Origin of the sequence: Vibrio sonorensis (assembly GCF_001854765.1) — a bacterium.
Classification (GTDB): Bacteria; Pseudomonadota; Gammaproteobacteria; order Enterobacterales; family Vibrionaceae; genus Vibrio; species Vibrio sonorensis.
This window is the reverse complement of sequence record NZ_LJJE01000048.1, coordinates 1-52,061: the sequence shown is the minus strand read 5'-3', so window position 1 is coordinate 52,061 and position 52,061 is coordinate 1. Positions and strand designations below refer to the sequence as shown.

Annotated in this window: 81 protein-coding genes; 11 read left to right on the top strand and 70 right to left on the bottom strand. The window is 44.9% G+C overall.

Annotated elements, in window-relative coordinates:
* From BLO31_RS09225 to tnpA, 28 genes are all read right to left on the bottom strand, one after another.
* The coding region (locus tag BLO31_RS09225) for a hypothetical protein (RefSeq protein ID WP_139158975.1) at window positions 1-1,372 on the bottom strand (1,372 nt) is incomplete at its 3' end.
* A 116-nt stretch (window positions 1,373-1,488) separates the two neighbouring features.
* Window positions 1,489-2,328 (bottom strand): hypothetical protein, encoded by an 840-nt coding sequence (locus BLO31_RS09220; RefSeq protein WP_070965019.1) that lies wholly within the window; start codon window positions 2,326-2,328, stop codon window positions 1,489-1,491.
* Window positions 2,325-2,837 (bottom strand): hypothetical protein, encoded by a 513-nt coding sequence (locus BLO31_RS09215; RefSeq protein WP_070965016.1) that lies wholly within the window; start codon window positions 2,835-2,837, stop codon window positions 2,325-2,327. Before BLO31_RS09215 ends, BLO31_RS09220 begins: the two co-directional genes overlap by 4 nt.
* Window positions 2,837-3,382: a hypothetical protein gene (locus tag BLO31_RS09210; RefSeq protein ID WP_070965013.1), complete on the bottom strand. Its 546-nt coding sequence runs from the start codon at window positions 3,380-3,382 to the stop codon at window positions 2,837-2,839. Before BLO31_RS09210 ends, BLO31_RS09215 begins: the two co-directional genes overlap by 1 nt.
* Before the next feature lie 113 nt (window positions 3,383-3,495).
* A complete protein-coding gene (locus tag BLO31_RS09205; RefSeq protein WP_070965009.1) occupies window positions 3,496-4,002 on the bottom strand; it encodes a hypothetical protein in 507 nt (168 codons plus the stop codon).
* A 13-nt stretch (window positions 4,003-4,015) separates the two neighbouring features.
* Window positions 4,016-4,597, bottom strand: coding sequence for a hypothetical protein (locus BLO31_RS09200; RefSeq protein ID WP_070965006.1), 582 nt, complete (start codon window positions 4,595-4,597; stop codon window positions 4,016-4,018).
* A gap of 13 nt (window positions 4,598-4,610) precedes the next feature.
* Window positions 4,611-5,318 (bottom strand): hypothetical protein, encoded by a 708-nt coding sequence (locus tag BLO31_RS09195; RefSeq protein WP_070965004.1) that lies wholly within the window; start codon window positions 5,316-5,318, stop codon window positions 4,611-4,613.
* A gap of 6 nt (window positions 5,319-5,324) precedes the next feature.
* The gene (locus BLO31_RS09190; protein WP_070965001.1) at window positions 5,325-6,854 is read right to left on the bottom strand and encodes a hypothetical protein; all 1,530 of its coding nucleotides are present in this window, start codon (window positions 6,852-6,854) and stop codon (window positions 5,325-5,327) included.
* Window positions 6,855-6,960: 106 nt separating this feature from the next.
* A complete protein-coding gene (locus BLO31_RS09185; RefSeq protein WP_070964998.1) occupies window positions 6,961-7,383 on the bottom strand; it encodes a hypothetical protein in 423 nt (140 codons plus the stop codon).
* Between the two features lie 64 nt (window positions 7,384-7,447).
* Entirely contained in the window at window positions 7,448-9,067 is a 1,620-nt protein-coding gene (locus BLO31_RS09180; protein WP_070964994.1) for a hypothetical protein, read from the bottom strand.
* A 73-nt stretch (window positions 9,068-9,140) separates the two neighbouring features.
* Window positions 9,141-9,380 (bottom strand): hypothetical protein, encoded by a 240-nt coding sequence (locus BLO31_RS09175; protein ID WP_139158974.1) that lies wholly within the window; start codon window positions 9,378-9,380, stop codon window positions 9,141-9,143.
* Complete coding sequence (locus BLO31_RS09170; protein WP_070964988.1) at window positions 9,331-9,549, bottom strand: hypothetical protein; 219 nt, start codon at window positions 9,547-9,549, stop codon at window positions 9,331-9,333. The genes BLO31_RS09175 and BLO31_RS09170 overlap by 50 nt, the downstream gene beginning before the upstream one ends.
* Entirely contained in the window at window positions 9,546-9,818 is a 273-nt protein-coding gene (locus tag BLO31_RS09165) for a hypothetical protein (RefSeq protein WP_070964982.1), read from the bottom strand. The genes BLO31_RS09170 and BLO31_RS09165 overlap by 4 nt, the downstream gene beginning before the upstream one ends.
* Complete coding sequence (locus BLO31_RS09160) at window positions 9,815-10,321, bottom strand: hypothetical protein (protein WP_217495114.1); 507 nt, start codon at window positions 10,319-10,321, stop codon at window positions 9,815-9,817. The genes BLO31_RS09165 and BLO31_RS09160 overlap by 4 nt, the downstream gene beginning before the upstream one ends.
* A gap of 108 nt (window positions 10,322-10,429) precedes the next feature.
* A complete protein-coding gene (locus BLO31_RS09155; RefSeq protein ID WP_070964979.1) occupies window positions 10,430-10,723 on the bottom strand; it encodes a PAAR domain-containing protein in 294 nt (97 codons plus the stop codon).
* A gap of 2 nt (window positions 10,724-10,725) precedes the next feature.
* Complete coding sequence (locus BLO31_RS09150) at window positions 10,726-11,226, bottom strand: hypothetical protein (protein WP_070964974.1); 501 nt, start codon at window positions 11,224-11,226, stop codon at window positions 10,726-10,728.
* A gap of 9 nt (window positions 11,227-11,235) precedes the next feature.
* A complete protein-coding gene (locus BLO31_RS09145) occupies window positions 11,236-11,976 on the bottom strand; it encodes a phage baseplate assembly protein V (protein ID WP_070964971.1) in 741 nt (246 codons plus the stop codon).
* Window positions 11,969-12,499, bottom strand: coding sequence for a hypothetical protein (locus tag BLO31_RS09140; RefSeq protein ID WP_070964968.1), 531 nt, complete (start codon window positions 12,497-12,499; stop codon window positions 11,969-11,971). The genes BLO31_RS09145 and BLO31_RS09140 overlap by 8 nt, the downstream gene beginning before the upstream one ends.
* Before the next feature lie 8 nt (window positions 12,500-12,507).
* Window positions 12,508-12,951, bottom strand: coding sequence for a hypothetical protein (locus tag BLO31_RS09135; protein WP_070964964.1), 444 nt, complete (start codon window positions 12,949-12,951; stop codon window positions 12,508-12,510).
* The gene (locus BLO31_RS09130) at window positions 12,935-13,714 is read right to left on the bottom strand and encodes a hypothetical protein (protein WP_070964960.1); all 780 of its coding nucleotides are present in this window, start codon (window positions 13,712-13,714) and stop codon (window positions 12,935-12,937) included. The genes BLO31_RS09135 and BLO31_RS09130 overlap by 17 nt, the downstream gene beginning before the upstream one ends.
* 8 nt (window positions 13,715-13,722) lie before the next feature.
* On the bottom strand, window positions 13,723-14,289 hold the full coding sequence (locus BLO31_RS09125) for a hypothetical protein (RefSeq protein ID WP_070964957.1): 567 nt from the start codon (window positions 14,287-14,289) through the stop codon (window positions 13,723-13,725).
* Window positions 14,279-15,484, bottom strand: coding sequence for a hypothetical protein (locus BLO31_RS09120; protein WP_070964953.1), 1,206 nt, complete (start codon window positions 15,482-15,484; stop codon window positions 14,279-14,281). The genes BLO31_RS09125 and BLO31_RS09120 overlap by 11 nt, the downstream gene beginning before the upstream one ends.
* On the bottom strand, window positions 15,465-15,788 hold the full coding sequence (locus BLO31_RS09115; protein ID WP_084659731.1) for a tail protein X: 324 nt from the start codon (window positions 15,786-15,788) through the stop codon (window positions 15,465-15,467). The genes BLO31_RS09120 and BLO31_RS09115 overlap by 20 nt, the downstream gene beginning before the upstream one ends.
* The gene (locus tag BLO31_RS09110) at window positions 15,782-16,360 is read right to left on the bottom strand and encodes a hypothetical protein (RefSeq protein ID WP_070964950.1); all 579 of its coding nucleotides are present in this window, start codon (window positions 16,358-16,360) and stop codon (window positions 15,782-15,784) included. Before BLO31_RS09110 ends, BLO31_RS09115 begins: the two co-directional genes overlap by 7 nt.
* A gap of 180 nt (window positions 16,361-16,540) precedes the next feature.
* The gene (locus BLO31_RS09105; RefSeq protein WP_070964946.1) at window positions 16,541-16,864 is read right to left on the bottom strand and encodes a hypothetical protein; all 324 of its coding nucleotides are present in this window, start codon (window positions 16,862-16,864) and stop codon (window positions 16,541-16,543) included.
* Window positions 16,864-17,511, bottom strand: a complete 648-nt coding sequence (locus BLO31_RS09100; RefSeq protein WP_070964944.1) for a hypothetical protein — start codon at window positions 17,509-17,511, stop codon at window positions 16,864-16,866. The genes BLO31_RS09105 and BLO31_RS09100 overlap by 1 nt, the downstream gene beginning before the upstream one ends.
* Window positions 17,512-17,638: 127 nt before the next feature.
* A complete protein-coding gene (locus BLO31_RS09095; protein ID WP_070964939.1) occupies window positions 17,639-17,875 on the bottom strand; it encodes a hypothetical protein in 237 nt (78 codons plus the stop codon).
* 140 nt (window positions 17,876-18,015) lie between these two features.
* Window positions 18,016-18,438 (bottom strand): IS200/IS605 family transposase, encoded by a 423-nt coding sequence (gene tnpA, locus BLO31_RS09090; RefSeq protein WP_425425277.1) that lies wholly within the window; start codon window positions 18,436-18,438, stop codon window positions 18,016-18,018.
* Window positions 18,439-18,501: 63 nt separating this feature from the next.
* On the opposite strand from tnpA, the gene BLO31_RS24390 reads away from it, so the two are divergent.
* From BLO31_RS24390 to BLO31_RS09075, 4 genes are all read left to right on the top strand, one after another.
* Window positions 18,502-19,644, top strand: coding sequence for an RNA-guided endonuclease TnpB family protein (locus tag BLO31_RS24390; protein ID WP_070964934.1), 1,143 nt, complete (start codon window positions 18,502-18,504; stop codon window positions 19,642-19,644).
* A gap of 1,341 nt (window positions 19,645-20,985) precedes the next feature.
* Window positions 20,986-21,276, top strand: a complete 291-nt coding sequence (locus tag BLO31_RS25160) for a recombinase family protein (RefSeq protein WP_245688447.1) — start codon at window positions 20,986-20,988, stop codon at window positions 21,274-21,276.
* Window positions 21,231-21,572, top strand: a complete 342-nt coding sequence (locus tag BLO31_RS25155; protein WP_245688446.1) for a helix-turn-helix domain-containing protein — start codon at window positions 21,231-21,233, stop codon at window positions 21,570-21,572. The genes BLO31_RS25160 and BLO31_RS25155 overlap by 46 nt, the downstream gene beginning before the upstream one ends.
* Window positions 21,573-21,996: 424 nt before the next feature.
* Complete coding sequence (locus BLO31_RS09075) at window positions 21,997-22,272, top strand: hypothetical protein (protein WP_070964930.1); 276 nt, start codon at window positions 21,997-21,999, stop codon at window positions 22,270-22,272.
* A 19-nt stretch (window positions 22,273-22,291) separates the two neighbouring features.
* On the opposite strand, the gene BLO31_RS23795 is transcribed toward BLO31_RS09075, so the two are convergent.
* The 12 genes from BLO31_RS23795 to BLO31_RS09020 all read right to left on the bottom strand — a co-directional run bounded on the left by BLO31_RS23795 (window position 22,292) and on the right by BLO31_RS09020 (window position 27,603).
* Window positions 22,292-22,465, bottom strand: coding sequence for a helix-turn-helix domain-containing transcriptional regulator (locus tag BLO31_RS23795; RefSeq protein WP_175443196.1), 174 nt, complete (start codon window positions 22,463-22,465; stop codon window positions 22,292-22,294).
* A 58-nt stretch (window positions 22,466-22,523) separates the two neighbouring features.
* Window positions 22,524-23,396, bottom strand: a complete 873-nt coding sequence (locus BLO31_RS09070) for a hypothetical protein (RefSeq protein ID WP_070964927.1) — start codon at window positions 23,394-23,396, stop codon at window positions 22,524-22,526.
* 27 nt (window positions 23,397-23,423) lie between these two features.
* Window positions 23,424-23,639: a hypothetical protein gene (locus tag BLO31_RS09065; RefSeq protein ID WP_070964924.1), complete on the bottom strand. Its 216-nt coding sequence runs from the start codon at window positions 23,637-23,639 to the stop codon at window positions 23,424-23,426.
* A gap of 113 nt (window positions 23,640-23,752) precedes the next feature.
* Window positions 23,753-24,088: a hypothetical protein gene (locus BLO31_RS09060; protein ID WP_070964921.1), complete on the bottom strand. Its 336-nt coding sequence runs from the start codon at window positions 24,086-24,088 to the stop codon at window positions 23,753-23,755.
* Window positions 24,088-24,321 carry a hypothetical protein gene (locus tag BLO31_RS09055; protein ID WP_070964918.1) on the bottom strand — a complete coding sequence of 78 codons (234 nt, stop codon included), beginning with the start codon at window positions 24,319-24,321 and terminating at the stop codon, window positions 24,088-24,090. Before BLO31_RS09055 ends, BLO31_RS09060 begins: the two co-directional genes overlap by 1 nt.
* A 65-nt stretch (window positions 24,322-24,386) precedes the next feature.
* Window positions 24,387-24,692 carry a Ref family recombination enhancement nuclease gene (locus BLO31_RS24040; RefSeq protein WP_217495113.1) on the bottom strand — a complete coding sequence of 102 codons (306 nt, stop codon included), beginning with the start codon at window positions 24,690-24,692 and terminating at the stop codon, window positions 24,387-24,389.
* Between the two features lie 178 nt (window positions 24,693-24,870).
* A complete protein-coding gene (locus BLO31_RS09045; RefSeq protein ID WP_070964915.1) occupies window positions 24,871-25,116 on the bottom strand; it encodes a hypothetical protein in 246 nt (81 codons plus the stop codon).
* The gene (locus tag BLO31_RS09040; protein WP_070964911.1) at window positions 25,104-25,778 is read right to left on the bottom strand and encodes a DNA N-6-adenine-methyltransferase; all 675 of its coding nucleotides are present in this window, start codon (window positions 25,776-25,778) and stop codon (window positions 25,104-25,106) included. Before BLO31_RS09040 ends, BLO31_RS09045 begins: the two co-directional genes overlap by 13 nt.
* Window positions 25,779-25,871: 93 nt before the next feature.
* Window positions 25,872-26,219 carry a helix-turn-helix domain-containing protein gene (locus BLO31_RS09035; protein WP_070964907.1) on the bottom strand — a complete coding sequence of 116 codons (348 nt, stop codon included), beginning with the start codon at window positions 26,217-26,219 and terminating at the stop codon, window positions 25,872-25,874.
* A gap of 45 nt (window positions 26,220-26,264) precedes the next feature.
* Window positions 26,265-26,591: a hypothetical protein gene (locus tag BLO31_RS09030; RefSeq protein ID WP_070964903.1), complete on the bottom strand. Its 327-nt coding sequence runs from the start codon at window positions 26,589-26,591 to the stop codon at window positions 26,265-26,267.
* A 76-nt stretch (window positions 26,592-26,667) separates the two neighbouring features.
* Entirely contained in the window at window positions 26,668-27,222 is a 555-nt protein-coding gene (locus BLO31_RS09025; RefSeq protein WP_070964899.1) for a hypothetical protein, read from the bottom strand.
* A gap of 69 nt (window positions 27,223-27,291) precedes the next feature.
* Window positions 27,292-27,603 (bottom strand): helix-turn-helix domain-containing protein, encoded by a 312-nt coding sequence (locus BLO31_RS09020; RefSeq protein ID WP_175443195.1) that lies wholly within the window; start codon window positions 27,601-27,603, stop codon window positions 27,292-27,294.
* A 170-nt stretch (window positions 27,604-27,773) separates the two neighbouring features.
* On the opposite strand from BLO31_RS09020, the gene BLO31_RS09015 reads away from it, so the two are divergent.
* Window positions 27,774-28,154 carry a hypothetical protein gene (locus tag BLO31_RS09015; protein ID WP_070964892.1) on the top strand — a complete coding sequence of 127 codons (381 nt, stop codon included), beginning with the start codon at window positions 27,774-27,776 and terminating at the stop codon, window positions 28,152-28,154.
* Between the two features lie 15 nt (window positions 28,155-28,169).
* On the top strand, window positions 28,170-28,967 hold the full coding sequence (locus BLO31_RS09010) for a hypothetical protein (protein WP_070964890.1): 798 nt from the start codon (window positions 28,170-28,172) through the stop codon (window positions 28,965-28,967).
* Window positions 28,968-29,047: 80 nt separating this feature from the next.
* Here BLO31_RS09010 and BLO31_RS23090 read toward each other — a convergent pair whose 3' ends face one another.
* The 21 genes from BLO31_RS23090 to BLO31_RS08915 all read right to left on the bottom strand — a co-directional run bounded on the left by BLO31_RS23090 (window position 29,048) and on the right by BLO31_RS08915 (window position 41,004).
* Complete coding sequence (locus BLO31_RS23090) at window positions 29,048-29,890, bottom strand: large terminase (protein WP_139158973.1); 843 nt, start codon at window positions 29,888-29,890, stop codon at window positions 29,048-29,050.
* On the bottom strand, window positions 29,872-30,582 hold the full coding sequence (locus BLO31_RS23085; RefSeq protein WP_084659727.1) for a hypothetical protein: 711 nt from the start codon (window positions 30,580-30,582) through the stop codon (window positions 29,872-29,874). The genes BLO31_RS23090 and BLO31_RS23085 overlap by 19 nt, the downstream gene beginning before the upstream one ends.
* Window positions 30,575-31,663 carry a hypothetical protein gene (locus tag BLO31_RS09000; protein WP_070964888.1) on the bottom strand — a complete coding sequence of 363 codons (1,089 nt, stop codon included), beginning with the start codon at window positions 31,661-31,663 and terminating at the stop codon, window positions 30,575-30,577. The genes BLO31_RS23085 and BLO31_RS09000 overlap by 8 nt, the downstream gene beginning before the upstream one ends.
* Before the next feature lie 73 nt (window positions 31,664-31,736).
* Window positions 31,737-31,952 carry a hypothetical protein gene (locus tag BLO31_RS23470; protein ID WP_139158972.1) on the bottom strand — a complete coding sequence of 72 codons (216 nt, stop codon included), beginning with the start codon at window positions 31,950-31,952 and terminating at the stop codon, window positions 31,737-31,739.
* A complete protein-coding gene (locus tag BLO31_RS08995; protein WP_139158971.1) occupies window positions 31,942-32,598 on the bottom strand; it encodes a VRR-NUC domain-containing protein in 657 nt (218 codons plus the stop codon). The genes BLO31_RS23470 and BLO31_RS08995 overlap by 11 nt, the downstream gene beginning before the upstream one ends.
* Complete coding sequence (locus BLO31_RS08990; protein WP_070964884.1) at window positions 32,589-32,795, bottom strand: hypothetical protein; 207 nt, start codon at window positions 32,793-32,795, stop codon at window positions 32,589-32,591. The genes BLO31_RS08995 and BLO31_RS08990 overlap by 10 nt, the downstream gene beginning before the upstream one ends.
* Window positions 32,796-32,807: 12 nt before the next feature.
* Window positions 32,808-33,116, bottom strand: coding sequence for a hypothetical protein (locus BLO31_RS08985; RefSeq protein WP_175443194.1), 309 nt, complete (start codon window positions 33,114-33,116; stop codon window positions 32,808-32,810).
* 6 nt (window positions 33,117-33,122) lie between these two features.
* Window positions 33,123-33,551: a hypothetical protein gene (locus tag BLO31_RS08980; protein WP_070964877.1), complete on the bottom strand. Its 429-nt coding sequence runs from the start codon at window positions 33,549-33,551 to the stop codon at window positions 33,123-33,125.
* 65 nt (window positions 33,552-33,616) lie between these two features.
* Window positions 33,617-33,850: a DUF4236 domain-containing protein gene (locus BLO31_RS08975; RefSeq protein ID WP_070964874.1), complete on the bottom strand. Its 234-nt coding sequence runs from the start codon at window positions 33,848-33,850 to the stop codon at window positions 33,617-33,619.
* Between the two features lie 39 nt (window positions 33,851-33,889).
* Window positions 33,890-34,132, bottom strand: coding sequence for a helix-turn-helix domain-containing protein (locus tag BLO31_RS08970; protein ID WP_070964871.1), 243 nt, complete (start codon window positions 34,130-34,132; stop codon window positions 33,890-33,892).
* Between the two features lie 605 nt (window positions 34,133-34,737).
* Entirely contained in the window at window positions 34,738-35,211 is a 474-nt protein-coding gene (locus BLO31_RS08965) for a hypothetical protein (RefSeq protein ID WP_070964867.1), read from the bottom strand.
* Window positions 35,212-35,273: 62 nt separating this feature from the next.
* Window positions 35,274-35,714: a hypothetical protein gene (locus BLO31_RS08960; RefSeq protein WP_070964863.1), complete on the bottom strand. Its 441-nt coding sequence runs from the start codon at window positions 35,712-35,714 to the stop codon at window positions 35,274-35,276.
* A complete protein-coding gene (locus tag BLO31_RS08955; RefSeq protein WP_070964858.1) occupies window positions 35,704-36,111 on the bottom strand; it encodes a hypothetical protein in 408 nt (135 codons plus the stop codon). The genes BLO31_RS08960 and BLO31_RS08955 overlap by 11 nt, the downstream gene beginning before the upstream one ends.
* A 29-nt stretch (window positions 36,112-36,140) precedes the next feature.
* Complete coding sequence (locus tag BLO31_RS08950; protein WP_084659725.1) at window positions 36,141-36,473, bottom strand: hypothetical protein; 333 nt, start codon at window positions 36,471-36,473, stop codon at window positions 36,141-36,143.
* Between the two features lie 12 nt (window positions 36,474-36,485).
* The gene (locus tag BLO31_RS08945) at window positions 36,486-36,899 is read right to left on the bottom strand and encodes a helix-turn-helix domain-containing protein (protein WP_070964852.1); all 414 of its coding nucleotides are present in this window, start codon (window positions 36,897-36,899) and stop codon (window positions 36,486-36,488) included.
* Window positions 36,900-36,901: 2 nt separating this feature from the next.
* Window positions 36,902-37,216 (bottom strand): type II toxin-antitoxin system HigB family toxin, encoded by a 315-nt coding sequence (locus BLO31_RS08940; RefSeq protein ID WP_070964847.1) that lies wholly within the window; start codon window positions 37,214-37,216, stop codon window positions 36,902-36,904.
* A gap of 74 nt (window positions 37,217-37,290) precedes the next feature.
* Window positions 37,291-37,794 (bottom strand): hypothetical protein, encoded by a 504-nt coding sequence (locus tag BLO31_RS08935; RefSeq protein ID WP_070964842.1) that lies wholly within the window; start codon window positions 37,792-37,794, stop codon window positions 37,291-37,293.
* Window positions 37,791-38,477 (bottom strand): hypothetical protein, encoded by a 687-nt coding sequence (locus BLO31_RS08930; RefSeq protein ID WP_070964838.1) that lies wholly within the window; start codon window positions 38,475-38,477, stop codon window positions 37,791-37,793. Before BLO31_RS08930 ends, BLO31_RS08935 begins: the two co-directional genes overlap by 4 nt.
* A gap of 543 nt (window positions 38,478-39,020) precedes the next feature.
* Complete coding sequence (locus BLO31_RS08925; RefSeq protein ID WP_070964836.1) at window positions 39,021-39,704, bottom strand: ASCH domain-containing protein; 684 nt, start codon at window positions 39,702-39,704, stop codon at window positions 39,021-39,023.
* Entirely contained in the window at window positions 39,701-40,699 is a 999-nt protein-coding gene (locus BLO31_RS08920) for a hypothetical protein (RefSeq protein ID WP_070964834.1), read from the bottom strand. The genes BLO31_RS08925 and BLO31_RS08920 overlap by 4 nt, the downstream gene beginning before the upstream one ends.
* Before the next feature lie 56 nt (window positions 40,700-40,755).
* Complete coding sequence (locus BLO31_RS08915) at window positions 40,756-41,004, bottom strand: hypothetical protein (protein ID WP_070964830.1); 249 nt, start codon at window positions 41,002-41,004, stop codon at window positions 40,756-40,758.
* A 258-nt stretch (window positions 41,005-41,262) separates the two neighbouring features.
* On the opposite strand from BLO31_RS08915, the gene BLO31_RS08910 reads away from it, so the two are divergent.
* Together BLO31_RS08910 and BLO31_RS08905 are read left to right on the top strand one after the other, a co-directional pair.
* Window positions 41,263-42,456, top strand: coding sequence for a ParA family protein (locus BLO31_RS08910; RefSeq protein ID WP_070964828.1), 1,194 nt, complete (start codon window positions 41,263-41,265; stop codon window positions 42,454-42,456).
* Window positions 42,457-42,458: 2 nt separating this feature from the next.
* Complete coding sequence (locus BLO31_RS08905; protein WP_070964824.1) at window positions 42,459-43,553, top strand: ParB/RepB/Spo0J family partition protein; 1,095 nt, start codon at window positions 42,459-42,461, stop codon at window positions 43,551-43,553.
* Window positions 43,554-43,724: 171 nt separating this feature from the next.
* On the opposite strand, the gene orn is transcribed toward BLO31_RS08905, so the two are convergent.
* The 6 genes from orn to BLO31_RS08885 all read right to left on the bottom strand — a co-directional run bounded on the left by orn (window position 43,725) and on the right by BLO31_RS08885 (window position 46,706).
* Window positions 43,725-44,372 (bottom strand): oligoribonuclease, encoded by a 648-nt coding sequence (gene orn, locus BLO31_RS08900; RefSeq protein WP_217495112.1) that lies wholly within the window; start codon window positions 44,370-44,372, stop codon window positions 43,725-43,727.
* 215 nt (window positions 44,373-44,587) lie between these two features.
* Window positions 44,588-44,719 carry a hypothetical protein gene (locus tag BLO31_RS24845; RefSeq protein WP_281182241.1) on the bottom strand — a complete coding sequence of 44 codons (132 nt, stop codon included), beginning with the start codon at window positions 44,717-44,719 and terminating at the stop codon, window positions 44,588-44,590.
* A gap of 11 nt (window positions 44,720-44,730) precedes the next feature.
* Complete coding sequence (locus tag BLO31_RS23785; protein ID WP_175443193.1) at window positions 44,731-44,892, bottom strand: hypothetical protein; 162 nt, start codon at window positions 44,890-44,892, stop codon at window positions 44,731-44,733.
* Between the two features lie 18 nt (window positions 44,893-44,910).
* The gene (locus tag BLO31_RS08895; protein ID WP_217495111.1) at window positions 44,911-45,249 is read right to left on the bottom strand and encodes a hypothetical protein; all 339 of its coding nucleotides are present in this window, start codon (window positions 45,247-45,249) and stop codon (window positions 44,911-44,913) included.
* Between the two features lie 17 nt (window positions 45,250-45,266).
* Window positions 45,267-46,475, bottom strand: coding sequence for a hypothetical protein (locus BLO31_RS08890; RefSeq protein ID WP_070964813.1), 1,209 nt, complete (start codon window positions 46,473-46,475; stop codon window positions 45,267-45,269).
* Between the two features lie 24 nt (window positions 46,476-46,499).
* Entirely contained in the window at window positions 46,500-46,706 is a 207-nt protein-coding gene (locus tag BLO31_RS08885) for a hypothetical protein (RefSeq protein ID WP_070964810.1), read from the bottom strand.
* 408 nt (window positions 46,707-47,114) lie between these two features.
* On the opposite strand from BLO31_RS08885, the gene BLO31_RS08880 reads away from it, so the two are divergent.
* Entirely contained in the window at window positions 47,115-47,654 is a 540-nt protein-coding gene (locus BLO31_RS08880; RefSeq protein WP_070964807.1) for a helix-turn-helix domain-containing protein, read from the top strand.
* Entirely contained in the window at window positions 47,651-47,977 is a 327-nt protein-coding gene (locus BLO31_RS08875; RefSeq protein ID WP_139158970.1) for a hypothetical protein, read from the top strand. The genes BLO31_RS08880 and BLO31_RS08875 overlap by 4 nt, the downstream gene beginning before the upstream one ends.
* Before the next feature lie 17 nt (window positions 47,978-47,994).
* Here BLO31_RS08875 and BLO31_RS08870 read toward each other — a convergent pair whose 3' ends face one another.
* The 3 genes from BLO31_RS08870 to BLO31_RS08860 are packed head-to-tail and all read right to left on the bottom strand — an operon-like array spanning window position 47,995 to window position 50,840.
* Window positions 47,995-48,261, bottom strand: coding sequence for a hypothetical protein (locus BLO31_RS08870; protein WP_070964800.1), 267 nt, complete (start codon window positions 48,259-48,261; stop codon window positions 47,995-47,997).
* Window positions 48,262-49,224, bottom strand: a complete 963-nt coding sequence (locus tag BLO31_RS08865; protein ID WP_070964796.1) for a hypothetical protein — start codon at window positions 49,222-49,224, stop codon at window positions 48,262-48,264.
* A 2-nt stretch (window positions 49,225-49,226) separates the two neighbouring features.
* A complete protein-coding gene (locus BLO31_RS08860) occupies window positions 49,227-50,840 on the bottom strand; it encodes a hypothetical protein (RefSeq protein ID WP_070964793.1) in 1,614 nt (537 codons plus the stop codon).
* A gap of 473 nt (window positions 50,841-51,313) precedes the next feature.
* Here BLO31_RS08860 and BLO31_RS08855 point away from each other — a divergent pair, with 473 nt between their 5' ends.
* Complete coding sequence (locus BLO31_RS08855; RefSeq protein WP_245688445.1) at window positions 51,314-51,892, top strand: site-specific integrase; 579 nt, start codon at window positions 51,314-51,316, stop codon at window positions 51,890-51,892.
* Window positions 51,893-52,061: the final 169 nt, after the last annotated feature.

Genomic DNA, 52,061 nt, shown 5'->3' with positions numbered 1-52,061 from the left:
CCGCCCCTGCCGCGCCAATGCCCATCATGACCGCTAAGGGCTTAAATACTTTACCCGCACCGCCTAAGACTTTTGACATTACGCCGCCTTTGACCGCATCTCCGCTCAGCCCTAACAGGCCTTTACCTGACGTTTGTACCGTATCGAGCGCTTTACTCATTCGACTGGCTGACTTTGGCCTCATAGATTCTTTGACTTTGTAGTAATCCACGTCGGCAGATTTGGCGCGCATTCTTGATTTGCGGCCTCGCCCTCTTCGCCCTTTCTTACGGCTATAAAAGTCCTCAGCCATATCGAACATGTCCATCATGCCGCCACCAGCGCCACCGCCAGCGGTAGCTTTAATAGCATCCTCGATGTCAGACAACTTATCTATTTGTTCATCATGCAGCTCAGCGCGCTGCTCTGCCTGACTTTCAGCAATCTCCACTTGCTGCTCAGTTACTTGCTCTTTCTCGTGGCGCTCGGATGAATTTTCAGTGAAAATTTCACTTTTCGACTCTTGCTGCTTACTTTCTCTAAGCTCAGATACAAACCCTGCTGGACTTTTAAAGAACTTGACCAGCGATTTGCCCATATGCTTGGCACTGTCGCGTTTTTCTTTTACAGAACTTACCGCCCCTGCGGTCTTTTCCTTAATACCCTCTATGCTATTTAGGCCACTTTCCTCTAGATACTCGGAAGCGCTATCTTTAAAGCCTTTGACCTCTTTGGCGATTTGCCATGCACTATTACCCACCGAAGCGCCGACCGCATCCACGGCGTCAACGTCTTCAACTTGCTTTTTAATTCCACCAGAGACCAGCTTACCGATGGACTCAAACATTGTTGCTTGCTTCTCGTCGGCCTTCTCTTCCTCTTTGCGCTGCTGCTCGTATAGCTCTTTTTGCTTATGGCTGGCAAACGCACCATTGGCTTGTCTTAATCTGCCGTCGTCATCTTCGTAGAGCCCTTCTATCGCGCTTGCCAAGTCTTTGTTAGTCGATTGCTCGCGCGCAACGGCGTCTCTGGGTGTCTTTTCTCGCTTTGGCTTGCTGGTGGTCTCTTTTTCAATTACGCGCTCTGTAGCGCTTTCTGAGTGCGTTTCTCTTAACTCGGAAATTGCAGGAGCGTTAACGTTGACAGGGGCAGGCTCAACATGAACGACAGGCGCGTCAATATCAAAAATAGGCGCTTCATTAAGATCAGCCTTAGCAGTAACGCTATTGCCACTTGACGTTTTATGTTCGCCCGTCACCTCTTGCACTTTAGCCGTGTCAGGCTTAGGGGCGGACGTGTTTTTCTCGATGCGCGCCAGCACATCAAGTTCATCATGACTTGCCTTGTCTACGGCTTGAATGATTTTTGCTAATTCACTGCGAGCGTTATCCACGTCTTCGATCCCTGTTCCTTTGCATCACTCGGCGCTGAATCTCGTCAACAACGTCTAGCGCCTCTTGAACATTTAAGCTTTTAAAATCTTGCGGCGATCTGCCTGTATCCACCCAGTCAATCAAGAATGAACGCCAGTTGATCCGCAGTTTCTTGCCCTTCCAGTTGTAGGCTTGGCATGTAGTCGACAGCTTGAAAGGGGAGCATCAAACGAGTTTTAGCGCCCTCCGTATTGGGGCATTCATGCTCTTGGGTGACGAGCAAAACCCCACCATCCCGAATAACGCAAGGCAGACCGTGACGCATCTCGCTTGCCACTATGCGAACCTTGGCTACTAGGCTTTGAAAGCTTTTATCCTTAAGCGGACGTTTTAAAAACTCCTCTACCCTTTGGTCTGCGCGCTCATCAGGAGACAACGACTCGTCTTCGCCATCTAATTCAACAGAGTAAGCGATGCGATAAAGGTAAATATCATCATTACGCGCTTTGTAAGCTTTGGAATTAATGGGGTGTGAATCTCTAAGATTGGTCAACTGCTCCAACCTTTCCATTGCATAGCCCCGCAGCGGCACAATGACGCCTTTTAGATTGCCAAATTCAAACGGCTCCTTCATCTCACGCCCTGCATAAACAAGGCTTTTAAACAAACTTGCCAAATCAACAGGAACGCCATGCTCTTCATTGCAATATTTACACTGGTAAGTCATCAAAACGCTTCGATCATCTCGTGACAGTACGTATATCCACATGAGAGCGGTAATACGGTCGTATACCGTCCAGTTTTTTGAGTCATGATCTTGGCCGTCACTCAACATATGGTTGAGGTATTCCGTTAGCGCCTTTTGCTCAAGCTTTGGATTAATATCTTCGAACTGGAATGCATCGGCCACGGTAGGCTCGTTAAAGCTCACTTTTGTCGAGCCGTCTTCGCACTTGGTATACGTTTGTAATTTCACTTAAGTAATCCGCCCATCGAGCAATATTTTTTAAAAGTCGCATTGAATGTGCCGCGCTCGCCTACCGCCTCAACACTCAATTTGTAATCGTTGTTTTCTTCACAATAAACCGTGGATTCAAATTCCAGCACCTCGCTGGTGTCGTCCAAAATCCGATAAGCGCGCACATTAAACAGGTAATCAATCGGCAGATTTAACAACCCTCGCTTGTCAAAGATCCGGCCTTGAAGGGATTTAATAAAATCGCTAATTTCGCCTTGCTCGTTGTCGTAAAACGTAAAAGTCTGGCTTCCAGCGTTCTTTTTGCTTGGCCTGTTAAATTCCGTGCTTCCTATCTCAATGCTTGTACTGGTAAGCGAACCCTTGCCGTAAGCAATGTCTTTCGCATACAGCACCAATTTTTCCGGCTGATCGTCAATCTCCACTCTAAAGTTACAATCAAGGCGCGGCTTTTCAGAAAAGGCCGACAACACCGCCGCTTTTTGTATCTTTAAAAATTCAACACTCACTAACGCACCCTCACGTTAGGCAGCACCATTTGATTGCGCATTTCAGTTTCAATTTCTGTCTTTTGTGCTTGCAGTTCGGCCTGAGAGGGATACGCCGACGTGTCATAGTTATTCGCCGCCGATATTCTCGCTTGCCTTTCAAACTCAGGAATGGCGATCAGCACATAAAGATACTTACTAACCAAATGCTCACACTCATTCGGTAGTTCGTATGTGTCTAAATCAACGCCGCTTAAGTTGGTGTAATAGATAAAATCACAAGGGAAAGATGCACGGCTTGGGTTTTCTACAATGAGCGTTTTATTTACCTCATCAACAAACACGCTGACGTGATACCGGCCTCGGTCACGACAGATGATTTTTTCCTTGTAGTCGCTTGGTAGTGGCGACTCTGCACTTTCAAGACGCATCACCTTCCAGCACCCCGCGCTTGCCTCGTAGGTTTGAAGGGCTTGCCTTAAGAAAACGTTAAACTGATTGGTGTCAGTGTTGAGCAAAACGCTAAAGCGCTGTTTTACTGATTCTAAAAGACTAGCTGGCGTCATATTCTTGCATCCACTTAAAAAATATGAGCACCATCATAATGCGAGAGACAAAAAAATGCCTCAGTCTATGATAATCTGAGGCATTTGTGCTCTAGCTAAAGGCTTGGGGGGGGTTACACCTTAACTGGTTCGACCCAGTTATAACCGATCGTCAATGGAAATTTAATCGTACCTGTCAAATCTTCTGTTGCTACGTCCACCGCTTCGGAGCTTAAGTAACATTTCAGCATTTCCCAACTAGCGATAGACTTATACCCTGTATCTTCTGGCGTAATCTCCAAGTCCAGATCGTAGTATGTTTTATTCTTAATCGCATCACCAATGAACTTAGCTGCTTTGCCGTCTAAATACTCTTCAATTGTTACGGTGATATTACCTGCGTTTTTGACATTACCTTGCTGATTTTGCCCCGTACCCATATGACCAAAGCTTTCAATTTCATGACGCATCATTTCAGGGATCTGAGTGGCCGAAACTCGAAAGGTCATATCTGGGTGGTTACGAAACTTTAATCTAAAGTTAGACGTCAGCGCTTTGTCACCTTTCGATAATTGTTCAAGCACAATGGCTCTTGTCGCTGCCATATCGCCTTTTGCTGTACCTTGTAAACTACTACTCATAGTTACGTATTCCTTAAGTAAAAATGTTAGGGATTTCAGAGCGACTTAATGTTGCATCCGTAGAGACCACAAGATCCACGGTATTTTCTGCAAAGTAGCCCGTTGTTGTAATTGGCGCGTTGTAGTCAAAGCCCACACTATGGATAAAGCACCCGCTCTTATCGGTCGAAGGAATAATAATTCTTTGCCCGATATTGAGTGAAACAGGTTGAGGGCGCTGACCGAAGGCTAGTGACTCACTCAACTCAGGGCTACTAAATTGAGACAAGTATTTAACCGGATCGTCGACCTCTAGCTTTGCGTCCGAAAAGGCAAGGAAATGAATCTTTAACGGAAATTTAAGCGCTTCCGCCCCGTCCCAGATTAATTTACTGTTCCACTTCGTAACGCTCGTCTTGCCTGTTTGGTCTTGCCCTAGCGCGGCCACCTTGCTGCCGTTACCAGCAGAATCCCCCTCAAAAGGGGCATTCCACGCTTGGACAAGTTCCATAGTAGATTCTCGACTGACGTAACCGACGACTGTCACCCCGCCCTGCCTCACCCAGACTTTGTAATAGTCTGAGAGGATTTTTTGCTGGTGGACTCCTACAAACATCGGTTACGCCTTACTACTTCATGCCGCGCTGGGCACGCTTGCGATTAGACTTTTTGCGCTTGGCGCGCGCTGCCGCACTATGAGACTTTTTACGCGCTTTTTTAAGCGCTTGCTTTTGCGCGGCTGTCATCTTGCGCTTTTTGCGGTTGGTCTTAACCAGCTTAAGCTCACCGTTTCGCACGACCTTTTTGGTAGCCGACAAAATCAACGACTCTTTGACAGAGAAATCCGCCACCATTTCGCTTGTTGACTCACCTTTTGTCTTTTCTACGACCGCCGCCGCGATAGCGTCTAAAAGCTCGTCATCTTCGCTCTCTAGTGCCTTTTGCACCATCTTGATGTCTTTACCTGAGAACGCTACCAAGGCATCACCCACAACAGATAGAAGATCGTTAAACTCTTCTAGCTCGTCATCGTCAAGCTCTGGCTCTTCGTCACCTTCAGGCTCATCAATTGAACCAATAATAATGGCTTCTAGGCCGTCATAGGTGTGATCGTCTGAACGAGCGAACTCAATCACAATTGATGCCCCTAGAGAGCGCATTTGCTTTTCTGAAAGCTCAGACAGTTCCGACAAAATGACGTCATCATCAACAGAAGCAAGTAATACCTCTTCGGTGATCGTTTCTTGCTCTGCCGCTTTGTTTTGCGCGGCCATCATCGCAGTTGATAGCGCGATATTCGGAAGGCGCGCACCTTCTTTAAATGGGCTCTTGCTCATTTTTAATTACTCTCCATCGTAGGATTTAAGAACGCACTGACCCGTAGAACGACGCATCGAGCCTTGAATATTGGCGAGCCATACCGCCACCAGTAAATCGCTGCCTTTTTCTTCAATCTTGAAGTTAAAAGCGTCGCCGCCTTTTGAGGTTGGGGTGATAATGCCTGCGGTTTTTGCGGCGTCTAAGATAGCAATAAAGCCTTTGGTTAGACCTTCCATCGCCTCTTTGATAGGCTCATGTTTCCATTGCTGGGTGAGCTTGTACCATTCACGCTTCAGGTAGTTGTCGCCAGCAACAATGCCTTCAAAGCGCAAATCATCACTTTTCACTCTGCAAGTTAGGTGGTCATCAATCATTGGCTGACCTTGAGGATTCAAACCAACTTTATTGATGCGCGCTTTTACCATCGCGTCATAATTTGGCGTACCGACATTTTCATTGAGCACTAAACCCGCTCGATTGACCGTCGCGCGATCCATACCCGCAGGCACTTTATGCCACGCACCGACAGGCGCTTTTGAAGCAACCCCTTTCGCTTTTGCCGCAAAGATAAGCCCTGAAACACCATAAGACACATCATTGCCATAAAACGGATCTTTACAGCGATACGGGAAGTGATAGCAGCAAGAATAGTGCGAATTGACAGGCAGTAACTTTTTACGAGCAAGCGCCAACTCATAAGAAAGATTTGGCTCAAGGTCGAAATAATGCCCTATTCGGCAATCTTCCGCATATTGCTCAAGCTCTTTTAGTGCTTGGTCATCATAACAACCAAGGGCGAGCACGGCGTGCGCTTCTGGATCGGCATTGGTTAGCACACGGATCGCCTTGAGATAATCCGCCGAGGTAATTTCTCTCATATTGCCGGACGTACCGCCTTTAAAGGCTAGGCTTTCAAAGTCCGTGAGTTCGGCTATTTTCTCCATGTTCACTTCGCAGCGAACACGTTTTGAATTGGCGTCTAACTTGTCAGAAATAAACGCTGGCGCATCGTAAGTGTCGCGAGCTTCAATATCAGTGGATACCGTGTGACTTTCTAGCTCTACGATTACATCGCCTTGCTGCTCAAACAAAGTGAGAAGCTTCATATTTGCGCCAAACTCTTGCGCGTCTAAAGCTTCTAGCTTGAGGAAGCGTTTATTTTCATTGTCGCCATCAATGAGATAAAAGCTAACAATGTCAGCCACATCATTTTGAACAATGTCAGTGCCGTAAGGCAAAGCCGTGGTAACGGTTTCGTGAGTGCTTCCGACATCGGTTGTTTTGCCGTGCGTGTTATAAAGCGCCGTGGCTGGGTCTTCGTTAGCCACTTTGTCTCGCAGTGTGACTACTGGGAACTTGGCCGAGGTAGGCACAACGCGAACAACATAACCCTTGCCGCCTTCTACCGCTTCATCTAATTGACGCATAGACTCCGCGCCCATGCCGCAACGAAAGTGATAAGGTTTGCCCAATACGTCTTGCCAGTTTTCGCCCACGGTCAGCACTTCAAACGGCGCACCCGTGCGAGAAATGACAACGCCACAAAAGCGCATCGCGTTGCCGCTACTGACGTCAATCGTGCTGACGCATCGGTGGCAAGCACCACCGATTGAGCGACTTGGGATAATTTGGATTCAATTTTCACTGAAAATTACCTCTTTACAGTTGAGTGTTAGCCGCGATTAGTTCAGCTAGAGGCTCTTTGTTCAGCCCTTTCCAGTCTTCAAGCTTCATGTCTTCCGCCATCTTTTCCAGTTCTGACTTGGACTTTTCCATAAGCTCTTTAACTAGCTGGGCTTGCTTTTGCTCAAGCGTTAGTTCACCGTTTGGCTTCAACGCGCCGTCGTCCTGCGTCTTAACCAGCTTAATGCCTTCGGCCTCAAGGTCTTTATCTGAAGGCGCGTAGGCAGCTACGAGGCCTGCATGACCCGTCTTTTTCACCGCCTCGACGAATGCCAACGCATCTTTGCAGCTTGTAAAGCTAAAGCTTTGCTCTTTAGTCGTCTCACGCAGCGGTTTGATTAACATTGCCCCAATGCGGACTTGATAACCTGTCATGTTTGTCACAACAACAATTTGCATAATCAATATCTCTTAGGTTTAAGGGAAAAGGGCAGCGATTTGCTGCCCATAAACGTACGCCCGATTACTGGTTAATAAACTTCAGCTTGTAGATGAGGTTTTGACCATGTTTAGGGTTGATTGTGTTATAGCCACGCGCTGCGGTCGTGTCTGACTTAACAAGGCCTTGGCTGATTTGGTGGTCAATTTGCATTGGTGGCTCAATATCACCTTTTAACCAAGGTGCTCGACCTTCAACGTTTGATTTGCCGTAACCAAGTGCCTCACCTGGTGCTAATTCAGGAATATCTTGAGGAACTTCGTAAATTTTGTATCGATTAAACGCAATACCGACAAAGTGGATGCTATTTAGTTGCTGGTAGCCAGTGGCTTGTTTAAATGAAGGTGTGTTTTTGAAGAATGCCGAAGCTTCACGAGTACAGTACAACCCCACTAAGCCTGACTCTTGTGATATTGACATCATATCATCAGAGACCGCAGTGAGCTGAGTGCGAACCAGTTCGAAACCTTCCATAGTATTGTCATTGCTGCCAGCTTTCGGCGCGCAATTAATAATGGCCTCACGCTTTGCTAGCCATGACAAATTTTTGATTACATGAAGGTCGTCTTGAGCAGCAAGATGATCGCGCAGCGTGGTTAGATTGAGCGCGCGTGCGTCGACGTTCAAATCAGAACGCATCTTCCATAAAGACTGAAGTGATTGTGAAGAGCGAAGAATGCGCAGTGCTGGATTTATTTTAAAGCTAGTAACTTGTTGCGCGATTTCGGGGATAAGGTTAGGTTCGGCTTCAATGTCAATCTGAATCTCTAGCTCCAATATAGTTCCCGCAACTAAAGGAGCGCCACTTGTTTCAACTACGACCTTGCCGCTCTTGTGATCGATGGTAGCCGTAACCGTGAGCGGAGTGCCCCCTTGCACGTACGTACCGTACAATTTGCCAGCTTCTGCTTCCACACCTACGCGATCTTTATTGATGTAGAGAACGACAGAACCTTTTGCAATAGGAAGCATTTTTTTTGCAGGCGTGTCCAGCGCTGAGTCAAAAGAAAACGTCGTAACAGTACCGTTTGCTTTGTCTGGGAAAGCAAAGTGCTGAACCATATTAGAATACTGACCACCATCCAGCGCACCAATAAGATCGCCCTTCTTGTAGTCACCAAAGTCAGAACCCGCCACCGTTTCGATTTCGAAATATTCAAGCTCAGAGGTGCGCTTGCCTGAGATGTAAGTCACTACATCTAGCGTCTGGCTGGCAAGCAGTCGAGGAAGCGCCACTTGCGCTGTAGTGACGACAGTTGGTATGCCTTGGCTAGTAGTGGTACCTGCTTGCACCGCTGCAAGCATCATGTCTTTGTTAGTACTTACGCCCGAATCAACGTATAAGTTTTCAAGCTCTTGACGCGCTGACGCAAGCAACATGTCTGAAGGTAGGCGACCGTCATTTTTTTCTGAAAATTCGTTAATGGCTTGAATGTGAATCATGGCCGTAGTGAGGCCGTGTTCGCCCATTGATGCATAAATAGGATCGGCCGCGACTGCCTCCGCAATAGAAGCGTTTCGCATTTCGGGATCTGCAATGTAGTTAGAGCAGTCATCGAATTGAGATCGAATTAACGTCTGGCGCATTGCATTTGCGTACTCTCGCTGCTGTTGCAGTTGTCGGTTATAAGAGTCAATACTCATAGTTACAATATCCTTAGTGATAGTTGTTAGTGTTGCTTGCTACTTACTGCGCAAATGCAGGGGAAATAGCGGGTTAAAAGTTGTTATCTACACATTGGCGAAGCTGCTCGATGTATACGGCAAGCTCCGCTAGATCTGATTCAGTTAAAAACGTTACGCTGGTGGACTCTGGCACGGCCTGTTGATGCACCACTTGATGAGTGCGAGCGTCCACAACAGCGAGATTGACGCCACTAAAAGAAATAAATTCATTTAGGACGGGCTCAGTCGCGACGCACACCGTCGCCTGTTTCACTGGTGCGTCGCTCAGCATTTCGCACCCGCTTACCAGTAAACTGACGGAAGTAGCCAACAGGATCGGCTTTAGCCATTTTTCGGCGCTCCGCAAGCTCAGTGGCAGAGCGCTTTTTTTTGACTTGAATGACGGTTTCGACGACATCGGCTACGACTCCTAGCGCTTTTAGAGCAACGTTAACGCTCATGCGCTGTCTTTATTTTTTGATTTGAGGTAATTACCCCCAAAGAAATCCCAAACGCTAACCAGCCACCGAGGCAAGCGAGCTTTTAGGGTTTCGGGAATGTGTGCATCAAGCTTTGACACCACGCCGCAAACGCCAATAAAGGCCACCAGCGCCGACGTTAGCCAATTTGGCGCGCCTTCTGGAACCGTCAGCGTAAACTCAGACGCCAGCGCCGGAAGTGCGAGCACGGACGCCATAAAAGCGGCGATAAACAAACCTAGTAGTTTCATTTTTGGTCTTCTCCTTTGAAAAGCGCGTCCACACCTGAAGCCTTACAGCGTTCTAGGTACTCTTCAGGTGAGCCTTTGCCTTTTGATGTGTTGTAGTGTTTTTTCCAATATTCCGCGCGTGCTTCTTGCGTGGTCGGGATGGCCTCTGGGACTGTCCAATAACGCAAGCGAGCGAAGATAAGAGAGATGAGCGGCGAGAAATCAAGCTCACGGTAAGTAACCAGCATCAGGTCTACACCCAGCTTTTTCTTGATGTCTCGCGCAATGCGATGTGACTTGTACTTATCCTTAAGCCAGTCAAAGGTACTTTCATCAACTTGCGCCACACCCGCACCAGCGTAATAAAGCGTTCGGTCTTTTGCGGTCGCTAGTAGCGTTTCGGCGGCGCATGTCTCTACCAGCATTTCAGTTGCTAGGCCGTGGCGTCCATGCCCTATAGCCGCGCAGACTGCAAATGCATAGTCTTTAATGTCTGACTTTCTCAGTACACCGTAAAGAATCATAATTACACCTATTAGTAAAAACTACAGTCTATGATAATGACGGAGACAAAAAAGCCGAACTAGTAATTTGCACTGAAAATTAATTAATTCAATCTTTGGCTTATCTTCTCAGTTAGAAAAAACGTCAGGACTTCCCGACGCCATAGCAGAGCCGCAATCTACAGCGTCCCCAATTCGGCACAATGGGCGACCGTTAGCGAAAACAGTAGCCGAGCCGCTAGCGGCCGAGCCTGCATGACAAGGATGATCGGGAACAACGCTACAGTGCGGAGGCCATGCATCCCCAACGCGATGAACAGGGATACCATTAATAAACACATCACCAGAACCACCAACATTATTGCGCGGCGGGTATGTATCATGCCCTGTACAGCTGTCACCTTTTCGATGTATTGCTGGCATAGTTAAATGACTCCTTTTTGAATAACTGACCAACTACGATAGTTTTTAAGTAGCTCCCGCCCTGCTGACCAATTCGGCGCGATATTAATATCAAATGATTGATTGTAAGTACGCGCGATTTCTTCCGAGGTAGCCGGATCGACAAAAATCACATTGGCGGTAATGTGTATTTGCATAACTAGCATTGCACTGGCGGGGCTAAAGTCGACAATCTCCAATCCTTCGGGCATTACTTCCCAGCTTGCAAATGAAAGCAACTTATTAGCTGTCATGTCTTTTGCTTTAATGTAGTTAGGAGTAACGAGCCCTGCGAGAGAGCTTGCTTTAACGGTTACACCTAGATTGTCCGTGGTGACAACTAGGCGATCTTTCCAGTTGCTTGATAATGAGTAATCGTATGAAACCACCCTTTCATTTTCTAAAGGGGTGTAACTGGCCGTCTCACTCACATTGATAGCGGTTTCACTTTGGTAAATTAATGCGCCAGTAGGTAGCCACGACATTGCAAGCCCTTAGTTGTGATGAATTTGCGCAGCGCTATCACGCATAGTACCGCCCGATTTTCTGGTGGTAGTTCCTGCCACATCAATCTCGTAGTCTCCACCGACCTTTTCTGTCAGATTGCCCGTAATGGTTCGCGTAACATTGCCTTTGACTATCAACTCTAGATTCTTGGTAACTTCTTCGGTTTTATTGCCGCTGGTGGAGTCGTAGCGATCATGTTCAACATGCACGACTAGCTGACCTTTCTTGTTAACGTGAATAGCCGTACCAGAGGGTTTATGCGTTAAACAGTATTCGCCGGACATTGTGAGCTGTTGCAAAAATGTCATTTGGTCAAAAACCTTATCTCCATAGGCGTGTACTGGCGGCGCTGGCTGCTTATCTGTCCGCTTGTGCGAGTATTTTTTATTCCACGCATCTTGTGGTAACAAACTCTCGCCCGTATCTCGCCCATCTACGCTATAAGCCGCCCCCTCTATGATCGGCTTTCGGGTGTCACCCTCTTCAAAACTTACCCAAACCAGATCACCGGCTTGAACAGGCATCATGTCACCCTCTTTCGCTCTCGCACCGAGTGGAAGCATGTATTCTGCCCAAGGCAAATCTCTATCGGCTATGTCGTCCATATAACCAAGCACTCTAACGCTCGCCATATGCCATTTCTTAGGGTGTCGATTATTGACCACCCTCGCCCTATAACGGCCATGAAACAAACCTTGCTCATTAGACAGCTTTCTTTGATTATCCATTGGCTACCCCTACTTCTGCGTCAATGACGTAACGCTCGCCTTGAGTGTAATGCGTCACCCTTGAAATGATCATTCGATTAGGTAAAGACTCGTCTAGTGCTTCGTCGTTAGAAAGGCGCACCAAAATGAGATCCAGCATGTTAGACGGCACTAAATCACTAAGCCCGTAACACTGGAACACTAGGAGCGGCTGAAGATATTTAGATAAATTATCAAGACGGCCATGAGGCGTGGTGACTAAAACTTTGCTTTTTCCGCTATTGGTGGTTGCTTGCTTTATGTGCTTATCGGTTGCCCAGCTGAAAAAGCCTTTTTGAGCAACACGTTCAAATTGGTTCTGATTGCCGACAACCTCATGCCTTGTTATGTCAATATCGACGTCTTTTGCATTCAAGCCGACTTTATAGAGGGGCTTTTGCATCATGAGTACATCTAAGGGAACAAAATGCAGCACCCCGCGACACACCCAAACCGCCGCGCCAAAGTCACGCGCGATATTGCGAAGAAGTTTAGAGGGCGTCATATCGTAATTTAAATGATATGTACCAATGCCGGACACGGCGCAGTTGACCACCAGCCCGTGCTTTCGCAAAGCGACTCTAGAATGAATATAAGCGGCTTGTCGGCAAAGTATTTAGGTTTAGAAGCAGGCTCTTTCAACTGCGTGACTGCTTTGCTGAACCCTTCGGCTTTAATGACGTTGTTTTTGATAGGAGCGGCGCTTACCTCAAAAGCCTCGTAAAACATGGCATTGCCGCGACCATCAATATCACCAAATTCAAGCTCTATGACCGCGCCTTTAGAAAGCTTTGCATCATCACGCAGATCGCCCCTGTCATCTTTAAACTCAGCGATGATGCTAGGCGTTGATAAATCCAAACACTCGATGTAAGCGCAGCTCACAAGGCTAGTTTTATCCACTTCCTGACCGTTAACCTTTATCGTTTGAATAAAGGCCTTACTTTGTTTGCTCATGCGCTGGGCGTCCTATCAATCGAGCTTGGAAGGCTTTAGCAATGCGCAGTTTGTAGGCCGTTGCTTTTACTATTACATCTATGGTCATAGCGTTTAGCCTATCTTCGCTAAACGGCTCGCTGATGTTGCTCCCCATGTACGTAAGGCCATCCTGAAAGCTCCAGTCAAACACCAATTTAACACCCGCAAGGTAGAGCTCTGACTTGAAAGTACGCTTACCCTTTCTCATTCTCTCCCTGAAATAAGTAAGAAGGTGAGACGCTAACATGCTCATAGATTCTTTGTGCCAAGAGACAATCGTTAGGCTGTAATTGAGCACGGGATAATAAGCATCTACATCCCCCATGACCTTACCAGTGCCGTCTTTTAGCTGGTGGACGTTGACCTTATCGGCGTCAGTATCACTAAAGCTGATGCTTTGATCGCGAGATAGGTACAGCATCGGTAACTTGGCGAGGAGCTTTTCTTTCTTATCCTGCTCACCAGCGTCCTTGGCAAGCTCTTTTAAGAACGACTTAGGCGAGTCAAACACGCCATAAGCTAGCTGATCTTCAGGCGCTCTATTTAAAAAGTCTTTAATGGTCTTGGTGGTTTTATAGCGCGGGTGGCCGGAACCTATGTGCGGGGCATGAATTGCCAGCGTGTTAATAGCAGACAAAATTTGATGTCCTACAGCCAAATCCACATCTTCCAAATCGGACATTATTACTTTGCCCGTATGTTCTAAAATTTCGCCCTGTATAGGCACGTCATCAATTTTCATTTCTCACCTTATTCGAAAAGCGTCGGATCTGTCAGTGCGTCAATTTCTTCATTAGTGATCACCGAACTGGTTACCAGCTCATCCGGCGCATCAAGTTCTTGGTCAGAGTCAAGCGATAAAATGAGGTCATATACTTTCATCGAGCTTTGCACCCCAATACCACGCGACTGCTGCACGTACCAAGTGACCTCTGTTGTTTTGCCGTTCCCCTTATCCTCTAACCAGCTAATGCTTGATCCATCTGGTACAGGGTCATGGCCTATCCGCACGGTGAGCACGCTTTCACCGTTACTTAGTAGATACTCGCCAGAGTTCTCCATAATCCGTTGTGTCGGCTCGTTGATGTCTGCACATTTAACAGGGATAGGGTCGGCGTACTCGATCACTTTCTGGTTCGTATCCAAATCTCTAAAATCAGACTCGTCGCTGGCCTCTGTTTGTGGGATAGGGATATAAAGCTGAGCATCCCAGTTATCAGGATCGAGCAAAATAGAGGCTTTCCAGTCTTCGCTCACCATGTTGTTTAGCGGCGAATGGGACTGAAAACGGTTCTTTTTTGGCGTGCTATTTACCATGAATAATTTTCTCTACTTGTGCGGGTTTAATTGGCTTACCTATCGCATTACTGACTGACTCCGCCGTTTTCTTAATAATGGCCTTGTCTGAGATTTGCCCCCTAAAGGTGGCAACATTGCCAGCGTGAACCAGCTTGATGAGATCGCGATTTCTTTGTCGCTCTTGCTCCAGCGCCTTGCCTTTTCTGGTTAGCGCTGCCCTAGCCTTTCTCAGATCTTGGCGCTCTGCCTTGCTGGCTTCATCTTTTTTCTTCTGCTTGATAGCTCGTTGCGCGTTTAGGTAACGCTCGTGCTCTTTGCGGAACTTTTCATAATCAATCTTACCTTTGCGCCCTTTGCGCTGATTCTTGATTTCTTGCTCATCAAACACCTTGGCGTTTTTACGATCGTCAGCAAAACCAATCCTCTTAGCTTGCCTTTCCATCTCAACAAGCAGCCTATTAGCAAAGGTGGGAGAACTAATTTTCTTTACCACCAGCAAAACGTGCTTACAGGCAACACCTGTAAGCGTGGCATTGGTTTGCATTGGTGGGCTAAATTCTTTAGGCGGAGCAACGCAATAGTTACCCGCCGTTGCTTTGTACCGATACCAGTATTGATGGCGACCGCAAGAGCAATCGAAAGAGATCCGCCCCTTGATAACTGATTTAACAAGGCGCATGTTTTCTCTACGGTTGTCGGTGAGTTGATTTAGCGCCTCGTCCCAACCTTCGAACCGAATTTTTACCTGATGGTGATCGGCTCCGTTCTTCTCTGACGCATCCACCGACCAAATAAACAAGTTGTTTTTAATCTTGACCATGTTCGCCGTGGTAATGCCCGATCCATCATTGACCTGATTGTTAGCGCGCTTAATGTCGATAGCGCGGGAACTCGATACAATCTGATGAATATGAATACCCGCATTGCCGGAGCCGAACTCTTTTTTTATCCGGTCAGATTGGCGCTTCATATCTATCAGGTCGTCGCGCGTAAACGCGCCGCCTAATCCGCCGTTTCGTCTGCCTAGTTCCGCTAGCTGCTTGTTGGTTAACGTCGCAAAGTTTCGAGGAATGGCATTCCTCGCGCTCCTACGGCGCGTAGCATCTTCCTTTTGGATGATATTGAACGCTCGCAGCCATTGCGTAGGGCTAAGCCCCGCCGTCTTGGGAAGTCCGTTATCTTTGCGCTCTAGGTTAAACTTGGGACGAGGCATACTCTTCCTTTACTTCACGGATAAAGGTGCGGATCACTTGAACGGGCGGAAGTACCAGACGATAGCCAACAGGTAACGGGGAGAACTCATCATCATTGTTAGACGCCAGCACCGCCACCCAGCGCAAGCCAGCATGACCATAAGCACGATAAGCCAGTAAATCAGGGCGGGTTTGCTCGTCTTCTTTGACTTCGTACTTAATGACGTTTTCGCCCTTTTTAATGTACTCCCTGATGAGGCGATACAGCTTTCCCCTCCAGATATGGTCATCAATGGACAAGTCAGACAGTCTAGGATCTACCACTTCCTGCGCCTCCTACTGCGAAAAGTCGCGCTCTGGCTCCGGCTTTGCTCTCGCAAGACTCTCAGTTTTTTAAGGTAGGAAATATCGGTAAGGTCGCAATTGGTGGCGTGGTAACACATAAGCAGCATTGCGCAAACGCTGGCGCTTAACTCAGGAGCATTAATAGAGAATGACGCCTTGCCTTTATCGTCAATCGTTGATTGCGCTATGGATGTTGCATTGATAACTCTTGCGCCTTCACCCCAGACTATGCTTTGGCTTGACTCTAAATCAAAGTAGCTTCTCAGAGCGTCGTTGATAACTGAATTTTCACTGAAAATTAGCGGGGAATGGTCGTAGTTTTCAGAAAACTTGGGTACGGCTTCATCTACATATACTGCCACCCCTTTGCTGGACTGGTCAGAAAGTAAAGATTTAATCTTGTCACTTCTTGATGCAACTACGCCGCTATCGCTCACCTCATCACGAACTTCAAAGGACTCTTTAATGTAGAGCCTTCCGTTTAGGTATCGTCCCAATATGAAATGAACTTTGTTGTTTAAAATTGATAAGGTGCAGAGCGTACGATTCATTGACCATTCCAACTTGAAAGAATGGCTATAGTATTTATAGTGAGATAAAAATGTTCAATCTATGATAAAAAAGAACCCCTAGCAGGGAACTAGGGGCGAGCTGTTAAAGTATCAAAAGGTAACTAACGTCAATTGGCTAGGACTGCATTAGAAACCAATACCTTTAAAAAAGCAAAGGTTCTACGAATCACTTATCTTTTTTAGCGCTATCAAGCAAATTTCTTTAAACGCAAGGTAGGGGATGGGGTGGACATTATTTTGCTTCTCGCCTGTATACTTCATCCATTTTTTAAGATTACCCGTATTAAGCCCACACGCTAACGCCAGCTCAGACCAGCTTTTACCTGTATTTTCGACAATCTTTCGCAAGTCTGTCCCAGTTGGCGCGCGCCATACTACTGCCTTTCGATTGTCAGTTGACCGATACGGCAACAAGAACGCTTGCGGCACTTCTGGATCATCAATGATTTTTGCGATGTCTTCTAATGAGATAAAGGTTTGCATCAAGCGTGCTCCAGACTGTATTGCTCTTTAAAGTGCTTAAGAAAAAAGTAGGTATCTAAATCATTCTCGCTTTCGTACTCTTCAAAAGCGTCATCACAATCAAGGTCTGAGATGTCTTTATCAATTCGATCAGCCAAGCCAAGGCAACTATCATCACCAAACATCGACAGTTTAAGATAAAAAGGTTGTTCATGGCCGTTGGCGAAATTGACCAGCACACACACTTCAGCGGCTTGGTTAAAGTTGCTCATTACTTGCTGGTAACAAAGGCTTTCAAAGCGAGAAATGGTTAGCTCGTCGCCTTCCTCAAAAGCATCAATGCTCGATTCTGTAATAAGAACATCAATCACCTTATGCTTAAACTTACCGCCTAAAAAAAGGCTTTCAGGGAGCTTCTCTTTAGCTTTGTCTAAATCAAGGTAGGCATGAAAGGAATAACCCGTACCAATGCGCATGGTGAGCTGATAAACGCCTTTGGCGTTCTCTCTCGTGGTGAGTTCTGCGGTTTTGTAGCCTAGCGCCTCTAGAAACTCATCTTGCGATGAAACGTGGTGAGCACCAGATTCAAAGCGCACAATGATAAGAGATTTAGATAGAATTTTTTTGATAGCCGTTACATTAGTACGGCGAACTGTTTTAATACTCATGGAATTCCCCATCACGGTCAAGGCTGAAGCCAGACCTTACTTAGATTAAAAAATAGTAGTGAAATATCACTATATCAGCAACTCAACTAAAAAGCTGCCCGTTTTTGCCGCCATTTCCTGACGGCTTTTAACTATCTCGAACAGTGTAATTCCCATAGCCTTGTAAAATCGTATTGTGCGCCGCTCTGAGCCTGCCAATAGCACGTCTTAGCGCATTCTCACTTACGCCTGCTCTGGCCGCTGAGCTTGCCCCGCTCCACCCGCCATTATTATGATAGCGAATGGCCTCTCTCATTTTTTCGGTAAGCTCTCGCTGGCTGTAAAGCTTAAAAAGAGTCTCTAACTGGGTTTCTGAACAAAACACTACACCCTCTCTAGACGTTGTTTTTTTATGTTAATCTTATATTGACCTACCGATAATACTTACCTTTAAAGTCTTTAGCAATTTCGTCGTAAACCCTCGTCCAATCGGGCGGGGATATAAGGCGTAAGACGCAAAGCGGCTTAATCTGGTGTAGTCTGGCTTTCTACATAAGCCTTTAATGTTTCGATTGTTGCACCTCCTGCCGTACAAGCAAAGTAAGAACGTGACCATAAAGCCGAACTTTTACTTTGCCTTGTTAGGTGTGTATTCTGCAATCGCAACATTCTCGATGAAATGGATTTAAGGTTGTTAACCATTACGCTCACTGACAACTTTGGTGGGTATGCTATCAGTAAATGAACGTGATCTTGCTCGCCATCCATCTCTATCAATTCACACTCAAGTTTTGCACAAGCCGATTCAAAAGCCTCCCTTAATTGTTCGATCATAATTCCAGTAAACAACTTGCGTCTATATTTCGTTGTAAACACTAAATGCACTACCAATTTACTAACACTATGCCTTTTCTTGAGATAGCCATTAAGCTGACCATTATCAAACACACTCACTTTACAAACCTCGATTCAAGCAATAGAATACGGGCATTATACACATGAGCACTGAAAATGTTAAGAGCAACAAAAGTACGCATTTATCCAACACAAGATCAAACTGAGTTTCTAATAGCTCAGTTTGGTGCTGTGCGCTTTGCGTATAACAAAGCTTTGCATTTGAAGTCTCACATGTACCGCAAGCATGGTGTAACACTGAACCCTAAAAAGGACATAAAACCATTACTTGCTGTTGCCAAAAAATCACGCAAATACCACTGGTTGAAGCAATATGATTCAATCGCTTTACAACAATCGGTAATCAACCTACACCAAGCATTCGATAACTTCTTTAATCCGAAGTTGAAAGCCAAGTACCCACAATTTAAGCGTAGGCACGGCAAGCAATCTAGCTACCACTGTGTAGGCGTAAATGTTCTTGATGGTTCGATTAAGCTTCCGAAAATGAAACCTGTTAAGGCGAACATTCACCGAGAAATTACAGGCAAGGTTAAGAGCATTACTGTAAGCCTGAGCAAAACAGGCAAGTTTTACGCATCCATCCTTGTTGATGATGAGCTAGAAGCGCCTAGCCTGATTCATACGGTGAGCAAGGTAACAGGTATCGATCTAGGCTTGTCTCACTTTGCGATTGAATCCAATGGCAGAAAAACCGCCAACCCAAGATTTGTAAAACGTGCTGAGAAGAACCTCAGGCGTAAACAGCGTCAGCTATCACGCAAGGTAAAAGGCAGTGCCAATCGTGCGAAAGCTCGAATGCTTGTGGCTAAATGCCATGAAAAGGTAGCGAATGCTCGCGCTGATTTTCAACACAAACTCTCTCGAACTCTCGTTGACGAAAACCAAGCAGTGATAGTTGAGACATTGAAATCAGCAAATATGATGAAAAACCGCAAACTAGCGAAACACATAGCAGATGCCTCATGGCATAGCTTTGTTGTTAAGTTGGAGTACAAACTGAAAGGGCAAGGTAAACACCTAGTGAAGCTCGACCAGTGGTATGCAAGCTCTAAAACTTGTCATTGTTGCGGTCATAAAATGGAAGAAATGCCCTTATCAGTTCGCAAATGGGATTGCCCGTCTTGCGGCACTACGGATATAGATCGCGACTTAAACGCCGCCCTTAATATCCGTGATAAAGGCATTCTAGAATTAAAGGCGGTTGGACGATCGTCTCTGCTTATGGAAGCTGCGTAAGTCTCGATACTATCGAGCAACGGCTAACGAAATAAGAAGCATCGCCCGATTAGGGTGGTGAGTAGTCACTCATAGTGCTGGTCTCCAGCTATGGCCTGCCGATATGGTGGCCTTCTTGGTGTGGTGAGATAATGCCACACTTAAAATGATTGTAAAGTGATATTTATCACTGTTTTTGCTAAAAAGGAAAACTATTTAAACGGTTGAATTTTATTGACAGCTCTATACTTAAAGATAAGTGATTAATTGCTCACTTACGAGTAAAGAAGGTTGGATAAAAGCCTGAGAAAAAGAGACAATGGTAAACACGAGAAGGGGCTCGCCTGTTTACAGGTAAAAAAAAGCCCCCAAGCAGGACGGTTATGAGGGCTTTTTAATTTATGCGTGTGTTCGTTTAAATTAAATAATAGTCTACCTGTCTATGACGCCCTCCTTTTTTCTATTCATGGTAAATGGAGTCCTCAGAAATCAGCTGAGGACTTTTTTTTAGCTGCACTAGCCAACTCACGCACCTAGAAATTTCCTCAAGCGCATGGTTTATTATTTTGTGTTATTCAAAGCGCAACCTTAGAGATATTGTCGCGTATTTTTAGAGAAATGACGTGCTAGGTCAAACATTTCTAAAGGCTACGGCGCTCTTATTTACATTATTGTTATTTCGTACTTAGTTAACCACTCTTTAGTTATTTTTTCACCTACTCAATAAAGGGATGGTTCGCATAAAATTCCATCAAATACGCTCAGCAATATAATCCCCCCATCGACTTATAAAGCATAAGCCTCAAACGGACAGTAAAAATAGATGCCGTTCTGAATAGAAAAAGACGATATATTTTAGCTACTTATTTAAAGCGTTGTCGGTGAAGTGCAAAATAATTGACTATAAACACTTGGCACGCAAGAAAGTGGCCTAGTTTCGGTGCATTTCCTTGATGAATGCCTCAGCATGTGAGCTGAAGTCTTTATTTTTCGATTTGTCTTAAAAATTTGCCACTTATTGCGCCAACTGCCACCAGCGAAATGATAAACCGCTCAATTATTCAACGGATAATTTAAACAATAACACTCGATACGCACCCTCTTTTATATGGCATGGTTGATTATCACTGCAAGCAAAAAACACAAGTTCCCGTCAATTGTCTCGAATTAAGCAAATTTGCCTGTCGCGCAAGGGTACACTCTTACGCTATAGTTACTACAAATACGCATTAAACCAATGCTATAACCTTAATGCGATAGACTAAAAGCAATAACCTATATGCGATAGGAAAGGGCGATAATGTTCATCAGAGCTATTTAAGAGCTTCAACAGACGATCAATTTGCAGGACGAGCACGAGGGATGCTCGATGACTTTGTGAAAGAGCGCGGCCATCGAATAGCCAGTTACTATACAGAGAACGAAAGCGGCACGCAGTTAGCACGACCAGAACTAGGCCGCTTGCTGCTAGATAGTCACAAAGACGACATCTTGCTGGTGGAGCAAATCGACCGTTTGACGCGCCTTAGCAATGAAGACTGGGCAACCTTGAAACGTCAGATTGACGAGCGCGGCCTAAAAATCGTTAGTTTAGATGTGCCGACTTCGTGGGAAGTACTATCAGGCAAAGCCTATCTGAAAACGATGCAGTAACAAGAGCCATGCTGACGGCCATCAATAATATGCTGATAGATATTCTCGCGGCCATCTCAAGGAAAGATTGGACAAGCAGAAGAGAAAGACAAAAGCAGGGCATAGAGCGCGCGCACTCTCTAGGTAAGTACAAAGGCAAACAAGCCGACATCGAGAGACATCAAAAGGTGTTGTACTACCGAAGAGAAAAAGGCCTATCTATTAAAGAAACGGCCGACGCCACCGGCTATAGTCCTTCTCAAGTTTGCCGAATTCAAAAATTGTACTTTGAGAAAGAACCAGAAAACCAACGCTAATTTTGCCAGTCTATGATAACTGGATTTCTTCTTTGTACCGTCGTTAAAGGGGTTGATTTTTAAATTGTTTCTTTCACACCTAGATGGCTTTTCGCTTTTGGGGTAATATCTCACCACATAGCGCATATGCGCCTTTATAAAGTTGTTGAGTCCTGATTTCTTTTATGATTTGATAATCAAGCACTGGCAAAATCCAGTGTCGGAATTAGGAACTCCGTAACTTACTAGGCGCATGTCGCCAGCTTCTTGCTGGTTTTTTATTGCGAAAAATCCGCACATCAAATTATGGTGGGCTGATCTGAGGCAACCGAAAGGTTGGTCGTTTCCTAGTATGCGATAGTTCCTAACTTCGGGTCAGCTCACCACCAGCGAATTAGGAACTTGTTGTGGTGAGTTTTAATTAACTTACTAGGACAGTTACCCCATGAAAGAACCCTTACCAGAGCTTGATGAAGCTACAAAGAAAGTGCTTTTGAGAGTCGTTATCTATGATTTTACGGACTACGTTTCTACGTGTTCAGACGAGCTATTGAGCGAGTTTTTCAACTCTTCGGACATTACCCAAGTTAGCTTTTTCAATGAAGTTATGCACAACATTGAGCAAATTTTAGGTGTCTATTGGTGGAAGGCTTTAGAGTTCATTTCTGAAAGAACACGAGAGATCCAACAGTCTGTATTTGTTCAGCCTTGGGAAAGTTAAGACTTGAGCCCTTCGGGGCTCAATTTGTCCTCTCTATGTCGTGTGCTTCCCTTGCCTTAGTCGCGACACTGATCGCGCTAGCCATTAGCTTTTGGTCATTGGACTCAAAAGCATCTTGCATAAAATCGGCAATATCTTCTGGAGTTTCCAAGTATTTGCTAGGGTCGTAGTCTTTTAATTTTTCCTTGCTCACAACTCAAACCTCCAAAAACACCCTGCTAAAATCAAGCATACACTGTATTTGATATAAGCTAAAGAAACCCAACAAGCCGCTTAAGCTTTTCCTTGTGCTCGATTTCGCGCTCTAAAGCCTTCTGCCAAACGTGGTCATCTCGATAGCGCTTAACGTTATCCTCTATCAACTCAGAAAGCACGGCAGGCTCTAGGGCATCCAGCTCCCAAGAATACGCCCCAAACTGTTCGACGTACCGCTTTGATCTGCTATCGGTTAATTTGGTCGGGTTTGGCGGCGGGTTGTAACGCTCAATCTGATCCATGTTTAAGGCCAGTCTTTTCACCTCAATCGGTTCTCTGGCAAACATAGACAAACGGTTTTCGTTATCCGCCGTCATATCGATGCCGGAAGGGTCATGATCGCCAAGATGTAGCACTATCGGTTTTTTACCTAAGCTGGATTGATACTGCAGACGTTTACCCGCTTGATACATTTCCGATTGCGAGTTGTATCCTCGGCACGCAAAAAAGGCTACATCGAGAGGGCGGCACACTTGGCCGACGACATCGGATAGCGCTTCTTTCTCTACCCACACTTCAAGGTAATAATCTTGATGCTCCCACTTGTCGATCTGATAACTGGAGATAAGCGACTCAATGCCATTAAGTGGTGATGTCCAATGCACATTTGCTTTACGCTGACGGCCACGGTCTTCTATCAATCCCCAGTCTACTTCTCCTGACGCTCTCGCACGGCCGACAATATTTCCTAAGTTGGCGTAACTACGCTCAGTATTCGGGATAAGGTCGCGCGCAACAAACTGATAATAGAGCTGACGCAGCGAAAGCACGTAACCTTCGCGTGCGTATTGATCAAGAACGCTCTCAATTATTTCCACAAGGTGCTGACTCTCTTTTGAGGGTCGCCAGTTTTCAAACTTCTCTTTCATATTCAATCGCGCTGGTGGTGTTAATTTTCACTGAAAATCGGGCTTCTTGTCTTTGCTAACCGATAAAAACAGATCATCAATGGCGGCTTGAAACTGGTCAACTTCTTGTTGTTGCTTGAGAAGCTGCTCTTCCTTGCCGTTAAGGGTTTGGTTTGCTTTTTTGGCGGTCTCCTTTGCCTTTTCTTCTAGACTTGCACTTGCAGCACTTGAGGCCACCAGCAGGGCGATAATGAATGGTTTCATTGTGTTCTAATCCTTCTAGGTTAGGTAAATAATCAAAAGAAAGGTGATCCAATAATGTCGGCTCGATAGAGGCTCGACCTATCTGACAACAAACAAGTTGAGAGTTCAGGGCTTTATAATTTGCTCGCATTGGCCTTGTTCCTCCTGATTGCCGCCTTAAGATTTTTTCTTTCTCTCTTGAGTTCTTCCACCTGTTTAAAGAGGTGCTCTCTCTCCTGCTGCAAGTGCTTTGAATTGTTTCTTAGTGTTATCTCTCCTTTGTGGTACATCATTAACCAGTCGAATCCGTCGACCGTTAATCCACAGTCATTACAACAAACCATGCGCCTTGCTTCTAAAAGAGTTAAATTACGATGCGCGCAACGGCGCTTCTGTTCGTAGTTTGTCTCTTCGACTTGAACACTAGAGCGCGCACCATTAAAGCTAACTATGTTTTCATCACCACTCATTACTCTGAACTCTCTGTTAATGTTTTTGCCTTGATCATGGTTCCTGACTCACTGATAGGGTGAAGACTGGTAATGAGCTGGCCGTTTTCGTCAAAAAGCGCAACGTTTGAAGGCTTACCGAATGTTTCAGCCATGCCGCGCAAGAAGGGGACAAAGCCCCTTGCTTCACACTCTTTCATGACAGCCCTTCTATGCTGCTGGTAGTCGCCTTGCTGGTTTGGTTGGTTACTCATCTTCTGGAAACAACTATTCTCATGGTTAAATTACAAAGCATGTAAAATGAATTAAATATCTCAGTCTATGATAAGTGGCTAATAAAAAAATCATGTTCACCGATTAGTTCATAACAAAGCTCAAGTAATGCCATTTCTGAATGAAACAAGGCATTAAAAGCCGCCTTGCCGCCCCAACTCCCTTTAGCATGGATAGGAACGAGGTATTTATATTCAGGGTGAGCCTGTAACTCTTTAGAAATCGGCACATCATGGTGATAGGCACACAAAGGAAGCTGTTTAAAATGCGCTTTTGGTTTTGTTCTGCCGTCAATGTGATGCAAAGAGACGTTATTAAATTGGCTATCATTCTCTAAGCTGGCAGTAATCAAGCTTTATCTTTCAAAACAGAGCAGCAAATGCAGGGCAGAGCGCCAAGCTTATCCGCTATGCGCTTTTCTTCTGCGGTCGGGGCGCGCCCTTTTAGCCCCCTAGAGGATATTTTAGAGGCTGATTGACCAAACCCAGAGCCTTCTTTTTTTCTCGACGAGCCACTTTTCACAAGCGCCTTTAGACTTTGGCCTTTGATTCTCTCCTTCGCCTTAGCGTCACGTTTGGCGCGAGCCTCTGGCTTCTGGCCTTAGCTTGGGCGCGCGCTGTCCTTTCTTGCTGTTTTTGCCTTTGCTCGGCCTGCCAATCAGGGTTATTCATCTTGGCTAATTGCTTGTCTCGCGCTCTTTGCTTCATGGCTCTTTGAGCGTTGATTGCTTTTTCAAATCTTTCTTGCTGCTTTTGCTCTTTGGTTAGTCTAGCCATAAATCCACCTTGGGTTTCATGAGCAAGCCGCGAAGCTGGATGATTTGATTGGCGCGTTCGTCTCTCTTTTTACTCAAACGGAAGCGGTCAAAGGGGATGCGAGGCACAATGACACTGCCGTTATTGCCTTCAGGAGAGAACTTAACAAGTACAGAGCCAAAATTAGCACCCGCTTTAGGTGTTACGCCATCCACCTCATAAAAATTATAACGGCCGACAGGCTCATAGACACATTCAGCATACGGGGCGACATGCTCAGCCCACCAAGCCGTTAGAGGCTCATAAGGCAAAAGCATCATGCCGCTGTATTTTTTCTTTAGCTGGCTCCTGTAGCGCGCTAGAAACTCTAATTTCAAGTCAAAGGGCGGATTGCACCAAAAATGATTACCCCAATCACTGCAAAGCGCATCAATGCCCACGATGCGAAGAGCGTTACGCTTGCGGTTGGAACGTCCGTAGATGATAGGATAACCGCGATTGTCATCAAACCATTCAGGACTCACGATAAAGCGCTTTACTTTGGCTGTCGCTGGTTCGGCGCACACATCAAGCTCAAAAGGACGACCATACAGGCGAAGCGCATCTAGAAAACATTCCCACGTTGTCGCCCATCGGTTTTTTTCGTCAAGCTCGGTATTACTCTTGTTTAGTGTCGTAACCATGCTAAATACTCATCTGAAGGCGGTTAATTTTTCGGTTAATAGCCACCAGCATGACCTCCGGCCAGCTTGTATAATGTCCGCTAAACTTGGGGGTTAGGTCAGTGGTAAACAACTGATTGGCGGCGCGAATCCGCTGTCTTTCTTCTTGCTCGACTCGCCATTGCAATCAAGACAGCCGCCAGCGTGCTTAATGCGGTGAATTAGCTTTTCTTCTTTGCAGCAAGGACAAACGGCCTTCTTCGTGCTTGCCCCATCAATCAAAAAATAGCTGTAGCTTTTCGCATTTCGCTCAATGGATAACACCCTAATTCGCGTTAGTGTGGTGAGGTACTTAGACGCGCAAGAGTTAGAGATGTTTAGATTTCTAATCAGGTCGGCTTTGGTTATAAAGCCTCGCTTTTCAACAATCGAAAAGATTGCGTTTAAATATTCTTGTCTCATAGATTGGTCACTTTGGTTAGGCCACCAGCTGGCGGCGGTTAATTTTCACTGAAAATTGATAACTTTCCCGCTTGATAGGGTAATTTGCTGCTCCGGCTCTTGTTGCGCTGGCTCTTGCTTCTCAAATGCCTTAATTGTCAGGGCGCGGCATCCAATCTTTTTAGCAACATCAAATAGATTTCTAGAACCAGACCAAGCACGTTCTTTGCTTAACTCTCCATCATGCAATATGAATGCAGTCGCTAGCTTGTTGCTAATGCCTACCATATGGAAAACATCAGGCTCATTGATTTCAAAGGCCACCAGCTCACCGATGAGGCCAGCCTTAGCCAATGCCTGAAAGTCTTTAATAGTTGCTGATACTTTTTGCATTTTCTTACCTCAATAAAAAAGCGGTCAGCTTTTTATAACAAAACCTGACCGCTTTTAAAAATATTAATAGTTCAGTCTATGATAAATGTAAGGAATAAATCTCTTTAGACATGTCACCTAGAAGATGCTCGCCAACCGTCTCAAGTACGATTTTAACACGCGAAGGGGCGCAATTTCTGCAAGCTACTAAAGCACAAAGCGATCCTTGATACTCGATAGGCCTAGACTCTTGACTAGCTTGTGAAATCTCTTCAATGAGTGGGCTAGTCTTTTCTAACTCAATTGTTTTTTGCTCTGGCATAACTCCCCAGTCAGAACTCAGTAGTAAACGGGTAAAATGTTGTCTTATGTCTATAGCAGTGGTAGATAGTGGGGCTGGTGGCTTAGTCTCAGTCTCATTATGAGGGCGAGCTTTCAGCAATACGCGCATTCCCTTTTGTGGATTCCTTTTCTTTTGAGTCTTGTAGCATTTAGAGCGATGCATAGAATCAATAATCACTTTCGCTTGCGCTGGTGTTATCTCTTGCCCACGCTCTAGAAAGAACAAACAAATGTCTTCATTAGAATACCAAACGTTCAACTTCATTTGCTTGGCGAACTGCCCCGTTCTGCCATAACTACGCCTGCCCATTTTTAGCCGTCCACTGTTGCTAAAACCATAGACGGAATTAGATCAAATTATCACCAGTTAATCAAACGACTACGACTTATTTGACATCTCAATGAGCATTTCTATCTGGTTAGTCGTCAAACCATTAGAAATCATCCTTTCAATTTTGTGACGGTGATCTTTAAAGCTCTTAAGCTGCCCAGTTTCAATCAAATAATGCAAAGCGTGAACGGAAAAAACCGCCGCAGGCGAGGGGTTACGGGCTTCCGTCTCCCATTTAGAAACAAGGTCTCGCGTGCATCCAAACTCGTCAGCCATTTGTTGTTGAGTCAATTTAGAAAGACGGCGAACGGTTCCATACGTATTGTGGATCTCTTCCTTTTTATTCTCGTTTTTACTCATAACTAAAATTATTTTGCATACATAGTCATCATAGTGTACTTGAATTTTGAGGGAATGTAACATTTGCTAAATTTTCATGTTAAAATCAATTGGCGTGGCAGTTTAAATTGCACCTTTTTTATAAAAACGAAAGTTAGCAGGTATAAATGTTCGGGAATTGAAATAACGATATGAATAAGAAGCAGGACACTTCTGAACACAGCAACAATGGCTTAAATATGTTGCGAGATCAGAAAAACAAGGTGATTGAGTGGTTATCCCACTTAGGCATCGTAGAATTTATACGCATAGAGCTAAAGGATGCGGCAACCCTCGACTATGAGGAAGTGCTTAGCGTAAGCCTTACAACCAAGAATGCGGATAAAACGGACAGAGAAATAGATGCAACGCTAGCGGAGCAGTATCAACCCCACATCGAAGACATGACAAATAAGCTTCATAGCTACATGTGTTTAGAAATGCGGGATTTTGAGTGCGTTAAGGAAAACATTGAAGAATACATTCTCATCCATTTACCAGCAGCCTTGGCCTATGAGGGTTACGAATCCTGAAGACAGGTAATACTCATGGAAAATATTGAAAATTTAAAGCAGCTACAAGAAGTTAAAGACAAAGTTCGCACGTTGACTCAAGAGCTCATGGAAAAGTTCGAAGGCAACAAAGTGTATAACAACGTCTTTGACCACGATCAGAAAGAACGAGCGCTATTCGTTCTAACCGATCCTACAGATATTACTTTTGCACGACGTCGCCTAGCAAATATCAACAAGAATATTCAGGCGATACTTGATTTTACAGGCAACAAAGTTAGCAAACTTCCTAAGCCTACGCTGGTGGATGATGTTGAGTTTGTTCGTGTCTTTGAAAACAAGAGTGTTACTAGTCGCAACCAAACCACTAGCCGACTTGATGTTATCAAGCGGATACAAGACAGGATAGAACTGCTTGAGCGCGTACCGACTTCCTTAGCGAATGAAACGCAGCTAAACCAGTACAAAGAAGAGCTTGAATGGTTTCAAAGCGACGAGGAAGAGATCTACAGGCTGCGATCTCCAAGCAAACCAGATACGATTTCACACTTGTATCTATCCAATGGCGAGACCATACGTGAGCGTTTGAAGTTTGGTGGTTTATTTATTTGCAATAAGAACGGTGACGTTCCTAAAGTAAATACACCTGAACAGCAATCATCACGAAAGAGTAGGGAAGGGCTTTACGACCGATTAGAAGCCATTCCTTACAGTGGAACGCTAACGGCCAATCTTTACCGAGAATCCGAAGTGATTCGAGAAAAAGAGCGCGTCAATTACGACCACGGCGCGACCGTAGAGAGCAAGAAGAAAAAACGTAAAAATTGGAAATAAATCTTCATTAACAGCAAAGCCACCAGCTTTTAATTCTGGTGGCTTTTTCTTTTGATTTTCACTGAAAATCGACTAGAAAATTAAGCCGCAGTGTCGTCCCAGTCATCCCACTCATCAAATACATCACTAACATCATCATAATCGTAATATCCGTCATTTGCGGGTGTGTAATCCATCAACTGAGCAAAGCAGTACGTATCGAAAATATCTGGTGATGGAATGTTTTCTTTACTACGCATTACCTCTTTTTTCATCATGAGGTACTGGCCTAAATCATTCATGGTGTAAGGCAACTTAGAGCCTTGCTCAATAGTCTTCTCTGTATGCAGCCCCCGTGAAATAGCCAAGCGACCAGCTCTAATCGCATCCCTTACAAGCATGTGAGCCTTGGCGCGCAAGTTGTAATACATTTCCTTTTCATACTCAAGGAATGGCCTTCCGCCCCATTTAAGCGCCTTGACGTCGACGTTAGGCCGCTTCTCTTGCAGTAAGTTAGCCAGTGTTTTACCGTTGCCGTGACCATCTATTACGACCGTGATGTTCGGATATAGCTTACTGTCTATGCATTCCTCTATAATTTTGTTTACGAACACATGGCCTATAACATCAGAAGGCATCTCAATAGTCTTAACTTGTTGCACTTTGCGATTTCGGCCGACTTCACCTTGGACTTTGAATATACTGATCACCGAGCGGTCACGCCCATCACCAACATCACAACAAGCCATCCAGCCCCATTCGCGATCATCAAACTCTATTATTCGGTCTACGCAGCTTTCCACCTCATTACGACCCAAAAGGAAACCGTTGATTTTGTCTGGGAACCGACCTAGAACCTTAATACCAAAGTGAACAGAATTGACGCCGCCGTACTCTATGGCACGATCTTTAATAAACTGAGCGGTCACATGTGGAGAATCCACGGACGACATCGTAATAGCAACCCAAGTACGCGCGGATTGCCTTTTTTAATCTTGAGTTCGTGATGCGTTCGATAGAAGAACCCAGCATGGCGGGTAGGCTGAGAAATCAAAATCATTCGGTTATCGTCTTGCGACAACGCCCCCAGCAATACCCCAAAGGCGTCATCTGGAACGCCCGACGCTTCATCAACAATACAAAGAAAGTGATCGTTATGCTCACCCGCTAGGTTTTCGTAGTTTCCTTGCTGAATAGCTTTTGCCTCGCAGTTCCATCCCTGCTTATTGCTCTTGGCATAGAACATCGTATCAGTAAGGGTAAAGTGCTTTGCTATCCATGGTGCATGCTTTCTTAACTTTTTGTAATGAATGCCTAAGTTTTTCCATACACCCCGACGGGTTTGCTTAACCGTGTTCGATAACACTACGCATTGAGAATTTGGATGAAAGATCATGAACAAGATGATAATCAAACCTTGTAGGTATGATTTACCCGTACCATGACCAGACGACACCGACACGCGACACGCCTCTTTTTGCGCCTCTCTTAATAGCTCTATTTGCTGAGAAGAAAGGGTGGTGACACCAAAAAGCACTTCAGCCGCAAGAACCCAGTCAGCCGCAAGTGCTATTTGAAGGTTTTTATACTTAGGGTGTGCATCTAGAGGTTGGTTTTTCCTTGTTTTTTTAGCCATCAGCTTCCTCGCTTAATAGCTGGGCTAACATTTCACGATTTCTGTTTATCTTGGCTTCTTCTGATTGAGCAAACTCGGCCGACTTCGCTTTAAGCGCTTTTAGCTCTTCCTCGCTAATGCCGCCCTCGCCATCATTACTTTCGTCTAATGCCTCTACTTCTTTATCAATGAGGAGCTTGAGCGTACTTGGTGGCTCAATGCCATCTTTCGCCAGTAGAAGGCCTGCTTCTATGGCCGTGACTTCCTTTTCTGCATAGCTGGTTAATACATCGGCTACGATTTCTATCTGCTCATCACGACTTAACTTGCTCATTCCGTGCGTCTGCACCCTGAGCGCCTGTTGAGTTTGTTCAACCTTGGCAATGTCAGACAGTAATTTAGTTTGTTCTTTATGGCCTGCCATCATTGCGGCAAAGATGGCCTCTTGGAATGTCATTGGAACTTTTTGAAGCTCGCCTTCTTCAAATACTTCTTTGATGTGCGTTCGCCCTTGCTCGTAATCGAGTTGCGTTTGCCTTATCAAATCCGTTCTTATGGACTCCATTAACATGTATTTACTTTTTGCCAGAGCGTGAATATCGGCTAAGGAAGTCTTTGCCCAATTTTCATGGTCATCATGTAAGAAAAACTTTTCTGCGTATCCACCATGAATCAAGCTGGCCGCATTGCCCTTCTTGAAACATCGAGTGCCGTTATCTCGGATCAGATTGGGATCATTTTTTGCTACGTGCGCGCGCCCGCGCGTCGACGGCTTGCCCTGATCAGTTTTTGTGTGATCAGACCCTTCGCCCCTACCTTTCGACTTATTTGATTGATTTTTAAGGGTTTTATTTTTTTTGTTTTTTAGGGCGAGTTTCTGATCACTTCTTGGAGTCTGATCAGTCCTTTTTCTCTGATCAGACTTGTTGGGATTACTTGAATTACCTTTTTCTTCAAGGCTTTTCTTGTGCTTGGCTAGCTCTCTTCGAAAGGAATTAGAGTTCACTCCGCACCGCTCAGCGTAGGAGTTACGGGCTTTGGCGGACTGGTCAGCTTGTTTTAGGAACGTGTCGCAAAGTGCGTTCCAGTCTGTTTTTGCCACTTACATTATTATCCTATATCGAAGTATTTCTTAAGTGGATAATACAGTAAGTTTCAAAACTGATCACTAAATCTCAGTAGGAACGAACTTTAGAAGGGGAAAGCTGATCAGTTAAGCTATTTTGATTAATTATCTCGCCTGAACAGGCCATAAACACGAACTCGTGAGTGTACTCTAGGGATTTATCATTGAGTGTCGTTAGATACGCTCTACGCGCCTTAGAGAAGCTATTTGTTTCTAGTATCATTTCCTGAATTGTTGGCGAGGTGAGAATGACCTTATACAGCATGTTTGTAGACCTCAGCTGTCATTTCACCATCATCTTTCAGGCTCCAGTATTCAAGCAATGCTTTTCGCGCTGCCTCATAGCCATAGCATACAACCACGCAATTACCGTGACGCCTTAGCTTGTCGTGATAACCTTTCTGTTCTTCGCTTGCGCGGCCTGTAGGTGACTTCATTTCGATTTTTAGGCTGCAATAAGCGCCGCGAGAAACATCAAGCGTGACGTCTGGATAACCTTTCTTTTGGCCTTCTGCTCGCATAACACCCGCTGTCTTGTCGTCACGTATGCCACCATTTGGAATAGCGGCCATCATTTCATAGATGTCTGGATAGTGACGCTCCATATCATCAAACAATCTTACTTGCTCATAATGCTCTTGATTGCCCTTTATTTTGCTTGGGTTCCTTGCTAAGTAGGCTAGTCGTCTCGCATGAGGGCTTACATAAGGCTTGGTGCTCTTTGCATTGCGGGTGCGTTTTTTTAGCTTGCCTATACGCTTTGACGTGCCTTGAGCGGCGGTCTCGGTTGACCTTATTGCTTCCCAATCCATACCTGAAGGCTTGCCTTGAGAAGAAGCGCTATTGTCGGCTATTTTGATGCTTGGGTTGTTCTCGATGAGCGCATCAAACTCCGGCTTAGTCATTCGCATGTCGCCCCCATCATTTCCAGATACTCATCAATGCTAACTCCGAGCGCTCTAGCGGCTTTTAAGCTTTCTATTTTACCTTTGGCCTTAAGTTGCCTCTTAAGGGAGCTAGAGCTTGATTCTCGATGCGCTATCGAGTGACCAACCTTGTAATTAACGCCTGTCTTTTTGGATTGTAGTGTTGTGTTGAAAATAGCCATTGGATACCCGCATTAACTGTATTGCTCTTCTGTCCAGTTTTTCCAGTCAAAACCGCACTCTGTACACTTGCCGTCTTCATCTTGGTGCTCTGCATCTACATGACAATCTGGATTTGGACACTGAGGAACTTGGACAATCAACTTTGTACCTACAGGCCAACGCTTGCTATCAAAGCTAATCTCTTGGCTAGTGTCGGTGTCCATATCCCCTTCACACCAAGTTTCAATGTAACGGGAGTGTTCATTACAGTTTTCACCACCATAAACATCGGCCTTAACCTCTGCCCCAGACACTACGTTGTATTCGATTTCTGACATCATTCACCCTTAATCATGCTTGTTTAATTTCGCTCCACTGTAGAACTCGCCTACAGCGTCCGCCTCTTTCTGCTCTTTGGTTCTCGTGTCTAGCTTGGCGTTTAGCCTGCGCAAGCGAATGATTTCCCTCTTTGACCATGCCAACCACTCCCTTTGCTGCTTAATGACTTTTACTGGATTGGATAGCTCTAACCCCGTACCTTCGCAGTTAAAACACTCTGTTTTAGAAAAAAGACCTTCAACGCACCCCGTACCATTGCACGCCCAGCAAATGGGAAGCTCTTTATCTCCACCGGCTTTTGATTCTTCTTCTGAATTCTCTTTATTCAAATCAGATAAAGAGCCACCAGCCTCAATCATCATTTGCTCAGCTAGTGATGCATGAGTGTCATTTCTCCGCTTAATTTTGGCGTCTATTAATCTTTCTTTGTCGCACATAATTTAAATACTTCCGTCTATGATAACTAGAGGGCTAAAGACAAATTAGCCAAACAGAAAAATACCTAGTCAATATTAGTTTCGGGGATAGCGTCTTTTTTCTCTGTTCTCTTACCCCACAGCTGATTTCGAACGCTAAGACCTGAACCTGTAGCCCCCAACGTTAAAAATCCAGCGTTTTTCTGGATAGTGAGAGAAAGACCGCGACGGCCTATCGTGACACTCGATAACCCTTTCTTGCCAAAGTTAAGCCACAAGAAGGGAAGTAGCCTTATTCTTTTTCTAAACTGTATTCTCATGCTGATTTTCACTGAAAATTAAATTATGAGGAACTGGCTCTAGTCTGACTTCTTAGGAATTACTTGCGTAACCTTCTTGCCAATAGGTAAGCCAATTAAAAAGTGAGTGTATTGAGGATAAAGAAGGCAAATAGAGCTTACCATTTCAAAGTTAGGCTTTTTCACCTGACCTTTCTCTACTGACACCAAGGTATCTTTAGGAATATTAAGCGCTTTACTAAATTCCGCTCTTCCTATGCCTTCAGCATCTCGTACAGCTCTTATTTTTTCACCAATTGTCATGGATACCTTGAGGGTGATGATTTTTAACTATGGTGACATGCTACCCCTACATGAGAGTGAAAGCAATTGTTCTTTGTTTGAGTTGAGGGAGTGAAGAGACAAAAAAAGACCCCGACAACAAGATTGCCAAGGTCTTTTAAACTGCATACCAAAAGGAAAAAACCTACATGCAATTAGAACCAGACTTAATCGTGATATTTCTAAATATAGCAATAATCGCTGTACAGCTGTTTACTTTCTTTAAGGGGTAAGCATTACAAAAAGCCATCCTGCACGATGGCTTTTCCTCGACAACTCTGTAATTGCCAAGGTCTTTAAGATGCTAACCTAAAGAGGAAAAACTAATGGAAACGGAAGTATTAATCTTAATACTGAACCTAACTGTAATATTAATCCAACTGCTTGACTTCTTTCTGAGGTAAGCAAAACCACTTACAAAGCCATCGGGCATGATGGCTTTTGTACCCTCTTTCATGTAAGCCATAAAAGCGAATACAGGAAGGAGAAAACTGTATGCTTTTATCTATCACCTAAAGAGGAAATCCCAACTTACCTAGTGAGACAAAAAAGTGCAAACTTCTTCGCTAGCTATTTTTAACCAATAGTTAAATTGCACTTTCAATTGGGATATCCAAGAACTTAGACAAGTCTTTCGCTTGCTCTTCGTCTATTAGGTCAACCCAATATGAAAAGCCTTCCCATAGAATCCTTAGACGATAAAGGTCGCCCTCTGGTGTGGCCGCAGGAATGCTATCTATTGAAAATTTAGGATTATGCTTGCTGGAAAAGCTTATAGCCCCCGACTCAAAGCAGTTAAATGACCACGTTTCCGGATCGAGCCATTTATTAGGCTTTACCAGTAGCGCCTTATTGTCACCTTTAAGATAAATGGTAATACGCTCTATCTGCATATCACTTTCTAAAGCTTCTTGGTCTCTTTTTTTATCCGTCTCTCGCCAGACCTTAGCCTGAGCTATCTCAAATTCTTCTTCAGACATGCCAGAAATCGCTTTAAGTGCCTTGTCTATTTTTTCAGGCGATACGCTATCTATAAGTTTACTTGCTTTATCTTTATCCATGACGTTTCCTAAATGTTGTATGCCGGTATCAACTGCCCGACACTATATGTTGTATTTTGGCTCTAGCGCTTTCCAGCGTGAGCCTTGAGACCTACAACCTGATTTCTAATTGAATTAAGGTAATTTAAGCAATCTTGTTGATCTTTGCTTCCACCTAGCTTAGCTCTCACATCATTCTCGATACTCTCAATATAAAAGTTAATCTCTTCCTCTGAAATACTGCCAATATCCGCGCGCTCATACTTATTGATGAAAAAGTTTAGATCCCGATCTTCTTGAATCGCTGGCGAGAAGCAGCATTCCTTATCTATGGTTGCACTGGCATTTCGATACACGCGAATATCAGCATTGGTGTGCTTTCCTGTTATAGCGTGCGCAAAGCCTTCTGCCGTTAATACTGCTTGAGCAATCGCGTCACCTTGAGCGTTCTCAATCTCTATGTAGAACTTGCCATTGGTACTTTTAGTTATCGCAACTTTGCCTTGTTCGTGATTATGCTTCATCGCAATTTACGCCCTCATTACTCCCTGAAAGAACCTCAACGATAAGAACGTTTTCAATATACTCCGCTATCTGAACTATATCGTCACTGTTGTTAAGAGCCTCGTTAGATTCTTGCACCCATCCCTCTACCACCAACTGAGAAACCCACATCTCACTATCGCCCCAAACAAGATCGCCAACCTTAGCCCCATCAAGATAACCGTCATAGTCTTCTCTTTGTTGGTCTATCATCTCTTGAGTTAGCACCTCAAATTCATTGATATTCTCGTGCTTTTCTTTGGCGAGTTGAGTTATAGCCTCTTCCATAGAGTTATATTTGAAGTCATTGAAGCTGGTGGCTTCATCCATTAACTCACGAATGGTACTTACTACTTTTTCTAGTGATATTTCTTTCATGGCCACATTCCTTTTAGCGGCTGAAGTAATTAGTTATGACTTATGTCCCCAGACATAGTAGTAACACCCCCAGACACGCCACCGCAAAAAACATCTCCAGACATAGTAGTGACAGAGCGCCCAACTTCACCACATCTAACATCTCCAGATTGAGTGATTATCTTTCCAACGTTTCCCTTTACATCAATCACGTCGCAAGCGTCTGCTTGGAGAGACTCAACATCACCTTCAATGAGTATTGATATTTCCTTTGTTTCTGGCGTCACATCTTTGCCATCTATGATGACCTTTCCGTTACTTACCGTAATGCTGCGGCCAGATGTAATGTGAGTTGTGCCATTAATGCTAATCTTGTTGCTCATTTTAATTTACTCCTATAAGAACATGTAAGGCGGGATACCAAACCTAGCTGATAACGCCTTTATGTGATCGAGTGTCATTGATTTTTTTCCGTTAAGAATTTGAGATAGGTAAGATTTGCCGCCTATCTCTGGGAATTCGTGAAGCTTAAGGCCATACTGGTCGATAATGACATTAAGCATGGCTATGCCTGCGTCAGTGCTTTCTATCGCCTCGTTAAACACCCTGAAGCGCTCCGCCTCATCTTCATAGCGTTCTATCACTGGAAAAAGTAGGTTGATTAGAGTCTTGTTAGAATCGTAATCCTCCACCAGCTCACCCATTAAATTAACAAGCTCTTCGTATTGCTCATTGGTGGTAATACCGTTAACCCACGGCATTACACTCTCAATTTGCTCCGATACTGCTCTTAGCTCTTGTACTTGCATAATTACCTCCGACCTTTCTTGCGGTACTGGTCTGTAATCTTGTCGTATTCAGAGTGGCTAACAATGTTCTTAATGAAACACTTGCCACCAGTGAATTCTATGAATGCAATGAGCCTTAAGTCATTGCCGCCAATGTCTATCACGTACCACTTATCTACGTACTTAAAGTTATCAAGGGTAGGAAAGATAGCTTTTAGCTCTTCTGGCGTCCTAGCTTGCGTCTGCTTGAGCGCTTTAAATGTGGCGTCTAAAGCTTTAGCGCAATTAGGATAAAGGCGCTTGGCAGTTTCGAATGGGGCTTTAGATATTACGTGCATTTTGGCTCTAAAAGTTTACTATTTGTAAACAGTATAGAGCCTTTTGAGTTGGTTTACAAATAGTAAACTAATTGTCACTTTAATACTTGATAAGCCTTCGTCACAAGCCTCCAGCTTGCAGCATCCGTAGCTACAATACGATCAGCCTTGGTCATGTAGCCAAAGGTTATAATAGCGTTATTAATCCCCCGTAAACTCCCCTGCATTACACAGAAAGCCTCCGAAGAGAAAGTGTCGTACATTCCCATAAACCAGAGATACTCACAGTCATAGCCTGCCAACATTTCCCTTTGATTCTCACGCAGCAGAATTAACTTTATTGATTGATTGCCTTTATTCGCGGTTAAGGTGAGGGCGTTTTTGCTGGTAAGTCGCCTCTTTATCTCTGCATTACCATTGGTAAGCATGGATGCGTACCGACTCATTTCCTTGTCATCTTTACAGCCTATGACAATATTCAGTGTCGGCATTGCAGCCAATCCAGCCAATGCAAGCTCTATCAACTCCTGCTCGCTGCCGTACTGAATGTGACAGCGTGGCGACTCTTCTTTACCTTGAATTAACGTTAAAATTCTCATTGCTGCGCCTCATTAGAAAAGTGATAGTGGTGTTCACATTGCTCACCTCCTGACGCGCTAATTTTGGATAGGTACTCTTCTTCTGCGTGCTCTGACATTTCACGTATTTCATCATCGGAACAATCTTCTACACAGAAGCATGAATTCTTACGTTGCATGTCCCTTGCATCTACAAACCCGTCGTACCAGTTGTCGCCGTAGGTAGATAGGGCCTTATCAAGATCGTCCCTTAGCTGCTCTTTTACCTTGTACAAATCAAGTAAGACAAAGAATGACGAACATACGCCCTCCGGCACCTGCCATTGACCAAGCTCATTCATAATGAGAATCTTTGAAAGAGACTGCCTATTAACACTCGCCCAATCAATCGCCTCTTCATCGCCAAAGATAAGCTTATAAGCCAACTCAGCTCTAAGATCGTAGAATCGGAGTGAATTAGAAGGCTCTCCCTCCAAGTTAGACAACAGCCCTTCAGTTCTTGGTGAAAACTTAATATGCCCGCTACTTTCTGGTGAAGTCCAGCCCAAAGCCACCAGCGCGTTAGTAACTGCCTTGTCTTTCAAGTCAATGACTTCCTTTCGCTCCTGTTTAGCCAAGCCTGACTCCTGCAAAGCAAATCCGTCATGTTTTTCTTCAATCTCAATGCGGTCAGGAGATACTTTGGTTTCTATTTTGATTTCCATGATTGTTCTTACCCTACCAACTTAACAAGACACTTGGATGCCTCAAAATATGCATTAGCGACACCATTCCACTTGCCAATAAAATGCACGCTTTATTATCTTCACTCATGCCGCATCCTTCTTTTTAAAGTTGCTCTCAGCGTAAGCCATTGCATGTCTAACGCTGAATTTTAGTAATTTAGGGCAATTGTTTTCAGGCCACGCCTTGCCGTCACATGAACCCCAATCCGTAAAGGACTCAAATACATCATCTCTTAACATTGATAGAGCGTCTTTATCCCACCATTCAGGTTCGTAATACCCTGACGTTTCGCCAAACCCTACAGTTCCGTCTAGAGTCTTTACTTGCCAGTTATGATTGGTAGGAGAATGCGGCTTTCTCTTTCCATAGAAGCTTTTACGCTCCCATTTGTAGCCCCATGTTATTTCTGGGCATGCGCCATCAGTAACGCATTGCTGAACTTTTATTAAGTGCTCAACTCGGCCAGTCCTTTCCAGAATATCGGCCGCTTTCTTGGTTGGTTTTTTTAAAAATTCTGGGGTTCATGCCGCTGACTCCATTTCTAACGCTACATGCCTAATGTTTTTATGAATAACTTCGAACTCGATAACCCAAACATAAGGGTTTTGGTTCCAGTTGCTATAAATGTCATCCCAAACATCCATGAAAGAAGTTCGATAGGGATACCACAAGCTAGATGGCCTAGCTGGCTCCATTCCTTCTTTTTCCGCCTGCTCTTCGGTAATATCTTGAACTCGTTCTATACGAACATCAGTGACCTTTAGAGTTAGGCGGCTTGCCGTTTTAGGCATGTGAATAGAAGGAACCCATTTATATCCACGAACTTCATGATCTTTACAGTTAGCAATAGAATCTCTCTCCGATGCTTTGTATCTATATTCGTGAATGCTTGACAGGTTGTTAGGGTTAACTTGCTCATAATCGTTATGACCTAACGCTGCAAAGGTTTCTCTAACCCAAATCAGATCGCCAACAAAGCAAGGCGCTGCAACTAGATTCGATTGGGGAAAGTCTGTGCCTATTCCTTTCCTAATCAGTGCGCCCCAACGTCCTTTTTTGGGGTGAGAGCTGGTTATTTTGCTCAACTTCCTATCATGAAGCTCCCAGCACTCTGGAATGGTAAGAGGGCGGCGAGTAACTAATTTTCGCCCATCCAGCAACGCCTTAACCATGTCAGTATTAAATATCATTGGAACTTCTTTCATGCGCTCACCTCCTTGCTTTTGGCTGTTTTATTCCTCTCAATCAATCGACAAACGGCGTCGTGAATAGGGGTGGGCTGCATTTTAAAATCAGAAAGATATTCACAGTGCGACTTCATCACGCGAGATAAAGCCTCATAAGGCAACCACTCAAGTAGCGCTTTCACCTCCACTTCATCGAAAAACTGATCATCACATCGAATGTAGGGGTTAAACGAGACGCCATTAACCTGACAATTAAATTGAAGTTGTGTTACCCACGGCGTTACATCAGAAGTTATAGTTACTGACGCTTTAGCGAGCGAGCGTACCACTTCCTTGTAAAATTCCGGCCTTGCCACTAACCCAAGCTCACCATCTAAAACAACGTTAGCAAGCGTTTTAACTATGTCGCAGTCTATGATAAACGCCAACCTAAAAAAATCACGGCAGTTATCCTCTGTCATGTTTTGTTGCGCATTGGTATATCTAGCCACAAAGGCTTCCATTTCCTTTTGCTTTTCTTCGTCTAGCTCAGCGTTTTCAAAGTCCACCAGTCTGCGAGTGTTTGGAGCTTCGCCTTTTACTGCTACCCTAAATCGCGCGGAGCCAACCTCATCAATGTCAGTGATTAGCCCTTCAGAAATAAATGTGCCTACTGGGTAGGGGGGTTCTGGTTGATGCTCGTTAACCCAGCCTTCAACGGCTTTTCGTAGCGCTTGATCTATGTAATTACCAATGCATTCAAGCTCATCAATCCAATCTCGATCACACGGCCACCCGTCGCGCTCTAAGTCTTTTGCCATTTCGTAGCCGTCACAATATCCGTAGTAATGACTGGAGTAGTCAGAGATAAATTTCTCTATGCTCTTAGTGTCACCCCGCTCAATACCAAACGTGGCGCTATTCAACTCTTTAAAGCACGCTTCAATCCCCGCGCGTTTAATTTTGTCATCTAGCGTCGGTCTTGGCGGCACTTCCTTACCACTTTTAGACTTGAGTTTATTGTTAATTTTCACTGAAAATTGCCTCTTAAAACAAAAAAGGCCGGAAGCAAAGCCACCAGCCAAGTAGATTAATGAATATTGTTGCGAATACTCTCAAACAATCGATCCAGAGTTTGAGTTGTTTGAGCGCCCTTAATACAAATTGACTTACCTAGCTCTGCATAGGTTTGCTTGGTTAGAATTCGTTTATTAGCTTTTGCGCTGCGTTCTCTCAACTTTTGAAGGTACGCCGCTTGCTCTTTCGACAATTGAGCGCCAGTAAACAGAGATACCTTTGCAGGCGAGTGAGATTGTTGTAACATTTGTGACTTCAGCATATTAAGCTTTCCCCTTAATTAGTCTGAAACTAAAGCCCGTCAGGTCACTTCGGGCTTTTTTTATGCCTGACATTTATCAATCAAGCTCCAGCACTCCCTTAAGTGATTATCATAGACTGAACTTTACCTAAAAAATAAACATACTCAGGAAATGTATTGCTAAGTTACACCCGACATGTTTTAATGTCCAACAGTTTTTTCTCACTTTTTAATCTTTTTCGCTTTTTATGAGAAACGCTCTCTAAGGTAAATAAAAGAATGAATAGCACGCTCAAACTTAAACAGATTGCTGAAGGCTTAAAAACGCTCTCCAGCTCTAAGAAAAATGACCAACTTCAAAAGACCAATAACGGCAAACCAGTGCGAACTTACAACAAAGCCGAGGCTATCAAGGCTACTGGTGCGCAATACGCCCTAAAACTTGCAGAAGCGTGCGAGGCGCTAGGCATTAACCCGAAAGTAAAGGGAGAGGGCAAGCGCGACCTATGGCGCGTTAGCATTGATGAAGTGCAACGGCTTCGCGAACATTTCGGCTATGCGCCATTTGTTCGTCCACCAAACATGGAACCCGTCACTTATGTTATTGAAACTCTAAAGGGCGGCGCAGGGAAGACCACCGAAACCGCAAATATATCAGTTGGCTTTGCTACTGAGTTAAAAACCAAGTATCGCGTAGGCGTTATCGACCTTGACCCGCAAGGAACATTAACCGCATTACTCAAGCCTAATCTAAGCGAAGGTGATTTTACGGCGGGTGATCTGCTAATGCGCAACTTTGACCTTGATGAAGGTGAAACCTTTGAGCAAGTTTGTAAAGATGCATTCTTACCAACCAACACCCCAAACTTGCGCTTACTCCCTGCCAGCGTTAATGACATGCGCTTTGACCTCTACACCGAAAAGCGCCGCCTTGACGCCAATAAGAGCGGGGAAATGTACAACGCTTACTTGCACTTGCAAGACGTACTTGACGCAGTAAAAGACGAATTTGACATTATTTTCATCGACACGCCGCCTAACTTGAACTCTGCGGCTATGTCTGCCCACTTCTCTGCCTCTCATATATCCATCCCACTGCGTGCTTCTGAAAACGATCGGGACGCTGCATACAAGCACATGGAATACCTAGCTGGCGTGAACGAAATGCTAACCTCGCTAGGTCAACGCGAAAAGAGCGACATCAGCCTAATTCTTTCTGACATAGACCGCCGTTCGCCGTCATTATCGCAAAGTGTCATAGAGATTAGAGAAGCAGTAGGACAGCACTGTTATATGGACGATTTCACGCACTCTGACGCAGTAACGCGCTGCGCAAAAGAGTTTATGACGGTCTTTGATTTGTCGCCAAGCGGCTCTAAGTCTCGCAAGTCCTTAGAGTCGGCACAAAACCAATTCGTCAAAATTATTGAAGAGGTAGAGGTTAAAGCTCTGCGTCACTGGGGAGTAAATTAAGCATGGCAAAGAAAGGAACGAGTCAGGGAATTGCACTAAGCGGCATTAGCGAAGCATCAATGAAAGAAGCCGTTGAACTTGCCAACATGCGAGTAGGGCAAACCTATATGATGCCCATCGGTGACGAAATGGCAGAGTTTGAGCTTGTCCGTGTGGCGCATCATGACATTGAAAAGAAAACGCATGTACTCCCTGAAAATGCTCGCATTCAGGAAGCGCTAAACGCAATTTCACTCAATGACATTCTCCCAAGCATCGAAGAAAGGGGGATGCAAGATCCGGCAAAAGGATACATCGACCCAACAGGAAAGATAGAGGTCTGGAACGGCTCAAGACGCCGCAAGGCATGTATTCTCGCCAAGCGTGACTATTTCATTTTGGTTACTAAAAAAGAGATAAAGCCAGAGCTTAAGCGATTTATCAGCGACATTGCCAACCAATACAAACCGTTTAGTCTTTATGAGCGCGGCGCGATATGGTCAGCCATGCTGGAAGATGGCACCTATCCAGACGCTAAGCAGTTAGCAGAAGGTGAGCAAGTTAGTGAGGCGGTTGTAACTACCGCACGTAAAGCGTTCGGACTTCCTCGCCAGCTAGTGAACATCATGCCGTCAATTAATGACTTAGGCCGTCCGGCGATCAATGAGTTTTACAAGCGAACAAAGGCTCTCAAGGAAGGAAGGCTTGAAGATGCTCTAGAATCGCTTGAAAGCGTCCACCTAGATGCACTAATCGAAGAGTTTGGAAGCAAAGACGGAAGAGTGTTAAATAACGGCCTACTCTCCAAGCTTTACGAACTACTGCCAAAGCCAGCGGTGAAACTCAAAAAGAAAAAGTCAGACATTGACGACCAGACAGCCATTGTACCCGTAGCTATCCCTGAAGGGCTGAACAAAGTTACTATGGTTGATTCTGGCAAGCAAAAGGCATACATAGTAGAAGAAGGTAACGAGAACAACAAAACGGCACTGATTGAGCTAAGCGGCATCCCTAACGCCGCATTAGAAGACATTTACAACTACGTATCTAATAAACTCGAAGGCAATCAGGAGCAAATTATTGATCACGAAGATAGCCCTTCTGAAAGCTATCAATAGCCCCATTAAATCAATAAAAAAGCCCGATTTATTCGGGCTTTTTGCTGCCTGCTTGCTGCGCTTTCTTGTCAGGCGGGTTAATTGCCCTTCTTGATGTGGCTGCGGGTAGTCGCGCGCGGCATGAAACCGCCAGTCGAAGCGACCTAGCCACTACCCTACCCCTTGCCACGCTCAAGCTTTGACCTCAAAGCGTTTTTTGTACACCAAAGCCTCATTCAGTGACTCTTGAATATCGGCCATTGCTTCGTGCTTATACTCTTTAGCTAAACGGGTTTCTTCATAAAGTTCTTTATTCCACATGCGAGCACCGACGTTAATTGCACTTACATCAAACTGACGATAGTACAAATAAGCGTTTAACAGTGGCATTTGCAAAGCGATAAAGAAGCGGTCGTAGTGAATGCCGTTACCTGCCATTATCGCCCCTGCTCCGGCTTTGCGGTCAAATGCACCCACCCCATTACTTGCGAGATGCGACAATAAAATGCGCTCAGCCTCGTCGAGCGTAATACCGCTTTCTCTCACTTCTTTGATAAGGCCGCTTTCTGTATGCGATTCTAACGCCCATTTACTAGAGCGCGCTATCATTTCATCATCTTGATAGACTACCAAGCGTAGAGGCTCGCACAACTCCACCAGCTCTGTATCTGTTACCTTAACGGCAATTTCAAATATCGGATAATACGCGCCGCCTACTTCACCATTTTCTAAACGCCCATTAAGGCCACCAGTCTCTAAATCTATCCAAACGAGTGAAATTTCAGAGCGTGCGTTAGTTACTGGGAACAATGCCCCGAAGTCATATTGTTGCATTTCCATTTTGTTTAGTTCCTGCTTGGTTATGGCGCAACGCCAGAATCATACAAATAAGTGTTATCACCGTCTTCGCCCGACTTCATACTTACAACCCAATCAACATAATCTTTGGTAGGCGCTTCGAGGCTAAAACGATATTCAAGCGTCCCATCATCCCATTCAACTAGCTTGATGATAGGCTTAGTTCCTTTGTGAAGGCGTGCAATTTGATCGAGAACCTATGCTTTATGGTGATCACCGTCAATCTGTCCGTACGTTTCAATGAAAAGCATTGCAAAATCGAAAGGGGCGTAGTCTTTGAATCTTGTGCTAGAAATATCTACCACTTGTTCACCTATAAGCCTTGACATTTTACCCTCCTCTACTTTAACAGCTCAGTAGTGTTGACGTACTTGCTCTTTCCATCAATCACCAAAAGCAACGCCATTCCGTTGCCGCAACCCACTTTATTAGCTGGCGCTTGACCGATTACCTTGCACGGCTTGCCTTTGTAATCAATGGTTTTATATTGCGCAAAAAACATATGCTCTGCCTCCCTGTTTTATTTATCACTTTTTTTGATACATGCGACATTAGCATTAAACATGCTTAACCTTTTCTTTTGCTTTGCATCTTGGCGAGAAAAACGGCATTTAATTTCCGCTTGTTCCGACAGCTCCAGCGCCTCATAACGACCAATTTCAGACAAATCCTGCCCGTCTTCAGCCATAAATTGAGCGCGCCTAAATCCATCATAAAAACCATCACCAAACGCAATAGTAAGGTTTTCTCTTAGAAGCTGAATTACGTCCGCTTGAATCGGCGTGTGACTGCTCGTTAATTCCAGCCATTCAACAATCTCAGTGAGCGAGGCGCTTTTATTTTTAATGCGTTCCGCCAAGGTTGGCACTCGATCAATCATGCTGCCGCCTTAATCGAACTTTCGCTAAATTTGTTTTCAATACGCCATTGACTTACCAGCGCGTCACATACCTTGCGGATGTCTTTTTCTGCCGCCTTCTCTAGCCCGTCGCAGCGTTCCGCCACACGACCTAAAGGCACTTCACACACGTCGTAAAGTGAGGTGAACCCGCCTTTTCGAAGCGGTTCTAAATGCTTGTCTTTGATGCCGTCAAGCTCTGCTAAAAATACCCCTTTCGCCCAATCCACGCGCTTAACGAGATCGGGGTGAGACTCTTTGACTCGCTCGTAGATTTCTTCATGCAAGTCTGCAATTAGACCGTCTGGCACTTCAGCGATTAAAGGTAGCCATTGAGGAGAAGGCAATACAGGAGAAAGCCAAGTAGTGAAATTCACTACAGCGTCAATGCAATAAGTGGTGCGTAAAACGAGATGAAAACCTAAGTCACCAACCAAACGCACGGCGTCGTCCGCCGCATTGGCTGAACCAACTTCCAAGTTGTACCCCATGTAATGCATGTAGAACATTAAGCGGTCATCGCCTTTTGATTGATAGGGCGTACGCAACATCAAGCCATCTTTTGAGCAAAGTCTTTCATGCTGCTCTTCGCAGGTTTCTTTTAGAGATAAAACGTTATCGGTCGCCTTGGCGTAGTTTCCTTTAACATCGGCCAATTCAGCCCGAAGCGTGCGAATTTTGATAAGCTGCTGGCCGATAATATCGCTTTTCTCTTTGAGTTCTTTTTTCTGACTGACGTTTTTAGCCTTAAGACCTTCAGGGTTAAGCTCTTTGAGTGACTTCACTTCGTCCCTTAGCGTACGGATCTGGTCTTTTAATACTTTGCCTTCCGTCGCGGCCATGCTTGCGGCGGCGTTGGCCTCGTCCTTTTCTAAAAGGGCGTCAGCGGCGTTACTTTTTGCGGTCTCGATGCTGGCCTTAGCCTCTCGCAACTGACCTTCTAGCCTATCAACGTGCGAACTAAGATTCTCGTAGTTACCGACTAGCTCGTTATAGTCGTCATAATCTTGATTTGTCAGATCAATCGCCATTTGCTCGGCTTGTTCCACCAGCATGATAGCCGCTTTGACTGAGGTTTCAGCAATGCCCGTTACTTTCCCCTGAGCAATATCTAACTGATTTAAGGCGGGGCGAATGGTTGCCTGTATCTGTTTTGCGGTTTCAGTGAGTTGGATATTTTCGGTCACTTTATCTCTCCATCTACGCGATAATTACACTTTCATTTTTTCAATACGGTAGCTTCGAACTTGCTCGCAAAGCTCCTCTTCTGGGATCTTTCCTATTATTTCCACACCAAACCGCGCGGCCTCTGACAATGTAAGGATCTTTCTCCCGTTAACCTTCAAGATCTCATTTACACGTTTAAGCGTCCCAGTTGTATCTTCAGTTATGGAAATGCATGTTTTGACTGTGGTCATGATAGTGGTATTCCCTCAGTATTACCGTGAGCACATTCTAAACGGAATTATCATAGACTGACAATTTAATTATCATAGATCGGCGTTTTTTGTTTTTATTAGTTGATTTTGTGGACAAATAGATCAAAGATCCCAATATTCGATCATTGATCATTGATCTATGGGCAAAAATACGGTTAGATCGGTCTAATTTTGATTTCGATTTCTAACGACGAGATAAGAGAAATGTAAAAACCAGATTGCAGATGCGAAAAAGCCCCGCGAATGCGAGGCTTTCAAAAGAAGAGTGATAACTAGCTTTGGTCGGTTCAGTTATCACATTAGCGCTACACCCTATGTAACGTCTGAGATAAGTTTAACAAGACGTTTCTTATAGGGCAAGCTTTGTACACCCTAAAGAAACTAATTATGACGCAAAAAGCTTACATTCGTCACAGTGAACAGCTGATTTCACTAATATTTTTTGTTAAATCCTTTCATAAAAAGTCAAAAGCTTGTCTTGATACTTATGCCGCGATTGCGCGCTATTGGAATCCTCAAGGCAATATCTTCCCCAGTCAAAACACGTTGGCCGAACTGGTCGGCGTCCAGCCGCGCACCATTCGCACCCACATTAGCCAACTCAAAAAAATGAAACTGCTCGACTTTCACCAGCCCAACAGCAAAGGCCAGCCACCGAAAAGCAATCAATACACCTTTGTCATTGAGACGCTTAAACTTTGGGTAGAAGAGGCCAAAAAAGAGCGCCGCGCGCTCAATCGCCAGCTTAAGCAAGAAAGACAACAAGTGCTTGAAGCCAAAGAAAAGCCAATCGAAGAGCACGATCCTACTCCCCCCTTAAAAAATGATCCTCCTATCACTCCTCGTTACACTCGGAAGATAAAAATAATATCACTGGGAGTTTCACCCCAACTGTTTTGGATTTTATTTTTCGAAAAGCACATTTGAGCGAAGACCAACACCGTCATAACTTGATTGCTTTAGCCGCCCAAAAGCGTCATCAAACTAGCTGGCAGAAAATGGAAACACCGAAGCCACTCAGCAAAGAGCAATTGAAGCAACAGGAGCAAAGGCGCAAGGACAATGAGCAAGCCCTAAACATTCAGGCAAGGCTTAATCAGCTTGAAGGGGCGCTAACAGCATGGAGCACAACGGGGAAAGGCTTCACTAGCCAGATGCTCAGCGAACTTAATAAGCTGCGTGACAACAAACTTAGCCCGATGATCAAGCACATTGCAGAGCGATTTAAAAAAGCCCAGCTGGTGAGCTAGGCAATTTTCAGTGAAAATCACTCAGTAGCTTTGAGGTATTCAACATAAAGCGCAGCGTCACCAAGTGTCTCTATCATAACCTTGGCGCGCTCCACCTCAACCGCTCGTGTCATTTCCGCTTCAAGCTTAGACGAAAGCGGATAAATAACCACTGAAGCAATCAACGCTGACACGCCCAATAATAAAAATACTATCGTGAAACCGTGCCGTTTCGCTCTAGCAGAAACCACACTCAGCAGCGCAAAAAACGCCGCGAGTAACACAAATACAATGCCGCCAATCATTTAACGATCCGCTGTAAAGCTGTAACGGTTCCCACCCAAACGCGGGACGACTAAAGGTTTGCTTGGCTGGCTGGTGGAAGCTGGCTGGTTAAATTCAGCTGGCAATTCAGCAAAGTTATCCTCCCCCATTGAGGCAAAGATAGACGCCGCGATTTCAGCGTCATGTTGTGTGCTCATATGGATAAGCGAATGCTTTTGTTCGTCGCTTAAAATGTATGGACACTCATCGAACACTTGAGCGAGTAACATTTCACGTTGTGCTTGGGCTTTTTGTAGCGACTCGTTTTTTTCAATCATCTCCGCCAAAATCAGACCGTCGATACTGGCCTCTTTAAAGTCTGGGTTAGCGTACAAACTGACCAACTGTTCAGCTTTTTCTTGCTCCACCCCCGCTTCTACCACTGAAGCCAGCAACAGAGCGTTATCGTTATCTTGCTGAGAGGCCAATAAGACATCACGGCGATCTGTTGGGATAAAGTTGGGGTTGAATACATAATCAAACCCTGCCAACTCACGCGCCACAGACGCAAAGCCTTTGCCCGTGCCGTCAGTTCCACCAAGCGCCCAGCTAAAGCCGCCGTTTTTGGCCTTGTACGCAGCCAGCGCCGCCTTGCCGTCGTCGGTGTCTAGAAATTCTTCCGTGTGGGTTACGTTGCCCACCTCATCGCATTCAAAGTGAGTACAGCGAATGGCAGGCTCAACCCGAACCTCGACCGCCTTACCATCGACAACGATCCACTCTTTTTCACGCGGCTTGAGCTTTTTGGTTTCTTCTCGAATGGTATGTCCATAAAACCCAATTGCCTCACCGAGCTTGATGCGCTCTTGTGTCTTGGCGCACGATGCAAGCTTTTTTAATGCCGACAATACATAGCTTTGCGGGGCAGTGTTGAACTGACGCCCATCGTTAAAAACGTTAAAGGTTTCGGTCACTGAGGCTAACACCCCAACTTTGTTAGTCATGATTAAATCTCCGATGTCATACTAGCTAAGGCGCTGTCACTTAACATCCGCGCCAGCACTTGCTCGTTAGTCTCAGAGGAATCGTTTGCAAACAGTTCCTCCATAATTTTATCCATCTCTTCCTCTGGAATATCCAGCGCATCCTCAAGAATGCGCCGTGCTAAGGTTTTGCTTTCTGCCGTAGAGCCTTGCTTAATGGCATCGACCACAGCGGCAACAGTGGCCGCACGGTTAGCTTTCTTCTCGCGCTCTTCATCTTCTTTGGCCTGCACGGTCGCGCTCATAGAGTTAAATACCAATTGCCACGGAAGGGCTTGATCTTTTAAGACGGTTTTTTTGTGCTTGTAATACAAGTGCAAAATACTGGCACGCTCTAAAAATGCCTCGACCCCGATTCGTATCATCTGCGCGCGGCGCGTCGATTGAATGCTGGTTTGTAAAAAACCCCCTTCGCCTAACCCGCCGCTCATCATGTCGGCAAAACCCAACATGGTGTAATCCAATCCAATCGAAGCAGTGAGCGATTTGAAGTGAAACAGCACATCTTCAATATGACTAATGTTGGGATTGGCTTCCATCATGGACGTATCAATAGAGCTATCCCCCGTAACAGGTACGATTTTTCGCTCTACCGTGGGGCGCATCCCCCCGCTACGGCGGCGGTTTTCATGAAAATCATCATCGCTTTTCATGGTCTCCGCCAGCTCATCCAGCCAAGCGGCGGCGGCTTGCGGGGTTTTACTACCTAAATTCGCCAATACGAGCCATTCACGCTTACTGGCATTCTCACGACTGCCCAGCAGTGCCTCTAGCGAACGTTTAAATTTCTTATAAGGATCAAGCGATCGAGCCAGTAAAGACTCGCCATAATTTTGAGTTTCCAGCGCCATCTCACGATGCTGCTCATTGAGCAAGCTGTAATAGCCTTTGGCGACGCTATCAGGCTCACGCTCTGGATCTGGAGTGTAATACGGAATTTTTAGCGGAATGAGTTTCCACGGCGGGATCGGTTCAACGCCTCCGCCCATGCTTTTTTTCATGTGCTGACTGGTAAAGAAAGCCAGCTTACCCGCCCTCTCATACTCGCGGATAAACTTGGGCAAGGTGTAATAGTTACATTCAAAATCCACCAGCCCTTTGCCTTCTACCAAAATCGGCCGCACGTACGCCACGCCATAAGTTGACATGATGTTCGCCCACGCAAAGATGTGTTCATTAACCTTTTTCACGACAGTGTTGTTTAAGTCGTCCACCAGCTTTTTAAATTCTGGCTTGGTTGGCGTGTACCAAAAGCTTTTTTTGGTGACATTGTTCGGCGCGAGCGCGTGAGCGATGTGAATGTTTAACCCTTCATGGATATAACTGAGGTCGGCAAGTTCGCCATAAATGGTGTATTTTTCGCCTCTTTCGGTGAGCTTAGCATCAGAGCGTAAGTGATCTTCTTCACTTTCACCGCTTAAAGCTGGCGAGTGATACAAGTCAGCACCACCAGTGAGTGGCGCGTCATTCAAAATGGCCTGATTTTCTGGCGATTCTTGCTCTCGATAACCTTTAAAATAAGAGACTAAGGAGCCGATCACGCCTTTGCTTTCGGGTTTTTCTATTTGCTCAGACACTAAAATATCTCAATCTATGATAATTGGCGTAAGGAATGGAGTCGATAGTAAGGCATGCGACAAAAAGAGAGAAAAAACTTAGTGATTTTTGTCTCTGCTTTTATTATTGATGCGTCTTTTAGAGTTCTAGCTGCGCTTTACTAGACAAGCATTGCTTCCATGAAACTTTTAGCCCCTCTTTGCAGGGGCTTTTTTTTGAGGTAATTCTCACTGAAAATTAAAAGACTTAATCGAGTTGTCCGCCCACTTATCCACTAATATTGTGCATAAGTTTACCGTGTTCTTTTTGGCTAATTATCAAGTCTTAACTCTATAGCTAGTTTTCCCCCAATGCTAATCAATTCAACAGCCTGATCACTGTTTTCAGCTTTCAATCTTGTTAACGTGTATGTTTATTCTTTTTATTAATAGGATTTGCACACAACGCTTTACCAACATTAATCGAAGATAAAGACCGATCTTGGATTTTTAAAGTGATCTCACAAACGCCTGAGCCAGATCTTAATGCTTGTCTGTTTGGTTTTTGGTTGGGTTCGGGTATGACTACCCTTGAGTTATGCAGGGTTCAGGTAAAGGACATACTTACTAAAAGTGGACAGTTAACGAAATGCTTTGCAATTAAGGGAGACGTTGAACGCGATTTCTATTTGTCTAATGTGAAGTTACAAAATCTAATTAAAACGTATCTCGATAAGCGAATGCAGGATGGTGATCACCCTGATTTATACAATGGCCATGATCCAGATGAACCGTTTTTCAAAAGGGCTAACGGGGCTTATTTCAAGATTAAACGCAGGGAAACCGACTCAGGTAACGTTACGTTTCACTGTAACGCTCTAAACAACCACATCAAACGGATATTAGCTGATAGTGGAATTGAGCGCCCCAGTATTCTTTCGGGGCGAAGGACGTTTGCAGTACGCTTGAAACGGCAAGGCGTTGATACACCAACTATTCACTTGATGCTAGGCAACAAAACACTAGATACCACACTCAGACTGATCGATACGGATACGGCTAGCATGTTAGCGATTGCTAATATGGCGTTTTAAATTGATTTTTATGTGCAGATAACGCACACTTTAACTAATTATGAGTGACATACGCGCATTGAGGAAGTAATGACACAAACCACAGAGAAAGAAGCCTTTTCCGCTTATTGCCGTCAGAGCGTAGGGCTTGACGCTAAAGAAGTGGCAGACATGGCGAATGTTCCCCGTC

What these genes read in the sequence shown, in the direction of transcription:
- BLO31_RS09210 (WP_070965013.1), bottom strand. Translation starts at nt 3,382, where the DNA reads ATGACGCCAGCTAGTCTTTTAGAATCAGTAAAACAGCGCTTTAGCGTT.
- BLO31_RS09205 (WP_070965009.1), bottom strand. Translation starts at nt 4,002, where the DNA reads ATGAGTAGTAGTTTACAAGGTACAGCAAAAGGCGATATGGCAGCGACA.
- BLO31_RS09200 (WP_070965006.1), bottom strand. Translation starts at nt 4,597, where the DNA reads ATGTTTGTAGGAGTCCACCAGCAAAAAATCCTCTCAGACTATTACAAA.
- BLO31_RS09195 (WP_070965004.1), bottom strand. Translation starts at nt 5,318, where the DNA reads ATGAGCAAGAGCCCATTTAAAGAAGGTGCGCGCCTTCCGAATATCGCG.
- BLO31_RS09190 (WP_070965001.1), bottom strand. Translation starts at nt 6,854, where the DNA reads ATGCGCTTTTGTGGCGTTGTCATTTCTCGCACGGGTGCGCCGTTTGAA.
- BLO31_RS09185 (WP_070964998.1), bottom strand. Translation starts at nt 7,383, where the DNA reads ATGCAAATTGTTGTTGTGACAAACATGACAGGTTATCAAGTCCGCATT.
- BLO31_RS09180 (WP_070964994.1), bottom strand. Translation starts at nt 9,067, where the DNA reads ATGAGTATTGACTCTTATAACCGACAACTGCAACAGCAGCGAGAGTAC.
- BLO31_RS09175 (WP_139158974.1), bottom strand. Translation starts at nt 9,380, where the DNA reads ATGCTGAGCGACGCACCAGTGAAACAGGCGACGGTGTGCGTCGCGACT.
- BLO31_RS09170 (WP_070964988.1), bottom strand. Translation starts at nt 9,549, where the DNA reads ATGAGCGTTAACGTTGCTCTAAAAGCGCTAGGAGTCGTAGCCGATGTC.
- BLO31_RS09165 (WP_070964982.1), bottom strand. Translation starts at nt 9,818, where the DNA reads ATGAAACTACTAGGTTTGTTTATCGCCGCTTTTATGGCGTCCGTGCTC.
- BLO31_RS09160 (WP_217495114.1), bottom strand. Translation starts at nt 10,321, where the DNA reads ATGATTCTTTACGGTGTACTGAGAAAGTCAGACATTAAAGACTATGCA.
- BLO31_RS09155 (WP_070964979.1), bottom strand. Translation starts at nt 10,723, where the DNA reads ATGCCAGCAATACATCGAAAAGGTGACAGCTGTACAGGGCATGATACA.
- BLO31_RS09150 (WP_070964974.1), bottom strand. Translation starts at nt 11,226, where the DNA reads ATGTCGTGGCTACCTACTGGCGCATTAATTTACCAAAGTGAAACCGCT.
- BLO31_RS09145 (WP_070964971.1), bottom strand. Translation starts at nt 11,976, where the DNA reads ATGGATAATCAAAGAAAGCTGTCTAATGAGCAAGGTTTGTTTCATGGC.
- BLO31_RS09140 (WP_070964968.1), bottom strand. Translation starts at nt 12,499, where the DNA reads ATGACGCCCTCTAAACTTCTTCGCAATATCGCGCGTGACTTTGGCGCG.
- BLO31_RS09135 (WP_070964964.1), bottom strand. Translation starts at nt 12,951, where the DNA reads ATGAGCAAACAAAGTAAGGCCTTTATTCAAACGATAAAGGTTAACGGT.
- BLO31_RS09130 (WP_070964960.1), bottom strand. Translation starts at nt 13,714, where the DNA reads ATGAAAATTGATGACGTGCCTATACAGGGCGAAATTTTAGAACATACG.
- BLO31_RS09125 (WP_070964957.1), bottom strand. Translation starts at nt 14,289, where the DNA reads ATGGTAAATAGCACGCCAAAAAAGAACCGTTTTCAGTCCCATTCGCCG.
- BLO31_RS09120 (WP_070964953.1), bottom strand. Translation starts at nt 15,484, where the DNA reads ATGCCTCGTCCCAAGTTTAACCTAGAGCGCAAAGATAACGGACTTCCC.
- BLO31_RS09110 (WP_070964950.1), bottom strand. Translation starts at nt 16,360, where the DNA reads ATGAATCGTACGCTCTGCACCTTATCAATTTTAAACAACAAAGTTCAT.
- BLO31_RS09105 (WP_070964946.1), bottom strand. Translation starts at nt 16,864, where the DNA reads ATGCAAACCTTTATCTCATTAGAAGACATCGCAAAAATCATTGATGAT.
- BLO31_RS09100 (WP_070964944.1), bottom strand. Translation starts at nt 17,511, where the DNA reads ATGAGTATTAAAACAGTTCGCCGTACTAATGTAACGGCTATCAAAAAA.
- BLO31_RS24390 (WP_070964934.1), top strand. Translation starts at nt 18,502, where the DNA reads ATGTTAAGAGCAACAAAAGTACGCATTTATCCAACACAAGATCAAACT.
- BLO31_RS25160 (WP_245688447.1), top strand. Translation starts at nt 20,986, where the DNA reads ATGCTCGATGACTTTGTGAAAGAGCGCGGCCATCGAATAGCCAGTTAC.
- BLO31_RS09075 (WP_070964930.1), top strand. Translation starts at nt 21,997, where the DNA reads ATGAAAGAACCCTTACCAGAGCTTGATGAAGCTACAAAGAAAGTGCTT.
- BLO31_RS09070 (WP_070964927.1), bottom strand. Translation starts at nt 23,396, where the DNA reads ATGAAAGAGAAGTTTGAAAACTGGCGACCCTCAAAAGAGAGTCAGCAC.
- BLO31_RS09065 (WP_070964924.1), bottom strand. Translation starts at nt 23,639, where the DNA reads ATGAAACCATTCATTATCGCCCTGCTGGTGGCCTCAAGTGCTGCAAGT.
- BLO31_RS09060 (WP_070964921.1), bottom strand. Translation starts at nt 24,088, where the DNA reads ATGAGTGGTGATGAAAACATAGTTAGCTTTAATGGTGCGCGCTCTAGT.
- BLO31_RS09055 (WP_070964918.1), bottom strand. Translation starts at nt 24,321, where the DNA reads ATGAGTAACCAACCAAACCAGCAAGGCGACTACCAGCAGCATAGAAGG.
- BLO31_RS09045 (WP_070964915.1), bottom strand. Translation starts at nt 25,116, where the DNA reads ATGGCTAGACTAACCAAAGAGCAAAAGCAGCAAGAAAGATTTGAAAAA.
- BLO31_RS09040 (WP_070964911.1), bottom strand. Translation starts at nt 25,778, where the DNA reads ATGGTTACGACACTAAACAAGAGTAATACCGAGCTTGACGAAAAAAAC.
- BLO31_RS09035 (WP_070964907.1), bottom strand. Translation starts at nt 26,219, where the DNA reads ATGAGACAAGAATATTTAAACGCAATCTTTTCGATTGTTGAAAAGCGA.
- BLO31_RS09030 (WP_070964903.1), bottom strand. Translation starts at nt 26,591, where the DNA reads ATGCAAAAAGTATCAGCAACTATTAAAGACTTTCAGGCATTGGCTAAG.
- BLO31_RS09025 (WP_070964899.1), bottom strand. Translation starts at nt 27,222, where the DNA reads ATGGGCAGGCGTAGTTATGGCAGAACGGGGCAGTTCGCCAAGCAAATG.
- BLO31_RS09020 (WP_175443195.1), bottom strand. Translation starts at nt 27,603, where the DNA reads ATGAGTAAAAACGAGAATAAAAAGGAAGAGATCCACAATACGTATGGA.
- BLO31_RS09015 (WP_070964892.1), top strand. Translation starts at nt 27,774, where the DNA reads ATGAATAAGAAGCAGGACACTTCTGAACACAGCAACAATGGCTTAAAT.
- BLO31_RS09010 (WP_070964890.1), top strand. Translation starts at nt 28,170, where the DNA reads ATGGAAAATATTGAAAATTTAAAGCAGCTACAAGAAGTTAAAGACAAA.
- BLO31_RS23085 (WP_084659727.1), bottom strand. Translation starts at nt 30,582, where the DNA reads ATGGCTAAAAAAACAAGGAAAAACCAACCTCTAGATGCACACCCTAAG.
- BLO31_RS23470 (WP_139158972.1), bottom strand. Translation starts at nt 31,952, where the DNA reads ATGCTGTATAAGGTCATTCTCACCTCGCCAACAATTCAGGAAATGATA.
- BLO31_RS08995 (WP_139158971.1), bottom strand. Translation starts at nt 32,598, where the DNA reads ATGCGAATGACTAAGCCGGAGTTTGATGCGCTCATCGAGAACAACCCA.
- BLO31_RS08990 (WP_070964884.1), bottom strand. Translation starts at nt 32,795, where the DNA reads ATGGCTATTTTCAACACAACACTACAATCCAAAAAGACAGGCGTTAAT.
- BLO31_RS08985 (WP_175443194.1), bottom strand. Translation starts at nt 33,116, where the DNA reads ATGATGTCAGAAATCGAATACAACGTAGTGTCTGGGGCAGAGGTTAAG.
- BLO31_RS08980 (WP_070964877.1), bottom strand. Translation starts at nt 33,551, where the DNA reads ATGTGCGACAAAGAAAGATTAATAGACGCCAAAATTAAGCGGAGAAAT.
- BLO31_RS08975 (WP_070964874.1), bottom strand. Translation starts at nt 33,850, where the DNA reads ATGAGAATACAGTTTAGAAAAAGAATAAGGCTACTTCCCTTCTTGTGG.
- BLO31_RS08970 (WP_070964871.1), bottom strand. Translation starts at nt 34,132, where the DNA reads ATGACAATTGGTGAAAAAATAAGAGCTGTACGAGATGCTGAAGGCATA.
- BLO31_RS08965 (WP_070964867.1), bottom strand. Translation starts at nt 35,211, where the DNA reads ATGGATAAAGATAAAGCAAGTAAACTTATAGATAGCGTATCGCCTGAA.
- BLO31_RS08960 (WP_070964863.1), bottom strand. Translation starts at nt 35,714, where the DNA reads ATGAAGCATAATCACGAACAAGGCAAAGTTGCGATAACTAAAAGTACC.
- BLO31_RS08955 (WP_070964858.1), bottom strand. Translation starts at nt 36,111, where the DNA reads ATGAAAGAAATATCACTAGAAAAAGTAGTAAGTACCATTCGTGAGTTA.
- BLO31_RS08950 (WP_084659725.1), bottom strand. Translation starts at nt 36,473, where the DNA reads ATGAGCAACAAGATTAGCATTAATGGCACAACTCACATTACATCTGGC.
- BLO31_RS08945 (WP_070964852.1), bottom strand. Translation starts at nt 36,899, where the DNA reads ATGCAAGTACAAGAGCTAAGAGCAGTATCGGAGCAAATTGAGAGTGTA.
- BLO31_RS08940 (WP_070964847.1), bottom strand. Translation starts at nt 37,216, where the DNA reads ATGCACGTAATATCTAAAGCCCCATTCGAAACTGCCAAGCGCCTTTAT.
- BLO31_RS08935 (WP_070964842.1), bottom strand. Translation starts at nt 37,794, where the DNA reads ATGAGAATTTTAACGTTAATTCAAGGTAAAGAAGAGTCGCCACGCTGT.
- BLO31_RS08930 (WP_070964838.1), bottom strand. Translation starts at nt 38,477, where the DNA reads ATGGAAATCAAAATAGAAACCAAAGTATCTCCTGACCGCATTGAGATT.
- BLO31_RS08925 (WP_070964836.1), bottom strand. Translation starts at nt 39,704, where the DNA reads ATGAAAGAAGTTCCAATGATATTTAATACTGACATGGTTAAGGCGTTG.
- BLO31_RS08915 (WP_070964830.1), bottom strand. Translation starts at nt 41,004, where the DNA reads ATGCTGAAGTCACAAATGTTACAACAATCTCACTCGCCTGCAAAGGTA.
- BLO31_RS08910 (WP_070964828.1), top strand. Translation starts at nt 41,263, where the DNA reads ATGAATAGCACGCTCAAACTTAAACAGATTGCTGAAGGCTTAAAAACG.
- BLO31_RS08905 (WP_070964824.1), top strand. Translation starts at nt 42,459, where the DNA reads ATGGCAAAGAAAGGAACGAGTCAGGGAATTGCACTAAGCGGCATTAGC.
- orn (WP_217495112.1), bottom strand. Translation starts at nt 44,372, where the DNA reads ATGGAAATGCAACAATATGACTTCGGGGCATTGTTCCCAGTAACTAAC.
- BLO31_RS24845 (WP_281182241.1), bottom strand. Translation starts at nt 44,719, where the DNA reads ATGTCAAGGCTTATAGGTGAACAAGTGGTAGATATTTCTAGCACAAGA.
- BLO31_RS23785 (WP_175443193.1), bottom strand. Translation starts at nt 44,892, where the DNA reads ATGTTTTTTGCGCAATATAAAACCATTGATTACAAAGGCAAGCCGTGC.
- BLO31_RS08885 (WP_070964810.1), bottom strand. Translation starts at nt 46,706, where the DNA reads ATGACCACAGTCAAAACATGCATTTCCATAACTGAAGATACAACTGGG.
- BLO31_RS08880 (WP_070964807.1), top strand. Translation starts at nt 47,115, where the DNA reads ATGACGCAAAAAGCTTACATTCGTCACAGTGAACAGCTGATTTCACTA.
- BLO31_RS08870 (WP_070964800.1), bottom strand. Translation starts at nt 48,261, where the DNA reads ATGATTGGCGGCATTGTATTTGTGTTACTCGCGGCGTTTTTTGCGCTG.
- BLO31_RS08865 (WP_070964796.1), bottom strand. Translation starts at nt 49,224, where the DNA reads ATGACTAACAAAGTTGGGGTGTTAGCCTCAGTGACCGAAACCTTTAAC.